Annotated in this window: 43 protein-coding genes (2 of these 43 running past the window's edge); 21 read left to right on the forward strand and 22 right to left on the reverse strand. The window is 44.2% G+C overall.

Going from position 1 to position 57,671, the window contains the following annotated elements:
• The 3 genes in view from DN752_RS05425 to DN752_RS05435 are tightly spaced (at most 59 nt apart) and all read right to left on the reverse strand, a layout consistent with a single transcriptional unit that may run on beyond the window.
• Positions 1 to 1,338 carry the start of a SusC/RagA family TonB-linked outer membrane protein gene (locus DN752_RS05425; RefSeq protein WP_112783006.1) on the reverse strand. 1,782 nt of this gene lie to the left of the window's left edge, so the window shows 1,338 of its 3,120 coding nt (coding positions 1-1,338); its start codon is at positions 1,336 to 1,338; its stop codon lies off the left edge, out of view.
• Positions 1,339 to 1,397: 59 nt separating this feature from the next.
• On the reverse strand, positions 1,398 to 3,674 hold the full coding sequence (locus tag DN752_RS05430; protein WP_112786433.1) for an FAD-dependent oxidoreductase: 2,277 nt from the start codon (positions 3,672 to 3,674) through the stop codon (positions 1,398 to 1,400).
• A 1-nt stretch (position 3,675) separates the two neighbouring features.
• On the reverse strand, positions 3,676 to 5,328 hold the full coding sequence (locus tag DN752_RS05435; RefSeq protein ID WP_112783007.1) for a sodium:solute symporter family protein: 1,653 nt from the start codon (positions 5,326 to 5,328) through the stop codon (positions 3,676 to 3,678).
• Positions 5,329 to 5,689: 361 nt separating this feature from the next.
• Here DN752_RS05435 and DN752_RS05440 point away from each other — a divergent pair, with 361 nt between their 5' ends.
• Positions 5,690 to 6,712, forward strand: a complete 1,023-nt coding sequence (locus DN752_RS05440; protein WP_112783008.1) for a LacI family DNA-binding transcriptional regulator — start codon at positions 5,690 to 5,692, stop codon at positions 6,710 to 6,712.
• 44 nt (positions 6,713 to 6,756) lie between these two features.
• On the opposite strand, the gene DN752_RS05445 is transcribed toward DN752_RS05440, so the two are convergent.
• Positions 6,757 to 7,098, reverse strand: coding sequence for a winged helix-turn-helix transcriptional regulator (locus DN752_RS05445; RefSeq protein ID WP_112783009.1), 342 nt, complete (start codon positions 7,096 to 7,098; stop codon positions 6,757 to 6,759).
• A gap of 108 nt (positions 7,099 to 7,206) precedes the next feature.
• Between DN752_RS05445 and DN752_RS05450 the strand changes: the two genes are divergently transcribed.
• Positions 7,207 to 8,199, forward strand: a complete 993-nt coding sequence (locus tag DN752_RS05450) for a YhdH/YhfP family quinone oxidoreductase (protein ID WP_112783010.1) — start codon at positions 7,207 to 7,209, stop codon at positions 8,197 to 8,199.
• Between the two features lie 61 nt (positions 8,200 to 8,260).
• Here DN752_RS05450 and DN752_RS05455 read toward each other — a convergent pair whose 3' ends face one another.
• Together DN752_RS05455 and DN752_RS05460 are read right to left on the reverse strand one after the other, a co-directional pair.
• Positions 8,261 to 9,550: a glycoside hydrolase family 117 protein gene (locus DN752_RS05455; protein WP_112783011.1), complete on the reverse strand. Its 1,290-nt coding sequence runs from the start codon at positions 9,548 to 9,550 to the stop codon at positions 8,261 to 8,263.
• Positions 9,551 to 9,576: 26 nt separating this feature from the next.
• The gene (locus tag DN752_RS05460; RefSeq protein ID WP_112783012.1) at positions 9,577 to 12,417 is read right to left on the reverse strand and encodes a glycoside hydrolase family 2 TIM barrel-domain containing protein; all 2,841 of its coding nucleotides are present in this window, start codon (positions 12,415 to 12,417) and stop codon (positions 9,577 to 9,579) included.
• 139 nt (positions 12,418 to 12,556) lie between these two features.
• Between DN752_RS05460 and DN752_RS05465 the strand changes: the two genes are divergently transcribed.
• Positions 12,557 to 13,711 carry a helix-turn-helix domain-containing protein gene (locus tag DN752_RS05465; protein ID WP_112783013.1) on the forward strand — a complete coding sequence of 385 codons (1,155 nt, stop codon included), beginning with the start codon at positions 12,557 to 12,559 and terminating at the stop codon, positions 13,709 to 13,711.
• Between the two features lie 7 nt (positions 13,712 to 13,718).
• Here DN752_RS05465 and DN752_RS05470 read toward each other — a convergent pair whose 3' ends face one another.
• The 6 genes from DN752_RS05470 to DN752_RS05495 form a co-directional block, all read right to left on the reverse strand.
• Positions 13,719 to 14,516, reverse strand: coding sequence for an NAD(P)H-binding protein (locus tag DN752_RS05470; protein ID WP_245949468.1), 798 nt, complete (start codon positions 14,514 to 14,516; stop codon positions 13,719 to 13,721).
• A gap of 96 nt (positions 14,517 to 14,612) precedes the next feature.
• Positions 14,613 to 16,001 (reverse strand): alkyl/aryl-sulfatase, encoded by a 1,389-nt coding sequence (locus DN752_RS05475; protein WP_211324160.1) that lies wholly within the window; start codon positions 15,999 to 16,001, stop codon positions 14,613 to 14,615.
• A gap of 8 nt (positions 16,002 to 16,009) precedes the next feature.
• On the reverse strand, positions 16,010 to 16,216 hold the full coding sequence (locus tag DN752_RS05480; protein WP_162633126.1) for a hypothetical protein: 207 nt from the start codon (positions 16,214 to 16,216) through the stop codon (positions 16,010 to 16,012).
• Positions 16,217 to 16,631: 415 nt separating this feature from the next.
• Positions 16,632 to 17,498, reverse strand: a complete 867-nt coding sequence (locus DN752_RS05485) for an AraC family transcriptional regulator (protein WP_112783015.1) — start codon at positions 17,496 to 17,498, stop codon at positions 16,632 to 16,634.
• Between the two features lie 370 nt (positions 17,499 to 17,868).
• Positions 17,869 to 18,828, reverse strand: a complete 960-nt coding sequence (locus DN752_RS05490) for a ThuA domain-containing protein (RefSeq protein WP_112783016.1) — start codon at positions 18,826 to 18,828, stop codon at positions 17,869 to 17,871.
• A 192-nt stretch (positions 18,829 to 19,020) separates the two neighbouring features.
• Positions 19,021 to 20,190, reverse strand: coding sequence for a mandelate racemase/muconate lactonizing enzyme family protein (locus DN752_RS05495; protein WP_112786435.1), 1,170 nt, complete (start codon positions 20,188 to 20,190; stop codon positions 19,021 to 19,023).
• Between the two features lie 236 nt (positions 20,191 to 20,426).
• Between DN752_RS05495 and DN752_RS05500 the strand changes: the two genes are divergently transcribed.
• From DN752_RS05500 to DN752_RS05545, 10 genes are all read left to right on the forward strand, one after another.
• Entirely contained in the window at positions 20,427 to 21,716 is a 1,290-nt protein-coding gene (locus DN752_RS05500) for an MFS transporter (protein ID WP_112783017.1), read from the forward strand.
• Between the two features lie 24 nt (positions 21,717 to 21,740).
• Positions 21,741 to 22,391 (forward strand): bifunctional 4-hydroxy-2-oxoglutarate aldolase/2-dehydro-3-deoxy-phosphogluconate aldolase, encoded by a 651-nt coding sequence (locus DN752_RS05505; RefSeq protein ID WP_112783018.1) that lies wholly within the window; start codon positions 21,741 to 21,743, stop codon positions 22,389 to 22,391.
• A 463-nt stretch (positions 22,392 to 22,854) separates the two neighbouring features.
• Positions 22,855 to 24,111 carry a BamA/TamA family outer membrane protein gene (locus DN752_RS05510; protein WP_245949469.1) on the forward strand — a complete coding sequence of 419 codons (1,257 nt, stop codon included), beginning with the start codon at positions 22,855 to 22,857 and terminating at the stop codon, positions 24,109 to 24,111.
• Between the two features lie 292 nt (positions 24,112 to 24,403).
• Positions 24,404 to 24,808, forward strand: a complete 405-nt coding sequence (locus tag DN752_RS05515; protein WP_112783019.1) for a DUF2541 domain-containing protein — start codon at positions 24,404 to 24,406, stop codon at positions 24,806 to 24,808.
• A gap of 578 nt (positions 24,809 to 25,386) precedes the next feature.
• Positions 25,387 to 27,831 (forward strand): TonB-dependent receptor, encoded by a 2,445-nt coding sequence (locus DN752_RS05520; RefSeq protein WP_245949470.1) that lies wholly within the window; start codon positions 25,387 to 25,389, stop codon positions 27,829 to 27,831.
• Positions 27,832 to 27,861: 30 nt separating this feature from the next.
• The gene (locus tag DN752_RS05525; protein ID WP_112783020.1) at positions 27,862 to 29,196 is read left to right on the forward strand and encodes a hypothetical protein; all 1,335 of its coding nucleotides are present in this window, start codon (positions 27,862 to 27,864) and stop codon (positions 29,194 to 29,196) included.
• A gap of 303 nt (positions 29,197 to 29,499) precedes the next feature.
• Positions 29,500 to 30,762 (forward strand): PepSY-associated TM helix domain-containing protein, encoded by a 1,263-nt coding sequence (locus DN752_RS05530; RefSeq protein ID WP_112783021.1) that lies wholly within the window; start codon positions 29,500 to 29,502, stop codon positions 30,760 to 30,762.
• Positions 30,763 to 31,491: 729 nt separating this feature from the next.
• Complete coding sequence (locus tag DN752_RS05535; RefSeq protein ID WP_112783022.1) at positions 31,492 to 31,866, forward strand: MerC domain-containing protein; 375 nt, start codon at positions 31,492 to 31,494, stop codon at positions 31,864 to 31,866.
• 377 nt (positions 31,867 to 32,243) lie between these two features.
• Positions 32,244 to 33,806, forward strand: a complete 1,563-nt coding sequence (locus DN752_RS05540) for a DUF1254 domain-containing protein (RefSeq protein WP_162633127.1) — start codon at positions 32,244 to 32,246, stop codon at positions 33,804 to 33,806.
• 49 nt (positions 33,807 to 33,855) lie between these two features.
• The gene (locus DN752_RS05545; protein ID WP_162633128.1) at positions 33,856 to 34,824 is read left to right on the forward strand and encodes a transporter; all 969 of its coding nucleotides are present in this window, start codon (positions 33,856 to 33,858) and stop codon (positions 34,822 to 34,824) included.
• A 182-nt stretch (positions 34,825 to 35,006) separates the two neighbouring features.
• Here DN752_RS05545 and gnd read toward each other — a convergent pair whose 3' ends face one another.
• From gnd to DN752_RS05580, 7 genes are all read right to left on the reverse strand, one after another.
• Entirely contained in the window at positions 35,007 to 36,461 is a 1,455-nt protein-coding gene (gene gnd / locus DN752_RS05550) for a decarboxylating NADP(+)-dependent phosphogluconate dehydrogenase (protein WP_112783025.1), read from the reverse strand.
• A 146-nt stretch (positions 36,462 to 36,607) separates the two neighbouring features.
• Positions 36,608 to 37,183 (reverse strand): hypothetical protein, encoded by a 576-nt coding sequence (locus DN752_RS05555; protein ID WP_162633129.1) that lies wholly within the window; start codon positions 37,181 to 37,183, stop codon positions 36,608 to 36,610.
• A gap of 192 nt (positions 37,184 to 37,375) precedes the next feature.
• Positions 37,376 to 37,846, reverse strand: a complete 471-nt coding sequence (locus DN752_RS05560; protein WP_112783027.1) for a hypothetical protein — start codon at positions 37,844 to 37,846, stop codon at positions 37,376 to 37,378.
• Complete coding sequence (locus DN752_RS05565) at positions 37,843 to 38,619, reverse strand: hypothetical protein (RefSeq protein ID WP_112783028.1); 777 nt, start codon at positions 38,617 to 38,619, stop codon at positions 37,843 to 37,845. The genes DN752_RS05560 and DN752_RS05565 overlap by 4 nt, the downstream gene beginning before the upstream one ends.
• Before the next feature lie 172 nt (positions 38,620 to 38,791).
• The gene (locus tag DN752_RS05570) at positions 38,792 to 40,210 is read right to left on the reverse strand and encodes a TolC family protein (RefSeq protein ID WP_112783029.1); all 1,419 of its coding nucleotides are present in this window, start codon (positions 40,208 to 40,210) and stop codon (positions 38,792 to 38,794) included.
• Between the two features lie 8 nt (positions 40,211 to 40,218).
• Positions 40,219 to 41,595: an HlyD family secretion protein gene (locus DN752_RS05575; protein ID WP_112783030.1), complete on the reverse strand. Its 1,377-nt coding sequence runs from the start codon at positions 41,593 to 41,595 to the stop codon at positions 40,219 to 40,221.
• Between the two features lie 6 nt (positions 41,596 to 41,601).
• On the reverse strand, positions 41,602 to 43,233 hold the full coding sequence (locus DN752_RS05580) for an ATP-binding cassette domain-containing protein (RefSeq protein WP_112783031.1): 1,632 nt from the start codon (positions 43,231 to 43,233) through the stop codon (positions 41,602 to 41,604).
• A 257-nt stretch (positions 43,234 to 43,490) separates the two neighbouring features.
• Here DN752_RS05580 and DN752_RS05585 point away from each other — a divergent pair, with 257 nt between their 5' ends.
• Positions 43,491 to 43,820, forward strand: a complete 330-nt coding sequence (locus DN752_RS05585) for a hypothetical protein (protein WP_112783032.1) — start codon at positions 43,491 to 43,493, stop codon at positions 43,818 to 43,820.
• Positions 43,821 to 44,006: 186 nt separating this feature from the next.
• Here the strand turns inward: DN752_RS05585 and DN752_RS05590 are convergent, their stop codons facing one another.
• The 3 genes from DN752_RS05590 to DN752_RS05600 all read right to left on the reverse strand — a co-directional run bounded on the left by DN752_RS05590 (position 44,007) and on the right by DN752_RS05600 (position 50,128).
• Positions 44,007 to 45,482 carry a RagB/SusD family nutrient uptake outer membrane protein gene (locus DN752_RS05590; RefSeq protein ID WP_112783033.1) on the reverse strand — a complete coding sequence of 492 codons (1,476 nt, stop codon included), beginning with the start codon at positions 45,480 to 45,482 and terminating at the stop codon, positions 44,007 to 44,009.
• Positions 45,483 to 45,504: 22 nt separating this feature from the next.
• A complete protein-coding gene (locus DN752_RS05595) occupies positions 45,505 to 48,504 on the reverse strand; it encodes a SusC/RagA family TonB-linked outer membrane protein (RefSeq protein ID WP_245949471.1) in 3,000 nt (999 codons plus the stop codon).
• 418 nt (positions 48,505 to 48,922) lie between these two features.
• Positions 48,923 to 50,128: a polysaccharide pyruvyl transferase family protein gene (locus DN752_RS05600; RefSeq protein ID WP_112783035.1), complete on the reverse strand. Its 1,206-nt coding sequence runs from the start codon at positions 50,126 to 50,128 to the stop codon at positions 48,923 to 48,925.
• A gap of 313 nt (positions 50,129 to 50,441) precedes the next feature.
• Between DN752_RS05600 and DN752_RS05605 the strand changes: the two genes are divergently transcribed.
• From DN752_RS05605 to DN752_RS05635, 7 genes are all read left to right on the forward strand, one after another.
• Entirely contained in the window at positions 50,442 to 51,986 is a 1,545-nt protein-coding gene (locus tag DN752_RS05605) for a lipopolysaccharide biosynthesis protein (protein ID WP_112783036.1), read from the forward strand.
• Positions 51,973 to 52,929 carry a glycosyltransferase family 2 protein gene (locus DN752_RS05610; RefSeq protein WP_112783037.1) on the forward strand — a complete coding sequence of 319 codons (957 nt, stop codon included), beginning with the start codon at positions 51,973 to 51,975 and terminating at the stop codon, positions 52,927 to 52,929. Before DN752_RS05605 ends, DN752_RS05610 begins: the two co-directional genes overlap by 14 nt.
• A gap of 47 nt (positions 52,930 to 52,976) precedes the next feature.
• A complete protein-coding gene (locus DN752_RS05615; RefSeq protein WP_112783038.1) occupies positions 52,977 to 54,038 on the forward strand; it encodes a glycosyltransferase in 1,062 nt (353 codons plus the stop codon).
• 97 nt (positions 54,039 to 54,135) lie between these two features.
• Positions 54,136 to 55,347 carry a glycosyltransferase family 4 protein gene (locus DN752_RS05620; protein WP_112783039.1) on the forward strand — a complete coding sequence of 404 codons (1,212 nt, stop codon included), beginning with the start codon at positions 54,136 to 54,138 and terminating at the stop codon, positions 55,345 to 55,347.
• Positions 55,348 to 55,351: 4 nt separating this feature from the next.
• Positions 55,352 to 56,590, forward strand: coding sequence for an O-antigen ligase family protein (locus tag DN752_RS05625; RefSeq protein ID WP_112783040.1), 1,239 nt, complete (start codon positions 55,352 to 55,354; stop codon positions 56,588 to 56,590).
• A complete protein-coding gene (locus DN752_RS05630) occupies positions 56,566 to 57,558 on the forward strand; it encodes a glycosyltransferase family 4 protein (RefSeq protein ID WP_112783041.1) in 993 nt (330 codons plus the stop codon). Before DN752_RS05625 ends, DN752_RS05630 begins: the two co-directional genes overlap by 25 nt.
• Positions 57,559 to 57,648: 90 nt before the next feature.
• On the forward strand, positions 57,649 to 57,671 hold the 5' end (the start) of the coding sequence (locus tag DN752_RS05635; RefSeq protein ID WP_245949472.1) for a right-handed parallel beta-helix repeat-containing protein. 1,693 nt of this gene lie beyond the right edge of the window; only the first 23 of its 1,716 coding nucleotides appear in the window; the start codon lies at positions 57,649 to 57,651; its stop codon lies beyond the right edge, outside the window.

A 57,671-nucleotide genomic window follows, 5' to 3' on the forward strand; every position in this document is an offset into this window, starting at 1 on the left:
TGACAATTCAAAGTTGGCATTGATATCACCAAAGTAGGTATAATCTCCCTGATCCGTATAAGGAGCAAAAATCGGTGGAGCAAAGAGGGCAGCAGTAACGGTCCCCGTATTTTCACTTTCGTAAGTAGTCCCTGTGATGGCACCATTGCTCACGACGTAATTGTAATTAAGGTTTATGCCGATCTTCACCCGATCGTGCAATTCATTTTCCAGATTGAGCCGTGCGGAAATACGCTCAAAATCGGAATTTTTTATAATCCCCTGCTGATCAAAATAATTAAAACTGAGATTATAAACTGTTTTTTCGCTCCCTCCAGCGAAAGACAGCTGATGGTTTTGGATGGGTGCATTCCTGAAAATCACATCCTGCCAATCTGTGTCGTGATAGGTAATACCATCTAAGGCCCCTGGATTGATTTCATTGTTGAGTGCGAGAAACTCCTCTGCATTCATCATATCCAGTTTTTTGGTCACCTCTTGGACACCGTAGTAAGCATTGTAATTGATCTTTGTCTTTCCCTTTTCTCCTTTTTTGGTAGTGATGAGGATCACGCCGTTCGCACCTCTGGCACCGTAAATGGAAGTGGCCGATGCATCTTTCAGCACTTCGATAGAGGCGATGTCATTGGGATTGATCGTTGACAAGGGATTTAACTGGCCGCCGGCAGAATTCTGGGCTGTGGTCGACCCGGGAGCCGATCCACCCGCCACGATAGGAAAGCCATCAATCACGTACAAGGGTTCGTTCGAAGTGCTCAAGGAATTACCTCCTCGAATCTTTACACTGGTAGCCCCTCCCGGAGCACCCGAGTTTTGGGTGATTTCCACTCCTGCTACACGCCCTTGTAGCCCCTGGTCCAAGGATGAAATAGGGGTTTTGTTCAATTCATCTGAAGAAACCGAAGCCACGGATCCAGTTAGGTCGGATTTTTTTACCGAACCATAGCCTACTACCACTACTTCCTCCAAGGACTCGGTATCGGAAGTTAGGGTCACATTAAAATTGCTTTTTCCATTAAGAGGGATCTCTTTGGACTCGAATCCCACAAATGACACGACAATGACCTGTTGGTCATCTTGGACAGTCAAGGAAAAGTTTCCATCCAAATCTGTTACCGTGCCGTTTGAGGTGTTTTTTTCCACTACAGTGGCGCCAGGAAGAGGAAGCCCTTCTTCATCCACTACTGTTCCGGTGACTTCAAAAGAAGTGGTCTTGACGGCTCCATGCCCATTAGCTTTCGATTCGAAGGGAGCGGTATTGGTTTTGCTCAGGGCATAACCGTCCTGGTAGGTTAAGCCTAAGGCTAAACCTATTAAAATTACATTAATTAATTTCATTATTTCGGGTTTTTTTAAGGTTGTTTAATCATAAAAACATCAATAGTTACAAACGTCCATTAGGTAATACATATACCAAAAACAGCTAGAGGTACCTTATCGGAAGGATGCTCAAACTGAAGTTTAAGCATACCAGTGACCACTGGTTGGTCAAAGTCGACAGTTATGACCGCTTGATGGTTTTCGGAGATCGTGGCCAGGTGATTTTCATCATCATCCATCACTATCATATTCCTGGCAACAAATGGCATGACATGTTCATGGTGTTCCATTTGTACCGTTTCCATAGGATGATCGTAATCCGGATCAAGAAATATTTTGAGGCGACTTATCGAAACGGGATGAGACCATTGGAAATCAAGGGAAGGCTGGGTATCTGATGGGCTAGCCATCCAAGCGTTAGGCTGCGCTACAGGCCGGTACAATGGGCTAAGAATGTTATTGACTTCATAGGTATATACTGGTTCTGCAAATTCAATGGCCATATTTCCTCCCTTGGGCCGACGCTTTGGGCACCAAAACTCAAACTCATCCACTCCCGATCCTTCAGGCGGTTCTTGCTTGCCAAAATTGGAAACCGCCTTATTCACCTGATTATACACTGAGACCATGCCCGATAGCAATTGGTCAGAAAGTAGAATATCCACGTCGTCGTTTTTCAAGACCGTAATAAATGCATATTGGTCTTGGAATCCTCCCAAGTCTCCCACCTCCACTGCCAGCTTTTGTTCTCCAACCTCCAATGAATAATCGGTTGACCACACCGTGATATCCGGCGTGTGGTTATATGGTTTGCTACTTTTCCTTACTTGTACCGTAAGTGCTGTCGCCTTTCTGACACGTAAGGACAGGGAAAATCCGGGTATTTTTTTTCGTACTGGAACCATTTGAGCCATCGAAAAGGAAAGGTTCTCCCATGAGAATCCAGCTGACAGGGCTCCTAAACTGTATTCACTTGACGGATGGATGACGGCATCATCGGCCAAGTTATTTAAAGTGAATTGAAGCTGTGGGATATAATGTCCCGTAGCCACCAGGTCCTGCTGGAGCTTTTTCAGCTTACTCTTCTCAAGTAGCTCACGAGGGGAGACATCGTATTTTATAACATGCGCTGCAGCCATCCCGACAGCCTGTCCTCCATGGGCACACGTCGCCATTACCCTCGTGGAACCAAAGGCCACGTGGGAGGCACTTATGATCCTTCCAGCCAGCAGCAGGTTATCAATGGACTTCGGGACATAGCACCTGTAAGGTATGGCGTAAACGCCCTTGGTATGCCACTGGGTGCAGCTGGGCTTATCACTGTACACCCCGTCAGCAGGGTGAAGGTCCATTGCCCATCCCCCAAAAGAAATCGCATCATCGTGGGCTTGCTGATGGACAAGGTCTTCCTGCTTTAGCATATACTCCCCTTCAAATCTTCTGCTCTCACGTTTGCCGGGGATCAGGCCCACCCATTCCAAGGTATAGTGATCGGCTTCTGTAAAATTCCCTGAGTTCTTTATATAATTCCATATTCCGTAAGCTACTTTCCACAGCTCATGTTTGATTTCTTCAGTATCGTGGATGGTATCTTTCCTACCACCATACTCAAACCACCACAGCTTACACCCATGGTCGCCCACTTCCACATTTTTGACTCCTGGAATCTGGGAAGTGTCCTTTATCGCATAATCGGGTGCCACATACTTGACTGGCTTTTCTGTTTTCTTGGAATAAAAAAACAAGGTATGCCCAAGCAGTTCACCATAATCTTCCACATCAGGAGCCAATCCTTCTCCTAGCTCCTCGGGGCTTTCGGCTCCTATTCGGTAAGGCACCCCGGCCATATAGGACACAATGCCATCACCCGATGCATCAATGAACTGCCGGGCAGCAAAATGATAGAGTGTAGAATTCTGGGAATTAAATGCGATGACTTTTTCGATGGTGCGGTCGTCAGCTTTGGCAATATGGAAAACTGATGTATTGAGGTAAAGACTAATATTGGGCTCCGCCATTACCTTGTCAAGCACCACCGTATCAAAAAGCACCGGATTGCCCTCTTTGTTTCGAAAGGTATTCTCCACCATGATTTCATCCACTATCCCCCCTTCTCTCGCCCATCGGTTGTTATTTCCCATGTGGGAGGTGGCTCCCAAGGCCCATAATCTCACTTCGCTGGAAGCGTTGCCTCCTAATACAGGCCGATCTTGGATCAAGGTCACTTTGCACCCCTGCCGTGCTGCGGTAATCGCCGCACAAACACCGGAAAGTCCTCCTCCCACGATTACGATATCCGAATATGCTGTGGATTCTTTAAGATTACGAAAACTCTTAAACGCTTCTTTGATCATGCTAATTTTTTGATTTCTTTTTTCCAAAATATAATCCAGCACTTGCCATAAGTACCATGATAATACCGGCAGCTACCAGCATCTCATTTCCTTTACTGGCGATTATACCAAGTCCTGTCATTATCAATCCAATCATGCCTGTGGCAATTGAGATGACTTTTATCCCGAAAGCGGTATCATCACCCGACCGCTCTACTTCTTCCACTTCCTGGTCGGAGCCAATGGTTACCGGGGCTTTCTCCCCTGATAAAACAGGCCTATTCTTGATTTCAAATAGGATCAACATACATACAGGCACTGCAACACCCAAGGTCATTTCCATACTTCTGGAAACTTCATAATCCAGCACGGAAGGCAAAATGAGTATTATCAATGCCAATCCGACGATACTCAGAATTGAGGTGATAATTACCGACCTGCTGTCCTGTCTCCTCGAATACAGACTCCAAAGTATCGGCGCAAACAACGGCGCTCCAGTCACTGCGGCTACTTTCAGCACTACATTGACGATTCCTCCCAAATAGGGAACCAGCATGGCTACGCCCATCACGCCAAGACCAAAAACTACGGTCACCCATCTGGCGACTTTAATCAATTGTTTTTCTGACGCTTGGGGATGGATAGACTTGTAAAGGTCATTAGTGGTGACAGCCGCCATCATATTGAGGGTTGTATTTACCGAGCTGGCCGTAGCAAAGACCATAGCTGCTATCATCAGGCCCAACATACCAATTGGCAAGGCCTTGGCACACATCATGAGGTAGGCTCCTTCCATCTGCTGGGTGGTCACCAGTCCGGGGTCGTACACCTTATAAATCATAGGTGGCAACATCCATATCAACGGAAAAACCAAGTAAAAGCCAGCGAATAACAGGGCTACTTTTTTTGCCTCTTTTGGAGATTTTACACTTGTATAGCGTTGTACATACGCCCAATTTCCTCCGATAAAAACAAAATTGTAAAGCATGAAAGCCACCAAGAACATGGGGCTAAATTCACTGTTGATAAGACCAAAAAAACCTTCTGGGGACTGGGCAATAAAACCATCCATCCCCCCCACTTCATCCAATGCCAATGGGATAACAATAAAAACTGCCGCTGTCAGTACCACAAACTGCAATACATCCGTGGCCAATACTGCCCAAAACCCACCCACAGCGGTATAAAGAACAATGGTAATTCCTAAAATCAGGATGATAAGGGTAATAGGCACCTGTGCCGAAACCGATACGATCTTTGCCACTGGATACAGGAAAGATCCGGCCGTAAAAAATGACACTGCAATAAACAAATAAGAATATATTTTCTGGGTTTTTACGCCAAACCTATGGGTAACATATTCAGCAGCGGTCAAGACGTTAGCCTCTTTCCATTTGCGGGCTACCGTAAAATAAATGATCAGCCCTGCGATGGCCATCATACTCTGTATAGTAACTGCCACCATTCCTTGGTCATAGGCGATAGAACCCCAGACCACAAATGTCCCGGCAGAGAAAAAACTCATAAACAAGCTAAGCCCACTAATCCACCAAGGCACATTGCCTCCTCCGGCAAAAAAATTGGCCATCGAACGTCCTGTCCTGGCAAAAGCCAATCCAGCAGATAGGACAATTAGTGTAAACACTCCGATTAAAATGTAATCTTGCTCTTGCATTGGGGTTATTTTGGTATTGCGATGATAAAAGTGAGCATAAGTCTCTTAAAAAAAAATGAAGAGGAGCCAATCCCGTTTACGAAAAGGTTTTCGTGAATGATTTTTTTAACGAAAACCTTTTCGTAAATTCCCCCTTAACCTCCATGGAAAGTTTAAACCCGGTTTATCAATGTCGTTTAGTTAAGAAGATTTTCCAATACAGATCGTCCATTGAGAGAATTATGGTTTTAATCCATGGACTTTAAAAACATGTACAAAATGGATCCGCCTTGCAGGTATTGGACGTTAAGAAATTAAAAAGCGGGCGGGCAAGAAGGCAGGCTTGTTTGACGAAATACTAGCCAAAAAGAATATTTCCCCTATGAAAGAGTATATAACCATAAAAGACTTGGCAGAAACCCTTCATCTCTCCGTAGGAACGGTCTCCAAGGCTTTCAACCCGAAGTACAAGGACATCAGTGATCGTACCCGGCAAAAAATCCTAAAAGCTGCTCGCCAAATGGGCTATGTACCTAATCCCTTTGCCCAAAAACTACTAAAGAAGCAAACCTTAAACATTGGGATAATCGTCCCGGAATTTAGCCACAGCTACTTTTCAGAGGTCATCTTCAGTGCCCAAGAAAAGCTATTGGAGAGCGACTACCAGACCTTTATCATGTCTTCCCACGAAAATTCAGAATTGGAACGAAAAAATATAGAAACTTTGGTAAACCATATGGTGGATGGCCTTATCATTTCGCTTTGCAACGGCAGCCTTAATCATGAATACATTAACGACGTCATCAAATCGGGTATTCCCATTGTCCAATTTAATCGGGTATCCAAGAAAGTAAACTCTCCAAAAGTAGAGTTTAACGATTACAAATGGGCTGTATTCGGCACTGAGCACCTTATTTCACAAGGCTGCCAAAACCTCATCCACTTAGCCCTTCCAAGGCACCTCCCTCTTGGGCAACAGCGCATATTGGGATTTAAAAAGGCCTTGGAAAAACACCGGGTTACTTATCAAGACCATCAGGTCATTGAAGCAGGAATAACTGTACAGGATGGTGAGGTGGCCATGTCCAGGTATTTGGAAAAATATGGCCCCCCGGATGGCATATTGGCTGCAGGAGACCCCTTGGCTATCGGGGCCATGAAAATCCTGAAGCGTAAAGGGATCGCTATACCAGAAAAAGTCAAAGTTATGGGCTTTACAGAATCAGCTATGGCCTTGGTTGTCGAGCCGGAGCTGTCCAGTATATCACAGCCTACGGACCAAATTGGCCATTTGATCTCCAAGTTTTTATTGGATCAAATCGCCGGTATCGATAAGTCCAATGAACATTACCTCTTTGATGGAAAACTGAACATTAGGGAATCTACTTCCTGCACTGGCCAGTAAAAATGCGGGCCTTCAATCGTTTTACGGCGACGGCATCCCAATAGTTATTTTTCAATTTCCTGGTTTCTTTCCATATGAATATACCCCCATTTCCTAATGGCCTTCACCAAAGGAAAAAGGGTATCACCATATGCTGTTAAGGAGTACTCAACTTTGGGAGGCACTTCTGGAAAAACCTTGCGTGCTATTATCCCATCCTCTTCGAGCTCATCCAGTTGCTTTGCGATCATTCGCTCACTAATGGTAGGCAAAGTCCGGTTCATTTCGCTGAACCGGTTTATCCCTTTCTTGATCAGCATGATCAAAGTGGTTTTGCATTTTCCTTTGATCACTTGCAAAAAAGCGTCCGATGGGCAATTGACTTCAATTTCTTTTAAATTATCCATAATTTTATTTCCCTAATAACCAGTAAACATGTAGTCAAGTTCAGTAACTGAACAAAATGTAAGTCATTGATTATTTGATTTATCCAATATACCTTTAAAAGAAAAACTATGAAAGAATCGTTCAACGCATTTCTGGTTTCCGAAAAAGAAGAAGGTATCCATCAGGAGATTGCCCAGTTACCGTTTTCTGCATTGCCTTCCAAAGGGGTATTGATCAAAGTCAGTTATTCATCAGTCAATTTCAAGGACGCCCTATCTGCCACTGGTAACAAGGGGGTTACTAAAAAATTCCCCCATGTGCCAGGTATTGATGCTGTTGGAGAAGTGGTAGATCCTGACGATTCCCCATACCATAAAGGAGACAAAGTCCTGGTAACAGGCTATGACCTAGGCATGAATACCTGGGGCGGCTATGGAGAATACATCAAAGTCCCCGAGTCATGGATCCTGCCCTTACCCAAGGATTTATCAGAAAAAGAATCCATGTGTTACGGGACAGCAGGATTGACAGCAGGGTTATCAGTTTCAAAAATCCTTAAAGCCGGGATTGTTCCTAGCAATGGGCCAGTAATTGTAAGCGGTGCCAGTGGGGGTGTCGGCAGCATTTCTACAGCAATTCTGAGCAAATTGGGTTATGAAGTTCACGTAATCACTTCAAAAAACAGCCCTGATTATTTCCAGGATACGCTTGGAGCATCAGAAATCACCAGTCGGGAAGAGTTTATCGCTTCACACAATAAAAAACCAATGTCCCGTCCTACCTATGCTGCTGGAATCGATTGTACAGGAGGAGAAATCCTCTCCGGAATAGTCAAGTCCGTCAAATACAATGGAGTCGTCACTTGCTGTGGTATGGTGGCTTCCCCTGAGATTCACACCAGTATCTTTCCATTTATTCTAAGAGGAATCAGTTTGATCGGAATTGATTCTGTGGAAATCCCCTTGACTTCAAAGAAAGAAATCTGGCAAAAGTTGGCCAAAGAATGGAAGCCATCACAATTGACAAAATTGGCCAAGGAAATCTCTCTGGATCAACTTTCCGATGAAATCAGTACAATCCTCAAAGGGAAGGCCAAAGGACGGGCTATCTTAACCCATTAAGGCCTCAATTATGCGTCGGGATAGGCTTCTGCGATTCTTAATGCACAAACCGGTGCAAAGGTCATTGTTTGGACTTTAGTTGGTGATGTTGATTTTCGATTCGCTGCCGTTGCTCTTTACTGAGTGACTGCTGGTAATGAAACTCAGGACTTAAGTTCATGTAATGTCCCTTCATCTCCTGGTCATCGACATCCTGACTCAAATCACAATCAAAGCGTGTCAATACCGTGTGGTTATGCTCCCAGTCTCCACCAGCATTGATAAAATGGGAAAGCCCCCAAGTAATCCCTGTCCCGTCCTTGGTATCCGTAAAAGCATCAGGGACATAAGGTCCAGCAGCCACAGGTAATAATTCCGTGATCGCCGCTATCTCGAAATTCACCCAATCTTTTGCATATTGAATGGTATTATGCTCCTGTCCATCGCGCTGCACAATGGCCGCCACACCTTCCTTAAAGGGAAACAACGTGGTTTCGTGACCAGAATTGATCACTGGATTAAGTGAATGCTTCTTGAATGGCCCCAAAGGGTCGTCTGCTATGGCCAATCCTTGCATCCGCACCTTCGAAGGATTTAGCTCAGGGCGTTTGTCAAAATCCCCTTTGTAGTACAAGTAGATTTTGCCATTATGCACCAATGGATAAGGGTCATGAATGGAGTATTGGTCCCATGATCCTTCTGGACCATTGGGAATGACCACTTTATTGGTGTGGGTCCAAGGGCCATCAGGGGAATCCGCATAGGCCACTGACACTGGACAAAAATCTCCACGAAGACCACTGGCTTCCATAAAGGCCTGAAAGTACAGGTAATATTTCCCCTTCCATTTCAGAATATCCGTAGTGGTTACGGATCGCCATCCAGGCTGGGGCTTTGGAGGACGGGGTACGGCCACCCCTTGCTCTTCCCAAGTAAAACCGTCTTCGGAAGTCGCATACCATATCTCGGACAAATCCCAATCGGCAGAAGGGATGGTGTCGTTTGCCTCTTTTGCTCGTGCCATTCCAACGGCCTTCACAGGAGTATTCCTATAGGTGTACCACACGTAGTATTTTCCGTTTTCAAAGATCACCTTGGAAGGATCCCTTCGGGTGACGGTTCCATCACCACCGTGGTAGTCAAACCCCTTTAATTCAGTGTATTTAAACTGGGAATACAATTCGCTTTGCTCTGGTCGGATATTTTCATAGGCATCATAATTCCTTTCAACCGCTGCACTTAAGGGCCTGTTTGGTTTATCTGAGGGAATTAAAAAGGGGAAATCTTTATTTCCATCGCTTACCTGTTCCTGCTGGGAAGATTGGCACGCACCTAAACATAATGCGATTCCAACTATATAAATTATTTTCATGATATTATAGCTGTTTGCTTATGCAATTAAAATTTAAATGTGAGTTTAGTAACTATTGGCTCATCATCATTACCAAAATAATTTTCTGATTTCCCGTGCGGCCCCATGGTGTCCGAATGTTGGAATTTGGTTCCTATGGCGGGGATGTTTTTGAGAAATGAAATATCCCCTTCCGGAAACTTCACGGTAACCCTACCATGCTGGTCTTCACTGGGAGCTTCTGGGGTCAACATCCTCATAAAAAGGTGAGGAGAATGGCTATAAACAGTAAAACCATTATTGTCTCTACCAACCACCTCTAACCAATACAGACTGGAATAAAAACCTTTGAACTCGGGGTAATCATACGCTGTCTCTCCGGTAACGGTATTGTTATAGTCATTTTCCCAAACCTGAAACCTAGTGCCCTTCATCCGATTTCGCCATACTCGATAAGGCCCATCGCCCAACCACTTCATGCCTTCAACGTCTTTTTCGGGAAAGGAAAAAGTAAAGCCCTTAAAGCCCTTCACCCTTTTTTCACCCTTCATTTCTACCCACAAATCGAGTAAGCCGTTTGGATACACGGTCCATTTGACTATGTCCGAACTTAACTCCACATGGGTGGTCCATTCCGGGGTTTTGTCCCGCTCCTCGAAACGAACCGTAATCTCCACCTTATCTTCTGTGGCCTCTACCATTAGGGTATCCACTTTGTCATCATGATCAAATAGTATAGGGCCATTTTTTAATGGAATTAGCTTACCTTCTTTCATCACTTCTACCAAGAGCCCGTTTTCTTTGGAAAAGCTGTAATCCATTTCATTGGTACTGACCTTTATAAGCTTCCCCGATGTAGTGGAAGTCAACTTCCCTTCTGCCCCATAGTCCAGCCGGTGTTGGTGGTATTCGGCGGGAGACTGTACAGGATAGGACCAAGTGTAAATTTCTTTTCCCTCTGGGTCAATAGCTGTTAAATGTAACGCATCGGCCTGTTGCCATCCATCAGGCCTGTCAACGGATAACTTTCCTTTTTCACCTGGAGCCATATCAGGAAATGTAATGGATTCCTCAAACAACACCTTACTTGGTTCGCTTGAACCTACCATTCCAAATCGCATCCATTTGGCCTCCAATGTACATTCTGCCAGGTTGGTAAAATGGTGCCTGTTTTCCACACGAAAAACACCATTGAACCCCTCTCGGATAGTTCGTTCTTCAATATAAATGGGTGACCATATTTCTTTTATGGTATAATAGCTGGCTTCTTTTTCCCCATAAGGTCCTACGATACCGTCGGCGGCATGATTTCCATCTGTGTCCAGTTTGCCATTTTTATCAGTCCTGACCACTGCCTCATCGGCAAAATCCCATAAAAAACCTCCAGCGGACTGCGGCATGTCCCACATCAGCTCCCAGTAATCTTCCAATCCTGCCCCATGACCTCCATCATATAATCCATGCAAAAACTCCGTGGGAAACAATATCTTTTCTTTGGCATACCCGTCATTGGCAAGGGCATGGTATTGGAAGTAATGTAGGGTATTGGTTTTATTGAAAATATTCCAAGGATGGATGACTTCCCTCTTTTGGATATCCCAAATGGCATAGTCTTCATCCAGCTCTGTATTCCACCCGGTTTCGTTGCCATTGGCCCATAACAATATGGAGGGGTGGTTCACATCCCTGACCACGGTCTCCTTTACGATCTTCTCCCCTACTTCCGTATCCAAGTGGGGACTATGCCAGGTACATACCTCATCGATCACAAATAAGCCCAATGAATCACAAACATCTAAAAAATGTACGTCAGGAGGATAATGGGACATCCTGACCGCATTCATGTTCATGTCTTTCATCATCTGCACATGCTCAATGCTTAGTTCCTTGGACGTGGTACGGCCAGATGTGGGATAAAATGAATGGCGATTTACGCCTTTAAATTTAATTCGTTGCCCATTGACGTATATCCCGTCGCCTTCCAGCACTTCTACTGTACGGAATCCGATCCGCTCCTTGATTTCATGTAGGACATTTCCATTTTGATCTTCAATAGCCAAAGCCAACCAGTATAGATTGGGTTGCTCAGGATTCCAGGTTTCTATGTCCTCGGCTTGGGCATGGACCGACCATATTCCGGAAGATTTCTTTAGCTCTATATCGCCCAGCTTCTGCACCAAGTCACCATTCATACTATACAAGTGCGCATTCACATCAGACGCATTTGGAGCATTCAGGTACAAATCGGCCCTAATCTCACCATTGGCCCCAGCATCGATGGCCACACGGTCAATGTGTTCTCTTGGAAGTGCCTCTAGGTAAACCGGACGAAAGATCCCTCCAAAAACCCAAAAATCAGCCTTGCGCTCTGCATAGTTAATGCTCTCATTGGAAGACACTTTATCCACCCTTACTTCCAAAAGGTTCTCTTGGCCATCAGGCTTCAGCAAATCCGTGATCGCGTAGTTGAACTCATAGAATGCCCCTTGATGTACCTCTCCAGCCAGCTCCCCATTGATCCTTACCTCGGCATCGGTCATGACTCCCTCAAAGACGATTTTCACCTCCTTCTCTTTCCAGTCCTTGGGCACAGAAAAGGTATGCTTGTAAAGGCCATACTCCTTGGCCCGTTCGTCCATAGGGTCTTGTCCATAGTTATATGCGCCAAAACCTTGTTGTTCCCAACACGACGGAACCCCTATCGTCGTCCACTTACCGCTATTTCTTCCTTCCGAACAAAAAAAGTCCCACTCCACCAAATCGTCTTTTCCTGTCCCCGACAGATACTGCTTTTCGGTAATTGCCCCACTACTGTCCTGCCCATATCCTTCATAGCCTATGGTCACCAGTAAACCGATCAAAATTAATTTTAAACCTATTTTATACATAACCTTTATTTGTTGACAGCCTTAATTCTTTTATGAAAATTAGTGCATACAGCGATAAAAAATTAACTTTAACGGTGCTTTAACGGTACCTATAACGGTTAATACCCGCCGCTAATCAACTGATAAATGCTTTAAACCCATGAACCTTTCAAATGAGGCTAAACTTGAGATAGCCGAAAAGATCCTTAGGAGCGAAACGTTCAAAAATGCTCCAACAAGTACCGCACTTTTGCGTTACCTTGTTCAGGCTGAACTAAAAGACCAAGTACTAAAGGAAAGTATCATTGACGTAGAATTTTTTGGAGGAGACCCCGGAAGCGAAAAAAACAACCCTCGTGTCAGGGTAAACATCTTCAATTTAAGAAAAAAACTGGCTGACTATTACAAAATCGAAGGCGCTGGTGATCAATTCATCATCTTACTGGAGAAAGGCCAATATCAACTAAAATACCAATCGGGGGCAAAGGCAAATAATGCTAAAAAAAGCTGGAAGCCATCATTGCACCAAGGTATATTGCTGCTTTTGTCCTTAACTATTTGTGGCTTGCTTTTTTTCTATTTGTCCAATACCAAACCAAAAGTATGGGAAGGCTTTATTAACAATGGCCATGCTACCAATTTATATATCGGTGATGCCTTTGGCTACAGCGGGAAGACCATTTCCGGCCTTAACGGTTGGACGAGGGATTTCGACATTAACAGCTTGGATGATTACTATAAAATGCTGGAAGACAAGCCACAGTTAAAGCAATTGACCTCTCCTACAGACTACAATTACTCCACGCGAATGGCCGAAAATGCCACGCATGATTTGGCCAGGTTCTTTACTTTATTGGATACTGATTTTGTCATAAAATACGCCACCCATGCTTCATTTGTGGATATAAAAAAAGAAAACACCATATACATTGGTAGGTTAAAAGATCAAAAAAACTTTCTCTACCTATTCAATGAAGGCAATCGGGACTTCCAGATATTAGACAACCAAGTTCATTTCTCAGGAAACGGCAACTTTTCGGACACTACCTTCATGACCAATATCGGCTATAAGGAAAATGACCTGGCACTGGTCTCCCGAATGCCCGGCCCAAATGACACTGAACAGTTCTTCTTTTTCTCCAATCACGATATTGGTGTAATGGCCACCGTTGAATATTTCACCAACCTTGACTCCTTGGAGTCCTTTACCCAAAAACACCTAATGGACAATACGTATTTTACCGCAATATTCAAGGCCAAAGGCAAAGAAAGGACTAACTTAAGCTTAGAGGAAATTTTGGTAGTTCCATTTTAGGCTTCTCCTACTGAGCTCCCTTATTTTGCTCATAAAAAGACGATATTAAGGCCAAAGGAGAGTGATGTGGTCTTCCTACTACTTTTTCAAAATCAGCCTCCACTTCGAATGCTCCCATTTTAATTCCTTCGTAAATACCCGCAATGATGTTCCCCATAAATTCCCCGAGTGCTGCCTTTCTTTCTTTTTGGTAAGCGCTAACGGTGACGGGCTTGTATTTTAGCTCAGTATTAAATACGTGGTTGATAAGTTTTACCAATTCAGTTTGTGTTATGGCTTCTCCTGCCAAATTATTGGTCTGTCCATTGTACTTATCATTTACCAACATTTGGGCATAGGCATGCCCCAACTCCTCCCTACTGGTATATCCACACTTCCCTTCACCCGCACAATTCCTGACTTCACCTTCTTTTATATATGTATCTAAATACTCCATGTCCGGCTCGATATAGATCCCATTTCTCCCAATTTCCCACGCCAAGCCTGATTGTTGAATATCCTTCTCTGTCTGCCGATTACTTTTTACAATTCCACTGAAGGAAGTCCTTGCTTCATCACCAACAATGCTAGTGTAAACGATTTTTTTTACTCCATTTTGCTTCGCTGCCTCTATTACATTGCGATGTTGTTGTATCCTTTTATCAGGGGCATCCATGCCTGACACCAATAATACCCTGTCAACTCCTTTCAACGCTTCGTCAAATTGATCCCGATGATTATAATCTCCCTTTCTTATAGCTACTTTTAGGTGCTCTGCATTTTGCGGGGTCCGAGCGATACCTATAACGTTTTCTTTACCTACCACCTGAACTAGTTGACTGATAATAGCTCCCCCAACTGCCCACTGGCTGATGTTACTGCGATTTTCATTTTTAGTTCTTTTTACACTGGGTTTAATATATTAGTCCGATTCTTTTAACCTTTCTTTTAACTGAATGGCATAACTGTTTATATAATTTCTGGCCGTAGCATTTACCATGGTCTCAGCAATTTCCATTAAAGCGGCTGCTTTCAGACGGATTATTTCCTGATCATTTTCATTTAATGCAAGGAGATAATCAAACGCTTGAACCGCCCATTGAAAGTCTCCTGAATCAAAGGCCTCCAGTGCGTTTGCCCGAAGCTTGTCTTCCCCTCCTGCCATTGTTGCTATCTTTGTTGCTTCTGCCTTTGGTGATAGCTTGTTCAACGTGACCGGATTGCCATCAAACCATCCCAGATAACCATTAAATATGGACCGGACCGCCCAGTCAACCCTACCATAATATTCTGTCAAATAAGGCAGGGACGCCAGGTCTTCGGGCAGTTTCACGTACTCTACCAATTGGTCAGGGGTCATGCCTTCGTTTATGCCTTCTATGGTTTTGTCAAATACGAATTTTATGGCATCATGATAATTGCTTAAAGTCGCTTGTACCTCCTCTTTTCCGATCACGGGACGTGTGTGCCCGGGCAATAAATATTCCGCACCTTCACTTAGCATTTTTTCTATGCTTTGGTACCAACTCTGCACATCGCGGTATTGTGAACCACGGATGGTATATAGATTAGGAAACGATTTGTAATAACTGTCGCCACAAAAGAGAATTTTCTGTTCCGGCATCCATACATACATATTATCGTAGGTCTCGCCGGTGGCAGCCACCAACTCAAATTTAACACCATCTATTTCTATTTGTTTTCGTTCCTCTGTTAAAAAATGCGTGGGTTCGAATGCCGCGGTTTCTTTTGCACGGGTAAACATGGTGCGTTGTTTATCTGGCCGGGCAGCAACACCATTGTTAATATGAATGGAGTCCGGGAGGATAATACCTGCCTGTCGTGCCCCACGGACATTGGTGTAAGTCAAACCTGCTTCTTTCCCTGCGTTCGCTTCGATATTAAACCCTGTATTGTCTCCTAATGCTGCCCTCCTTCCCCAAATCTCCGGATTGCTTCCTTCCGCTAGAAAAGCCTGAATGCCTCCAAAATGATCTCCGTGGCCATGAGTGATGATAATTCCCTTAATGGGCTTTTTCGTGATTTCTCGAAACCTTGACCGCAACGCTTCCATCCGAACTGGGGACATCCCTGCGTCTATTAATATAATCCCAGTTTCCCCTTCAATCATAGCCACATTACTTACATCGTGACCAACGGCAAACCATACCTTTTCTTCAATCCTATAAATCTCTGGAACAAACTCCTTGTTTTGTTCCAGTAGACGTCGCGTGGCTTCGGTTTCCTGCGCATGTGCAGTTACTGAAAAGCCAATTGTGACCATTAATATAGTATATACCCATCTTTGCATTTGTATCTTCACTTTTCCTTCCATTTTAAATTTAGTTCCTCCAGTTCTTTTTCAAGCCGTTCTGACTTTGCCTTGAACTTTTCCATAGCCTTTTTAAGCTGGACTATTTTCTTAAAAGCTTCTTCATCCTGAACTGCCTGATACGATATATCTCCTTCTGATTCCTTTATTTTTGACTTGCCTCCACAAAGTGGACATAAGGCTACCTTGCTCATAATTTTGACATTTTTAAGTGAATAAAATTCCAATCGAACACAATAAGTAAACTAAAATGGTAAATACCATCCAGCAGTTTAACCCGGATTATGCGTTAGGAATCGTAGTGAGAGCTGAAATTGCAAGAAAATCAGTTAGTTTGGAGGCATTAGCGTAGCACCGCTACGGTTATGCCGAAAACTAATGTGAAACAGCTGATTTTGAAGCAGTTTAAGGTCGCAACACCTGTGCGCCGTGGCGTAGATAGGCTAATGCATATTCCGGGTTTAATAATTGGAAAATACCATCAAACTGCATTGTCGCTGGTTCCTATTGTATTACAGCATCAAAGTTAGGAAGAAGGAGTAGCTGTATAAAGGTAAAAGACGGCTAAAAAATGGTTAATATGAAACCTAAAGCAATATCTTCACTTATTTACATACTGGATTTAAAGCTTTTTGGCGTCTGTCCTGTCTGTTTTTTAAAAAACTTCGTAAAATTCGTCACTTCATCAAACCCCATTCGATAAGCCACCTCTTTGAGGCTGTTATTTGCACAAAGAATCGTTCTCTTAATCTCCAATACCACATATTGATCAATAAAATGTTTGGCAGAGTATAACGTAAATCCCTTCACTATCAGGTTCAGATGCTTAGGAGAAATCGCCATGGTTTCGGCATAGTCTTTTACATTTCTGGTCCTTTGGAAATTCTTTTCCACCAAGTCTTTAAATTGGATGAATTGAGAATAGTGGACGCTATCGACCTTGTTGGTCAAAGCAGGATTATTGGAAAACCGCTCCAACTTAAGCAAATAGAGTTCAAGTATTTTTGCCAATATTTCTTTATGTGCATAATGGCTATTATACTGAAGTTCTTCAAGTAACTGACCAATAAAGGAATCATTAATTGAACTCTTCCCCACTATGGGCTCAGAAAGATGGTAATTATAGAGGTGAGAGATAAATTCGATGGATGATTGGGAAAAGTACTTTAGCACAAAATCTTCCGTAAACACCACCAAATACCCGTCATAGGTCAGGTCTCCTTGAAAAGCATGAACCTGATCTTTGGCTATTTTCACCACTGTCCCTTTTTGAATGGCATATTTTTGTAAATCAACCTGATGAAAACCTTCTCCTTCGGTAACGATCAATAAAGCAAAAAAACTTATGCGGTGTGGAGCTCTAGGATCATGGTTTGGGTCTTCTTCGATTCTTAAAAACAACTCCGACAAATTAAGCACTTCAATCTCCACCGAGTCTTTTTTACTCTTAAATGGTATTTGAGGAATATTGATCATGCTTGAATAGTCACTTTTTCATAGTTATACGCAATTATGGCACAAAAGGCTTGGGTATTTAGCTAATCTTTTAACCTGGATTATGCGTTGGGAATCGTAGTGAGAGCTGAAAGTGCAAGAAAATCAGTTAGTTTGGAGGCATTAGCGTAGCACCGCTACGGTTATGCCGAAAACTAAAGTGAAACGACTGATTTTGAAGCAGTTTCAGGTCGCAACAGATAGGCTAATGCATATTCCGGGTTTAATCCGGTTGATACACTCATCCACGCCAATCAGCAGTACCTGCGGTTCATCATTCCAATCCATGGATTAGGCAGTCCAGCTAGTTATTTTATAGATCAAAAAACGGCTTTATCCATGATTCTTCACATCAATCACTAAACGGACGACTAGAAACCTTATCGTGAGTCGGAAAGTCTACAGGTACTTGCTGGGATACCTCACCAGTGGCAGCCCACTCGGTACCACGTAAAAGCGTAGTGATAAAACCTACCCCCTCCATTGACCTTTGGTCGTGTCCCAAGGTGGTGTGAAAAACCCTGCCATCTCCGTAAGAAAGGGCCATTAGCACTGGCTCATGACGGCCTTCTCCTCCTTCACGTGTCAGGTCTTCACCCGTGGCGAGCACGATCATGTTTTTGGCAGGTCCACGCATATGGGCATAGCACTCGTCGGGCGCCCCGAGCCATTGACGGGGTAGGCCTTTAGTGATCGCATGTTCCTCTCTGAGTGTAATCTCAAAAGAGTGGCGTTTTCCATGGCGACCTGCTGCCCCGGGTGAATGATCCTCTATCCGTTCACCTTCTTCGTTAAAGTACACATATGGGCCCCATTGCTCGTTCCTGCCACCCCAGCCACCAATTCCAGTCATTTCATTATAGGCATCCCATCCGGGGAAACTATTATCCGCTGCATGCACAGACACAAAACCTCCCCCATTCTGCACGTATTCTTCAAAGGCTTTCTGGGTTTCCTCTGGCCAAGGGGCTGCTTTCCAACCAAAATTGGAGATGACCACATCATAATCTAAAAAGCGGGGAGCAAAATCGGGATCAGCTTTCGGCTCATCAAGGTGCTCACCCGAAACCACATCCACATGATCCAAATAAGCGGCTTGTGATTCCCCTTTCCACAAATATTTTGTACGGGCTACATCTACCACAAACAACCCGGTATTCTCCAGGTAGGTTTTCATCATTACAGTGGTCTTAGGCCAAGACTGATGGTTATTTTGACCATCTACGATCAACACGTTGATTTTATCTGGTACTTGAAAAGCACTTGACACATGGGCCAATATCAATAAAACAAGACAAAGAGTGTACTTCATGTTATATGGGTGTTAATTTATCCAGTTAAACTTACAAAAATGAAAAGTACTTATCCCAATCTCTCCCGTTTTATAAACAGGTGTGATATACTTTTGAACATTTGACTTATTGGCTAAAAGAGATGGCATGATTGCTTCATTTTACCGAAGTAGATACCTAAGTTGTAGATTACACAATAGTGCAAGCCCCGCTTACCAATTGGTAAAACTTCCATCCCTTCGTCTCAAATGAGGCACTTCCAAAAAACGAAACTCTTCCTCCAGCAGCAATGCTTCATTTACTTCCACCCCTAAGCCGACCATCTCGGGAACCTCATACCGGTTTTTCTTTAATAATGGTTGTTGCGTATATATTCTTGGATCATTGGTCCCCATTTGTTCAGTCTGCGTATTGATTTCTTCCAGCCAATTAAAATTGGTACACGATGCCGCCAAATGAATGGAAGCTGCTGTGCAAATCGGCCCCAAAGGGTTGTGAGGCATCAGGTCTATATAATGCGCCTCCGCCATGGCCGCCACTTTTTTTGACTCCGTCAGCCCACCGACGTTACACACATCCAACCTGATGAACTGGGTCAAATTGCTTTCGATATAAGGCAAAAATTGCCATTTACTGCTAAATTCTTCCCCAATGGCAAAAGGGACATTGATCAACTGCCTAAGTGAGTGATAGGCTTGTGGGCTTTCATCCCGAATGGGCTCTTCAATAAAATCCAGTGTCCCAGCTGGCATTTTATGGATGAATGATGCCGTCTCAGGCACTGACAACCTATGGTGGTAATCAATACCAATCACCACACTGTTCCCTACTTTTTTCCTTAGCGCTGTCACCCATTCCGATAGATGGCCAATGGATTCCCTTGGCTCAAAAGTCCGCCCATCCTCAGAACACTCATACTCTGCTGGTGCCAACCTGAGCACCTTCCAACCCGCTTTCAATAATATATCCGCTTTTTCAAACAATTCGTCACGGGATTTAAACCGCAAGGACGCAAAACACTCCACATGCTCTCTTTGCTTGCCTCCCAAAAGCTCGAAAACGGGAACTTGTAAAAGCTTCCCCTTGATATCGTATAACGCTAGGTCGATTGCTGAGATAGCTGCGGTCAATACCCTACCGCCTTCAAAATACTGGCTTCGGTACATCTCCTGCCATGCGGCCTCTATTCGCAAAGGATCTTTCCCCACAAGAAATTCCTTGTAATGGTTTATGGCTCCAATAACGGCTTGCTCTCGTGTAGAAAGGCCAGATGCTCCCCAACCATACACGCCATTGGTCAATTCGATTTTTACCAAAAGTTGGTTTCCACTACCAATTTTTACTGGATAGCAAATGATATTCTCGATTTTCACGCTTTTCATGGCTCCGTCTCTTTTTTGATAAAAGTGCATAAAATGTACTGATACCACTAATACAGATTGTCATTTCTGTCTCACTTATCGCTAAAGTAATAAAATCCAAACTAGACAAAAACTCAACACACCACACCTCATCCGGAATAAACGGGGTTTTAAACGCTTAGCTACGCATCTTTGAACATATGTGGCAAAAGGATCACTCCGGATCACCTAACTTACTCTTTCATAACAATTCAACAATGACCCATTATTCCAAAAAACGATACAGGATATTGGCTATGGTTTTCATTACCGTAGTGATCAACTACCTGGACAGAAGTAATATTTCTGTTGCTGCTTTTGCCATTGCTGAGGACCTCGACATTACGTCCGTTCAGATGGGCTATATTTTTTCTGCATTTGCGGTTACCTATTCGGCCATGCAGATCCCAGGTGGCATCATTGTCGATTATATAAAACCAAGAGTACTCTATCCCAGCATCCTTACCTTGTGGTCGCTGGCTACATTGGTGCAGGGATTTTTGAGCTCCCTTGGTGGGTTTATTGCCTGTCGGGCAGCGATCGGGTTTTTTGAATCCCCTTCTTATCCGGAAAACAATAAAATAATCACGAAATGGTTTCCAGAAAATGAAAGGGCCACCGCCATTGCCATCTACACATCAGGGCAATTTATTGGCCTGGCCTTTTTGACTCCAGCACTGGTACTCATACAGGATAAGCTCGGTTGGCGGGGCCTGTTTATCATATCAGGGATCATCGGTATAGTATGGGCCATTGTGTGGTTTTTCTTTTATAAAGACCCTCCAGAACAAGCCCCAAATGATACAGAAAAACCAGCTACTACTGAGAACAAAAGTGAAGAAAACGACATCACCCCGATAAACCCCTCATTTAAGTGGGACGACCTTAAAGAAGCTTTTATCCACAGGAAATTATGGGGAGTATATATCGGTCAGTTTTGCTTGGGCTCCCTATTTATTTTCTTCCTTACATGGTTTCCCACTTACTTGGTAAAATACCGGGGCTTGGACTTCATAGAGTCCGGTTTTCTGGCTTCTATTCCGTTTTTGGCAGCCTTTGCAGGGGTGTTAATATCAGGATTTTCGTCAGACTTCATGGTTAAAAAGGGCTTTTCCAATGAGTTTTCCAGAAAAGCTCCCATTATTTTGGGAATGGTGCTTTCTACTGGAATTATTGCTGCCAATTTCACGGATAACACCGCTTGGGTCATCACGTTCTTGGCCATAGCATTTTTTGGAAATGGCCTGGCCTCTATTTCTTGGGTATTTATATCACTACTCTCTCCCAAAAATCTGATCGGGTTAATTGGGGGCGTATTCAACTTCATTGGCGGCTCATCTGCCGCATTGACTCCGATAATTATAGGCTACTTGGTAGAAGATGGAGATTTCGAACCTGCCCTCTATTTTATAGGTTCCATGGCAACTGTGGGCTTTTTAAGTTATTTATTCCTAGTAGGAAAAGTCGAGAGGATCAAACCGAAACTATCCTCTTCAGACTTCAACTAATAATCAACCTAAACACGTTAAAAGATGGAAAAAGAGTTTTCAGAAGAGAATTTCAAACGTTCGCCCATTATAGGAATATTAAGAGGATATACCTTGGATGACACCCTTCGGATAGCAGAAGTATATCAAAAATCCGGTTTGACCACATTAGAAATCACCTTAAATACGCCCAATGCACTGGAAATCATATCCAAGACCAGGCACCATTTCGGCTCGGAGTTAAATATTGGTGCAGGCACGGTCTGCAATCTCGGTGACGTGAACAATGCCCATCAGGCCGGGGCTCAGTTTATGGTCGCCCCGATCACTGATCAGGACGTTATTGCCCAATGTACCTCTATCAACACCCCTATATTCCCAGGGGCACTGACTCCTACTGAAATCTACCAAGCATGGGCTGGTGGCGCCCGGATGGTCAAGCTTTTTCCCGGAGGAACATTCTCCCCCAACTTCATCAAGGATGTCTTGGCCCCACTTGACCAAATCGAAATAATGCCCACTGGTGGAGTGACCTATGAAAATATGAGGGAGTTTCACCAGGCAGGCGCCAAGGCATTCGGAATGGGAAACAACCTTTTTCTTCCCGACCTTATCAAAAGGAAAGAATGGCAGCTCCTTTCCGAACACTTCACCAAACACCATAATCTCGTAAAAGAACTAATGCACCAAGAGTAATCGTGGCTTTTGCTTTTAGTCATTACGGGGGAAAGGCCTTGACCACAATACGGCTATTTCACCTGCATTTATATGGTCTGTAATCATATAGAACCCATAAAAACACGGTTTATCATGCCGGTTTTCGGCAAAAACATGCCCAATCTTATAATTCTAACCAACTCTATTGTTTCTTTTGATTCAATCCATCGTAGGTACTTGTATTTTTAAACCTTCCCGACCATATTATTAGGAACAAGTTGATCTTCTTCCATTTAACCCGGATTATGCGTTAGGAATCGTAGTGAGAGCTGAAATTGCAAGAAAATCAGTTAGTTTGGAGGCATTAGCGTAGCACCGCTACGGTTATGCCGAAAACTAAAGTGAAACGGCTGATTTTGAAGCAGTTTCAGGTCGCAACAGATAGGCTAATGCATATTCCGGGTTTAATTGATCTGATGGGAATAATAAAGAAATATCACCTATGAAAAAGAAAATCTTTAGCTTCTCTAGCATAGCCCTTTCATCACTTATTATTCTGATGTTAGGAACATCGGCTGTTTTTGGGCAGAAAAAGAAAAAGGATAAAAATGCTCCACCCCAAAAAGGAAGTGTCTATCTTTCTCCCGTACCTGTTATTGGAGCCAATCCAGCATTTGGGTTTATCTATGGAGCCGGAGGATCGGCCAGCTGGTATATGGGAGACCCGTCCACTACTAAAATCTCCAACGCCCTCTTAGGGGTAGCTTTCACTACCAAAAAACAAACCATTATCACCCTAAAAAGCACCGTTTATGGTGAAGACAATGACTTCATACTGTTGGGCGACTGGCGATATTTGGACAGTTCTCAACCCACTTGGGGGCTAGGCACTGGACCTCAGTCAGCAAAACTAGCCAGTAACGATTTTGGCTTTGATGATGGAAGCATAGAAGGCAACTCAGAAGCAGACATGATGGAGTTTCGGTTCTTTCGGTTTTATGAAACGTTTCTTAAAAGGGTCAATGATAAGGGGTTTTACGCAGGTTTGGGAATCCACTTGGATATGTTCAGTAATATCAGGGATCAATTACTGGACTTAGAATCAGCTCCTCAAGTAATCACTCCATATTATGCCTACAATGAGGCCTTCGGGTTTGACCAAGAGAAAAGCACCTTGGTTGGAATTTCCCTAAACGGTGTATATGATACACGGGACAATGTCAACAATCCTTACACTGGAGGTTATGCTATGATCAACTTCAAGATCAATCCTGAATTTATCGGGAGTGACCAAAGTTCTACCCAATTGTGGATGGAGTACCGTGATTATTTTGACTTCACAGATGACCACCAAAACATCCTTGCCCTTTGGACATATGCTAATCTCACCGTTTCTGGAAACCTTCCCTATATGAATCTCCCGGCCATTGGTTGGGACCAATACTCCAAATCTGGAGAGCCTTACTCCCAAGGGAGATTTAGAGGAAGTAACCTAATGTTTGCTGGAGTAGAGTTCAGAAAGCATCTTTTAGCCACCAAAAACAACCCTGATTTCTTTGGCGCCATTTTGTATGCCAATGCTACCACTGCAAGTGGAAAAGCAAATGGCATCAACCTTTTCGAATACATAGAGCCTGGGTACGGGCTAGGGCTACGGTTCAACATCAACAAAAAAGCCCGTACCAATGTAGGCATAGACTATGGTTGGGGCAATTATGGGACCTCTGGACTATTCTTGAGGCTTAACGAAAACTTCTAAGCACCAAGAGAAAACCCAACCATCCAACTACAATCATATTAACCCAAATAAGCTAAACACCTAGACACCATATATAATAATTATGATTATCTGCAATGACACCAGTAATCACAGAAATAGTAAATAGGTGCTCACAGAAAACATGGAAATCTCAGAACAGCCTTATTTCATTCTAGGTGTTCTGTGCGTTCCGTGAGAAATAAAACCTACTGGCAAGAAAGCGCATAATCAAATTACCTTTTAAATATTACTTATTATTGGTAAATTACATTTAAACCAAACCAATTTCACCATGAAATATGTATTCCTTATTACACTGATGTTTTTTGTAGTGGTGCAGGTAAACGGCCAAGAAAAAGGCTGGGTCAAGCTGGGAGAAAAGACCGTGGCTTTTAAAACCGAAACCGATAAAGTATCCCTGATTGGCAACGACAACACTGTAGACAAAATCAAACTAAAATGCATCCAAGGCACCTTAGAGCTCAACAAGGTCACTATAGTCATGAAAGGTGGAGAAAAGAAATCATATGATGCCAAAGCACTAGGTGTCATGACCAAAGGCATGTCTTCCTTGGCCTATGCCGTACCAGATAAGGACGGCAAAATAAGTTATATCGAATTAAACTATGATACCAAGGGAAAAGTCGCCCTGACCAAGATGGCCAAAGTGGAAATTTGGGGAAAACAAGAAAAATAAAGGAGCACCACATAGCCCAGCTAGCAACCCTATGTTTTCTATGTACCTATGTTGTTCAAAACAAACTTGGCAAAGCCCATAAAACCTCAAAAGCTGATTTTTTAAAGAACCACATAGAAACATGAGGACACATAGCCCAGCTAGCAACCCTATCTTTTCTATGTACCTATGTTGTTCAAAACAAACTTGGCAAAGCCCATAAAACCTCAAAAGCTAATTTTTAAAGAACCACATAGCAACATGAGGACACATAGCCCAGCTAGCAACCCTATGTTCTCTATGTGTCTATGTTGTTCAAAACACAATCACCCCTTAACTAAATCTCAAAATCAACTAGCACTTTTTACCAAAATCATAAAAAAAAGAACAGTTTCTGTTTTAAAACGGAACGCCCATAACATTTATTAAAAATTAATCTAAATAAGTATTGCTTTAAACAGATTGGTGTCCTACTTTTGTATTCGATTAGATTAAATCTAAATAGACGTAGCGTCCCGCCTACTCATTATTCTCCAAAAGAGAAACCTATGGTGTGGTCTTCTATTTGATCTTTAATGGGCATTAAAATGGTTAGCATCGTGAAATCTTTATTTTTTTCAAGAATACAATTGCTTGTTGTTATTCCATTGCTGCTATGTAGTCTTGTTTTACTGGGACACCCCTTACAAGCTGCAACAGTAAAAGGCCGGGTCTTCGATGCACAGTCTGAGCCTCTTCCGGGGGTAGTGGTCAGGATTAAGAACAGTCCATTGACCGCTATTACTTCCTTGGACGGGAGCTATCAAATCATGAACATCCCGCAAGGAGACATCGAACTCCATCTCTCATGTTTGGGCTATGAAGCTCATTCCAAGACAATTACTGTAAGCCACGAAAGCGCTGTCTTGAACCATGATTTCTCATTAGCAGAATCCACTACCGACCTGAATGGTGTGATCGTGGAGGGCCAATCGGTAAAGACAGAGATAGAAACCAAAGGTTTTGCAGTGGAAGTGGTAGAAACCGATAAGGCCGCTCTACAATCTGTCCAGACCAATGACTTGCTCAACAGGACTGCCGGGATCCGTGTACGACAAAATGGGGGAATAGGGTCAAGGGTAGACTATAACCTTAACGGTATGTCAGGCAACTCCGTCCGCATATTCATCGATGGCCTTCCGATCTCTACTTATGGCTCCTCATTCAGCCTTAACAGCATCCCTCCTGCCCTGATCGAGCGTATTGAGATCTATAAGGGCGTCATTCCCGCTCACCTTGCGGACGACGCTTTGGGCGGAGCCATCAATGTGGTCCTGAAAAAAGGCGCTGTCAATAGCCTCATGGCATCAGTTTCATACGGCTCCTTTAACACCTTACAAAGCAATCTCAACGCCGTTTACCGGGACGAAACTTCCGGTTTTACCACCAAGATATCAGGGTTCTATAATTATTCGGACAATGACTATGAGGTCTGGGGGAAATTTGTCAGGAATATCCTTCCCAATGGCCGGTATGATTACGTACGAGCCAAAAGGTTCAATGACAGCTATAGATCAGTGGGAGGGAAATTCGACATAGGCTTCACCAATGTCAAATGGGCCGATCAGTTTTTTATCAGCTATACGGGATCTGACGATTACAATGAAATCCAGCACGGGACCTATATGTCCATTCCCTACAAGGGGCGCTTCACCACTTCCCAGTCAAATGTGTTTGGGCTAACCTACTCAAAGGAAGATCTCTTCACTAAGGGGCTTGAAGTCAACTTCAATGGATCATTCAGCAAACGGGCAGAAGTGGTCACCGATACAGTGAAGTGGAACTATAATTGGTTTGGGGAAATCAGTTTGGACTTGGACGGGGATCCTATCTTGCGACCTGAAGGTGCCCAGCAAGGGGCTCCGACCATCAACCACATCGATAGGAATGTCAGCACTTTCCGTGCAGGCGCGCAATATGAAATCACCTCCCAACATAAGTTAATTTTCGGGCAATCATTCTTTAATATAGACCGTTTTCAACAAGACGAAATGCGAAATGCCGTGGAACGGCAATTTGTCGGCACTAGAGACCTCCAAAAACACATTACCTCCCTTGGTTACGAGTTTAACCTGATGCAGTCACGGCTCAAAGGCAACGTCTTCGGCAAGTACTATGTCCAAGATATCGAACGGATGGATCCCATACTGGTCGAAGGACCAAATGGATCAGAGCGCCAAGAAGACCGGGTTTCCAGCACTAGAAATACGACAGGCATGGGAATGGCCTATTCGTTTAGGGCGTGGAAACAAATACTCTTCCTTGCTTCAGCAGAACAAGCCGTCAGAATGCCTTCCGAGGGAGAAATCTTCGGCAGTCCAGGTGAAAATATTGTCGAAAACCTGAGCATTCGGCCTGAGATCAGCAACAACCTCAATCTTGGCTTCAGACTGGGGGAATTCAAACAAAATGCCCATGAATTCTCGTTCTCGGGAACAGGGTTTATCCGGGATACCAAGGACAAGATCATCCAACAGATCAATCCCCGGATCAACGATGCGGTGCAGACAAATCCATATGAAAACCTGGGCCGGACCAAAGCCATTGGTTTTGAAGGTCAGGCATCCTATTCCTATAAAAAAGCATTACGGGCCACTGTTAATTTTTCACGGTTCAATTCGGTCTTCAACACCAAGTACGACCCCAATGGTAACCTCTACGAAAAATTCGGTCAGCAAATTCCCAACGAGCCCTATTTTACCATAAACAGCTCATTGGAATACACCCTCAAAAATCTTTTCCAACAGGGTTCATCCTTAAGACTATCGCACTATTTCAGCTTTGTGGAAAGGTTTTACACCACTTGGCTGGAAATTGAGGATTTCAGGACCCCGAGGCAATATGTCCATGATCTGGGAGCCACCTACACCTTGCCAAACAAACGGTTGGCCATCAGTGCAGACCTAAGAAATGTATTTGACAAGCAGGTATACGATAACTTCGCCGTCCAAAAACCCGGCAGAGCATTCTATCTCAAAGTCAATTATTCAATTCACAACTATTAAATAATTTTTAACCAATTAATCATAAGGAAGATGTTCAGTACAAACATTCTAAAATCCAAAACTCTTCAGCTATGTGCCCTTGCAGCAACCCTGTCATTGGCCAGTTGTAACAACGAAGAAGACCCTACTCCCCAACCCGAGCAGGACGCGGACCGATGGGTGACCGTGGCCGGTGCATTGATGGGAGATAGTCCTGGTGATGGAAATGGCGGTACCAAGATCTACGCGGTAAGCTATGAAGATGCCATCAATCCAGAAACAGAAATCGACGTGTTTGACAATGGTGAGCCTGTAAAGTCAAACCGTACAGCAAGAATCCAGGTATCAGAAGACGGAAGCACCTTGTTCAATATTGCCTATGGAGGCGAAAATGGCGGGGAATTTTCCAAATTTGATGTAGCCGGCGGCTCGAGCTATGTTCAACAGGATGTCACCGTAAACATCTCCCAATATGTTGGATCAGGTCCTAGGTGGAGTAAATTGTACAACGGGGACAAGAATGGAATTGCGGTGAATGTGGACAATATTGCAGCAAACAATGCAGCAGAAAACGTCACTGAGCCTTTCCGCTACTATAGAGGTATCGCTACAGTGCTTGATGTGAACCTTCAAGATGTACTTATAAGAGCAAGTAAGGATTATGAAATCCCGCTATCCGAAGAGGAAGAGCTGGCAGGACACTGTATATTCAGATTGGATGCACCTGTACTGAACCAAGCAGGTGACAAACTACTTATCGGTACTTGGATGCGTAAATACGATGTAGCTACTGGTGAGCGGGAAAGCGAATGGGAAAGACTGGGCACCAAAACAGTCGTGGTAGACTATCCTTCGTTGGAAAATCCTACCATCATCACCTCTACCCAAGCCAATGGTGACTGCTCCGGATACCGCAGCAATGTAAACCAAATCGCTGAAGACGGCAGCATCTATCAATCTACTTCCCGTGACACCGATGGATCGCACATCCTAAGAATCACGCCTGACAATGAGTATGACAATACCTTTGCCATTAGCTTGGATGAAGCACTAGGCCTGACCGACGTGTACGTGGATGCATGGAGATATGTAAACAACGGGATTGGCTATGCCATGATCCGCCATGGTGAAGAAGACCAAGGCTACATCGCCAGATTGGACCTTAACCAGCAAACGGCATCTTTGGTAAACGAAATCCCCAACGATCCAGATGTAAGGTTTAACCAATACCAAGGATTTATGGTAAGTGGCAATGACCTGCTGGTTCCAGTATCCCCATTGGGCAAAGACGGAAACATCTATGTGCTGCACAGCCAGACCGGTGAAGTATCTGTCGGTGCCAAACTGATCAACAAACCAGGAAACCACTTTATCGGTGCCTTTTAAATCAACAAACCGACATATTCAAAAGATGTTGGCCTAAGTTATTGACCTTGCTTTCTCTAGGCATTTTAGAGAAAGCAAGGTTTTTATGCGTACTGGAAAATCAATTCCCAACCGCATCCATTTCAGCCAATAAAGCGGTGCATATGGGGATCATCAACCCCCTATCCATATACCGAGACAGTATGTGTCCGCACAGCTTGCTGCCTTCCAGCAGTACTCAAACAATTCAAGACAACACTTCCAAAAACGTGGGAGGTTTATCCTATAAACACCCCTTCGGAGATAATACAAAATTTCAATAAAATGAAGACGAAAAAGAAAAAAACCAATTGGCAAAAGGTCAGGAAATTTTTCAACGACATTCACCTTTGGGTAGGTTTGGGCAGTGCTTTGGTCCTTATTCCAGTCTGCTTGTCGGGAACAATCTATGTTTACAACACCGAGTTGCAGGAAATGTTCAGCGCACATCTTCATCATATTGAAAAAGAAGAAGGGGGGACAAAAATGTCCATTGAAGCACTTACTGAGGCGCTATCTCCAAAAGTAAATGGAGAAATCACGGCTGTATCGGTACCGCATGACGAGGAAAGGACCTATGAATTTACCGTACGGCAAAAGGACAGTAGAAGCCGATTCGGGACGAGGTATTATATAAATCCCTATTCAGGGGAAATCGTCGGTACCTCCGAGGAAAAAAATGCCATTGCGGGATTTATGCGTGACATGTTCAGCCTGCATCGTTGGCTATTGCTTGACAAAATAGAAGAACCCCTGATTGGGGAATTATCCAATAGAAAATTGGGCAGTTATATCTCTGGAACAGCGACCATACTCTTTACCATAGGCGTGCTCACCGGCATCGTGATCTGGTTTCCCCAAAAGCTAAAAAGCTGGAAACAAGGACTCAAGCTTAAACTGAACGGCAGCTGGAAACGCACCAACCATGACCTCCACAACACCTTGGCCTTTTATTCATTTTTTATCCTACTGATCATGGGATTGACAGGTCCGCAGTGGTCTTTTCCTTGGTACCGTACCGGCTTGCAAAAAGCCCTGGGAACCTATCAGGAATCTCCACAAGGTCGGGGTGGACACGGCAAACCATCCGCACCAAAGGGTAAAAAAGAAGAGGAAGTCACCAAAGCACTTATGCTTTTGCCCTATAAGGAATACATTGAAATGGCGGACAAGACCCTGCCGTACGACGGAGATTATCAAATCACCTTTCCAAAAGATGCCGCCAGCCAAGTGCAAATTTATAAGACAAAAACGGGCTTCTTTGCTCCTGCAGCAGGTGACAGAATCCACCTAGACCCCAATACTGCCGCCGTCACGGACCTTCAGCTATTCAGCGACCAGCCCTTTAACCAGCGCGTGGCAAGATCGATTAAAGCGCTTCATATCGGCTCGGTTTACGGCGGATTTTCCAAGCTTTTGTACTTTATTTCCTGCTTGATCGCCACCAGCTTACCTATCACAGGCACCCTCATTTGGATCAACAAAATGAAGAAAAAGCCCAAAAGAAAAAAAGCGAAAGAAATGCCCGCAAAAAGCCTGGTGGCATAACAGGTTACTTTAGGCCGGAAGCTTCTGTTGGGGAGGTGTTGAACCCGGAATATGCATTAGCCTATCTACGCCACGGCGCACAGGTATTGCGGTATGAACCTACTTCAAAATCAGTCGCTTCGCTGCTGTTTGGAGATTAAGGCATCCGCCGCGGCGGATGCCTTAATCTCCAAACAGCCTGATTTCCTTGCAGTTTCAAACCTTCCCGATAGCTATCGGGACAGGCGATGACGAATCCTAGTGCATAAACCGGGTTGAACTAGGCTTTCTGCCTGCCTGAGGGGAATGGTCTTCGACACTTCCCCCTATTATGCCCTTCTATGTGCCTAATGTGGTTGTCAAAGAAGTTGCCTACTTTACGTTACTCTTTTTCGATGTCTTGGAATTGGGATTAAATATATCAATGGGAAATCTTTTGGAAAGAAAATACTGTTACCCAAAAGCTATTTTTACCCCTCCCCTTTTTCTTTAACCTCAGTTCGATTATAAAATCGTCACTGCGAGGCTTAGAGGGAGATATGAGGGGTGGAAGCCGTGGCAGTCTTCGTATTTAGGGATTGCCACACCCTTTTCCAACCCACATCCTCCTAAAAAGGGTTCGCAATGACGCTTTTAATGCTAATAATAAGTCGAGCTCAGGTCTTTGATAAAAACCATCAAATAATTATTGCAACAATATTGCATTTTATATTATTTGACTATATTTGCAACACAATTGCATAATATATCATGAAAACACTCTTAAAAGATAGCCCACTGGATTTTATCGGTATATCAGCATCTTTGATATGTGGGGTCCACTGTGTCACATTACCTATATTATTGGCGCTGACGCCACTTTCTAGCCTCCATTTTTTGGCCAATCCTTGGATAGAATATTCTGTAATTGTCGGTAGTTTTTTTATCGCCACCTGCTCCTTGGTACATGGCTATCGCAAGCATCACCGTCGGATGCTCCCATTACATTTGGCTGGAGTTGGCTTTTTGGCTATCGGTACTGGTCAATTCATCCATGGTCATGATCTAGCTTATGTTTTGGTGTTTATAGGCGCTTGCATGGTCGCTCTGTCTCATTTTATCAATTGGAAATACATTTTCGTCTAATCCCTTTTTGGAAGCTCAGGCAAGAATATGGCCTAAAGAACTCTATCAATCTTGCCAATTAATGCAAAACCTGCTGATATTTTTGGCAACCTGATACCCTTTTCATTTCCATTAACTGCCACAATCTCCCAAATTTGATAAGTGGTCAAGTAAAGAGGAGAACATGAGGCTCCATGACAAACGGAAATTCAATATTGTTCTTAAATTTTTCGGACAGTCGAATAATGCCACTTTTCTTGAGTTAACATTACGTATATCCGCAATGAAACCAGTCATCACAGAAAAGCCTTACTTCATTCTGGGTGTTCTGTGCGTTCCGTGAGCAATAAAACCTAACATTATAAGGATCAAAATAAACAACCAAGCCAGATATGAAAATGAAAAATGTAATAGGAGTATTGCTATCAGCGATGATGCTGGCCGCATGTAGTCAGCCCTCATCCAATGAGAAACAAGCGACGAACTCGGGATCCGATACAGATCATTTCGAAACATTGGCCAACCTTCCATTTGACGGTGGCTATCCTTCAGCAGAGACCTCCACAACGCTGGACGACGAACTCTACTTCCAACGGGCGACACAAGTCTATTTATGGGCCTTGCCAGCAGTAAATATGTACGCTATGAAAGAAGGTCTGGGCAAAACATTCGGAGAAGGATATAATGTAGTATCGGTCTTTGAAAAAAGACTAAAACCAAACTCCGTTATTACTACTCCTAATTCAGACGTGATTTATGCCCTTGGATTTGCGGACCTGAGCAAGACAGGTCCCTTGGTACTGGATGTACCACCGATGCTACAAGGCTTATTGGATGATTTTTGGCACCGACCATTAACAGGCCCTGAAAAACCTGACGGCACACATTTTCTAGGTGATATTGGTTTTCCTGGCCCAGACCGAGGCAAAGGTGGGAAATACCTAATCGTCCCCGAGGGGTACGAAGGCGAGGTTCCTGACGGGTATTACCTATACACGAGCAAAACCAATGGTGTGTTTATTTTCCAGCGGGGCTTCTTCCAATCCGTGGATGACCTAACCCCCGGGGTAAAAGCAGTAGAAGGCATCAAAATCTATCCCTTGGAAGGAGAAAAAAAGCCCATGGACTTCCAGCATGCATCTGATGTAGATTCCTACGCCTTGTTCTCACATGATTTTTCCTATTATGAAATGCTAAACCGGCTCATCCAAAGCGAGCCATTAGATGCCGTAGATCCTTACATGCATGGAATGTTGGCCGCGCTGGGCATCAGCAAAGGAAAGGAATTTGCCCCTACTGCAAAGCAAAAAGCCTTGCTGGACAAAGCTGCCGAAACTGCTTGGAGAATGGCCAAAAACATTGCCGCTAACTTCGACGAGGAAGAAGACGGGCTATGGTGGGAAGATCGCCAGTGGGTCGCCCATGCACATACTGAGTTGGATGATTTTATGCATACCTTGATCGATGAAGAATACAGGAACAGGGAAACAGGCTATACTGATGTAAATGCCAAAGCCCACATGTACATCAACCACTACTCCATCAGTACGGGAATGATGTCGTCCATCGTTGGTTTAGGTGCCAAATATGGTAATGCCTACAAGGACAGTGATGGTAACTACCTCATGGGAGGCAATACCTACCTGATTACTTTCCCTCCCAATATGCCTGCAAAACTTTTCTGGTCCTTGACACTGTATGATGCAGAAACAGCTTCAGGAGTCGATGCAGAAGGCCAAGAGTACCCTTCGCTAAACTCCATGAATGACCTGACCAAAAACGACGACGGCTCCGTTACGTTCTTTATAGGCCCAGAAAATCCAGACAACAAACCTAACTTTATCAAAACCGTTCCGGGCAAAGGCTGGTTCAGCCTCTTCCGCTTCTATGGCCCCGAAAAAGGATTCTTTGACAGGACCTACAAAGTGGGGGATTTTGAGTTGCTAAAGAAAGGTGAATAATACGCCTGACATGAATGAGGTTTCCCCCTAATAAAAAAACATGGAGGGAATGCTTACACTATTGCAGCCACAACGATGTGGCTGCAATAGTTGTTTTCATGAGTCTATGAACCCCACAACTGCTTTTGTGAACCAATTTCTGTGTTATATGTCCCAGACCGTGACCGATAAGCTATTCTATTATGGCATTGCTTCTGTATTTTGCTACCTCCTGTGCTCAACTGCGCTTGCCCAGCAGGATTCTACACAGATGACTGTCGAGGAAATGGCCAAAAAAAGACAGGATCCAGTAGCGGGATTAAGAAGTGTCTACCTTCAGGACGTTATGCTACCAGTGGGCGACGGCATGGCACATTCGTTCTCTATCCAGCCTGTTTTCCCTATAAAACTGGCTAAAAACCTTAAACTGATCACCTATACGATCATTCCTTTCCAAACGGTACCTGCCCTGGAAAACACTTCACACATCCCTCTCCATCCAGTCTCCTCTGTCGCCGATGGCTCTCCTCAATCCAATGCGGGTTTGGGCAATATCCTATTTAACGGCTACCTGTCCTCCATCCAAAAGAAAGGGAGCATCAGCTGGGGAATTGGCCCTGCCATCCAGCTACCCACGCGAACAAATCCAGCCTTAGGCAGTAACCGCCTAAGCATGGGCCCATCAGCCCTCTTCAACCATAATGGTGACAAATTCTCCGGTGGCTTTGTCATCCAAAACTTTTGGTCCTTGGGAGGTGAAGGGAACAACAAAGTAAACTCCCTCAATTTCCAGTATTTTACTTATTATAATTTAAGAAAAGGATGGTTTATGGAAAGCAATGCCACCGTAATCACCAACTGGCTGGCAGAAACGGGTCAAAAGACCTTACTACCGCTTGGAGGAGGAGGCGGAAAGACCTTCAAGATAGGTAACAGTCCTTTTTTCTATTGTGCGACAGGACAGCTTTTTTATAACACCATCAAGCCTGACATCGTGGGTGATTGGCAAGCAGTAGTACAATTTCAGATCATCTTCTAACCCTGGCCGCTACTGTTACACCTCCAATCAAAAGCAAAGCGGCCTGATCCGCCGTGGTGGATCAGGCCGCATTTCCTGTGCGCCGTGGCCATAGATAGGCTAATGCATATTCCGGATCAAAGGACAGCCTTTTTCTAAAATACACCTATCTCCTCAAAGCCACAAGTATCAATAAGCGTCATTTAGCTATTATAAGCTGTGGAAACCGTATCGGCACCTTCACCGGTCCAGTTGGTATGGAAGAATTCCCCTCTTGTCTTATCGGTTCGCTCATACGTATGGGCGCCAAAATAATCCCGCTGAGCTTGCAGTAGGTTTGCCGGCAAACGCTTCGTTCTGAACCCATCAAAATAAGCTAAGGCAGCACTCAATGAAGGCACTGGGATGCCATTGGTCACGGCAACAGCACATACTTTTCTCCATCCTGTCTGGGCTTTCTGCACTTTTTCTTTGAAGAAATCATCCAGTAGCAAGTGAGGAAGTCCTGGGTTCTTGTCAAAAGCTTTTTTAATATCACTGAGAAAAGCCGATCTAATGATACATCCTCCACGCCACATCAAAGCTATATCACCATAATTCAACTCCCAGTCGTGCTCCTTCGAAGCTTCCATCAGGAGGTTATACCCTTGGGCATAGGAAATGATCTTAGCGCCATAAACAGCCATCTTCAAGTCCTCCAACATCGCCTCTTTATCCCCGTCAAAAGTAATCGCAGGAGCCTCAAATACCTGAGAAGCTTGATCGCGCAGCTCCAGCTGAGCACTCAAGAAGCGGGAAAACACAGACTCTGCAATCAATGTCAACGGTACTCCCAAGTGCATGGCTTCTATGCCAGTCCATTTTCCTGTGCCTTTTTGGCCGGCAGTATCCAGGATTTTTTCCACCATAGGCTCCCCATCTTCGTCCTTATAGGCCAAAATGTCCGCCGTAATTTCTATCAGATAAGAATCCAACTCTTCGCTGTTCCATTTTTTGAAGGTCTGGTGCATTTCGTCATAGCTCATTCCCAATACGTCTTTCATAAACTGGTACGCCTCTGTGATAATTTGCATGTCACCGTATTCGATGCCATTATGGATCATTTTCACATAGTGGCCAGCTCCATTAGCACCTACCCAATCACAGCAGGGCATGCCATCGTCTACTTTTGCAGACACTGCTTGGAATATTTCCTTTACATGAGGCCAAGCTGATTTACTTCCTCCGGGCATCATAGAAGGTCCTCGTAGCGCCCCAATTTCTCCTCCTGACACACCGGTTCCGATGAACTGGAAGCCTTTGCTTTCTACATATTCGGTCCGGCGAATGGTATCAGTAAAATTGGAATTACCACCGTCGATGATAATATCACCTTCCTCCAAATGAGGGATAATCTGCTCGATAAAGCTGTCCACTGGATCACCTGCCTTTACCAGCATCATTACTTTTCGGGGCTTTTGCAGTGCTTCCACCAACTCTTTTACAGAATGGGTGCCTTTTATATTCTTTCCTGCTCCTCGTCCCTCAATAAATTTGTCCACCTTCTCCGTGGACCTGTTATACACAGCTACGGAGAATCCCTTGCTTTCCATGTTCAACACCAGGTTTTCTCCCATTACTGCAAGCCCTATCAGGCCTATATCAGCCAGTTTGCTCATAATTTTATCGTTGTCTTTGTTTAGTGATTTGTAAAGTTTGGGAAAGTTAACATAAATCCCGCTAATTTTTAAGTATTAGGGTAGTTCTCGCAAGGATTTATGGCCATGAAACCCAAGTTGCCTATTGACCCCAGAATCAATGCCGTTTAGTCAAGGGTATCCCCTCTTTTATATGTACCTAAGGATCCCTTTTTTTGATTGACTTTGGCTGGGGAAACCTGATCATCTTGGTGGAATTTTCTTAATCCTGAAAACCAATTTTCTCCAAATGCAATTTTTCCCGATTCATCATAAGATAAAGAAATTGACCTTACTAAATCATCCTGATCACCTGTCTTAATTGTTGCACCAATTCCTAATGCACCGCTTATACCAAAAACCTTTTCAGAGAAAGTAATTCCTGCTCCAAGCCCAAAACTAAATCCAACGTCTGTCGGGAAACTGACACCTAATGCTTCCTCTGCCTTTAAAAAAGGGGGGTCTCTAATAATCTCAAATCCTAATGACAATTCTGCTTCGGCTCCACTAATTACCTTAGGGTTGTCACTCGATTCTTCTAAATCTTGATCATGTAACAACAATAAAGTTTTTAACACAAAACTAGTTTCACCAACCATATCCCAAGCTGTCCCCTTTTTTATTGCCATAGCTCCTCCATAACCAAGCCCAGCATTCGCCCCAAGTTCACTATAAGTTACTGTAGTAGAATTAAAGTATTCCAACCCGTCAAGATCGATCCCGTCGATAGGCCTGTTACTCGCAAACTGATACGGCGTCAGCATCGGGTAGGACTTCGTCAGCGGATCGGTGCTCTAAAACCTCTGTGCGGTTTTTTACCCAGGACTCACTTTTCCCTACACGGCCTGCCAGTCAAAGAACGCTTCCAAAATGCCGTTATATTTAAAAATCAATTATTACTGCTTTTTGTTTCCCAGATAGTATTTGATAATATCATCAGGGCTGGGAACCACATTTTTGAGATACACACTATTAAACACTATAACGCTAGTTGGTTTAGATTTCTTACTAAGGCTTTTGAAATAGATTCCAAATCCAAATTTGGGGGATGTAAACCCTTCTTTATCTGCAATTAACCCTAGATCCTCTTTTGAAATTTTTTCTTTTATTTCCAGAAAAGTTGAATTCAGCATATTCAATTCGTCAAAAAAAACATCTCCTTTAAATATTTCAATGCTTTCAATTTCATTACCACCGATATCTGAAAATACAATATGAATATCGTAAGCAGGCAAATATAAAGTCTTATTTCTTTTGCCTAGAACACTTGTGCTTCCTTCTTTGGAATTAGGATACCTAGATAAAATTTCTTGAAAATTATCTTTTAGCTTAAAATCACCAACAGAAAAATATGGAATTATCTTCATTGCTTATTTTTTTTTGATTGTTCTTCGAGAATAGGAATAACCTCTTTCACAAAATGATCCCTTGCATCGTCCAATCCTTCATTGTAGATATCCCCAAATTGTTCTCTGATAGCATTTGCATTTAAATATCTCCCTTCACTAAGTAGATTAGCTTCCGCTTGTCTAAACATTTTTGCAACCTCTTTTCCACCTGTTGATATAAAATCCTTATGATCTTGTATAGAAATTATGTTAGCACTGCCCATGTAACTAGAAATTTTAAATCCAGATAATTCATAGGATTTAAGCGTTGGTAAATGATTCTTATTCGTAAGGAGCTCACCTAAACTACCATAAAAATTCTTCATCCTTCCATATGCACCACCTAGTTTGAATCCCTTATTTATTAGCCTTCCAAATTCATCCCCACTCGTCCCAGGAATTTCACCATCAAACCCCATAGCTCCGGCAGCAAACCCAAGAGCTTCAGGACTATATTTTCCAGTGGCCAAGATCCCGCTTGCAGCGGAACTATAAGCCCAAGGGAGCCAAACAGGCATGGTCTCCACAGCTGTAACGCCTACCAATGGAGCCAAGACTGTACCAAAAGCAATCACAGTATTAATCTTATTTTTCCTATCTATTTCCGCAGCAACAGATTTCACGTCGCCGCCTTTAATAGCAGTTGTATTTAATCTGTGATAGTCTTGCCAGCCAGCATATTGACCCTCCAAACCGTCGATGTCAATATTTGCTATAGGATTGTTACTAGCAAATTGATAAGGAGTAAGCATTGGATAGGAACCGGTCGTCGGATCTCACTCAGGAACTTCCCTATCCCCGGATTATAGATTCTGAACCCATAATCGTAATGGTTCCTGCTGCCCCATTCGCCCTTGCTGTCATTTTCCTTGCCTCCAAACCCATATCTATAGAGAAGCTATCCTCTCCAGGTAATAACAACCGCTACTCTTCTCCTTCTGGAATATCCAGGGTGTTGGAAAAATAACCATATTTCAGTTTCTCAAGCTGCCATTTGGTGATAAGGTCCACTAGTTTCAACTGGCCTTCCAGGTATTTTTCCTGCCGCTTGTTCAGTAGAAACACAGAACTCTCTCCATAGTTGAATTTTTCGGATTCAGCCCATAGCAATCGTTCATAGCCAGCGACATTTTGTTGCTGGTTGGACACTTGGTTTTCAAGAAGGTCGATCTGCGCTATGCTGTTGATCACTTTGTTCTTTAAGCCCAATGTTTTGTTGTCGAGCTCCAGTTGCTTTTGTTGCAATTTAATCTTACTGAGCTGTAAATTCCCACGTTCTCCCCTTAGCAACAGTGGAAAACTAAAAGAAAAACCCCATTTATAGTCATTTTGATTGTACCCTGGCAACCCTTCCCCATCAGGAGTCAGTAAGGGCATATACTTTACCTTCAGCTTAGGGAGCAACTTTTCTTGCTTCATTCTCCTTTCTGCTTCCAATGCCGTGAGGTTTAACCTGGCCTTTTGTAACATGGGGTGTTGCTCTACCGAGTCGACAGGAATCATCGGAACAGGGACTTCTTCATGTATCGTCTCCAATTGCTCAGGTTTCCGGCCTTCCAAAAAGGCATTGCCATTTTCATCCCAAAGAAAATTTTCAAGATTTGTCATCGTGGACACATAGCTCGACTCTGCTGTCTGGAGAAGGTTTTTTCTGTCTTGCCAAACGGTATAAGCCTCCAAGGTATCCATGGCGGTTTTTTCTCCATTCTCATAAGCCGTCCTGGTATTTTCAAAATAGTTTTCTGCCAAGACTACGCTTTCTTTTACAATGATCAGAGACTGGTGACTGTTAGCCCAATAGAAATACGCCTCTGCAGCACTAAAATACAAGTCATTGGTCTGTAAGACCTGTTCATTTTCTGCTATGGCAGCATAAGCCTTGGCCTGTCTCAATGCGGTCCTCCCCTCATCCATCAGGAGCCCTTGGAGCACATTCAGTTCTATCCCTGCATTCCAGAGCCCATCGTTACCTGCTGTATTGCTTTCGGGATTAAGGTAGTTTCCTGAATTTTTCTCATAGCCAGCCACCAGGTCAAATCCCGCTACTGTAGGTATACGCAGTCCGGAAGCCAGTTTTCGGTAATAGATCTTGTCATCGTAATGCTTTTGGCTAAAATCTGCCCCCACCACTGGGTCAAAATTCCCTCGTGCAGCACGTACCGTAGCATCGGCCTTTTGGGCATTTAATCTGGCTTTTCGGGATAGAGGATGATAATCCAGCACATGCTGCATGTACTGATCAAACTCCAGTGCATTATCTCCGGTATCCTGGGCCGTGGCTTTCGGAAGCAAACCTCCCAGCACTACAAAGAGTAAAATGGTATAGATGCCCTCTCTGATCATGTTACTTTTTATTTTACTGATTTTAGCGGAGCTTTTAGCTTGATTTTTTGGGGACTTTCTTTTTCCTCACTGTAATAGTCCGTGGGAAAGCCATTCAGCTGGCGCCATAGTTCGTACCAAAGCGGCACATCGTTCAGCAATAGAAATGCCCTGGCTCCAGTGCCGATACTGAGCCGCTCGGGCCATTGGCGGTCATCCGGATCAGGGGTCACCAATAATCGATAGTATCCATTATTGCTTATAAAACGATCCATGGCCACCACATGACCAGAAAATATACCTGTGGAAGCTTCCGGCCACCCGCTGATAACGATCGCTGGCCAACCATCAAATCGGAGTCGTACTTTTTCATGTTGGTGGACTAGCGGAAGATCCTGAGGACGGACATATACTTCCACGGCCAGGTCATATTGATCAGGAACGATCGTCATGATATCCGTTCCTTCCTTGATTATCTCTCCGATTCCTTTGGTGACTGTCTTGGTGATATAGCCTGATTGAGGAGCGGTGATGTAGTAGCGTTCTTGCCGTTCTGTATAATTGCGAAGCTGATTCTGCAATTTGGAGGCGTCTGCCACAGTCCCCAATTTGGCAGACATGGCCGTTTGGATATCTGATTGAACCTTGGCCAGCTTATCACGGTACTCTCTTTCGGTAGAGGAAATCTCCAGATCCAGGTTCAGTAACTCATTCCGTTGATTGGTCAGTTTGTTTTGTTGGACGTTCACTTTGGCCTGCGTTTCCTGTACCTTCAGCTCTTTTTCCTGCAGCTCAGTTAGGGATTTCAACCCTTTTTTATGCAGTTCTGAGGTCCTTTGCAGCTGGTTCTGGGCAATGGAAAGATTGGTCTTATTGGCGACCAAGTCCATACTGTCCATGGCTACCTTATTGGTTGCTTGTAGGATTTTATTGTCCAGTTGCCGTAGCTTAAACCCCAATGCTTCTTTTAACGCTTGGTACTGAGAGCGCAGCGCTTCCACCTTCATATCGTAAGAATCCCCGCTTTGTGTCTTGGCACTTAACTGCTCTTGGGTCCTCTCCAAAAGGTTGGGGTCAAAATACTCGCTTTTGGCATCAGAGATGTACACTAGCGTATCTCCCTTATCGACAAAATCCCCCTCCTTGACATACCACCGTTCCAGCCTTCCGCTTATGACCGATTGGATGGACTGTGGTCGTTGTTCTGGTGAGCGGGTAGTCACATATCCATCAGTCTGGATATTCTGTGTCCAGGGCGCAAACATTACCCCCAACAAAACGGCAAAAATGATCAAAAAGGTCTTTTTCGAAAACTGGAAGGATTTCGCATCTTCCAGCACCTTAAAGACCTTATAATCTTTCTTTTTAATATAATTATTGATACTATTTTCAGAGATGTTTAGCATAGCGGATTACAACTTCACGGTCATTGTACTTTTTTTCAACCATTCTTCATCGTCGCTGATGACAATCAGTGTCCAGGGATGACGGTCATCAGTGAGGAAATTGATCAACTTGCTGCGTTCCTCTAAAGGAATATTGACCAAGGGATCTTCCATTAACAGCAAACCTGGACCATGACATATAGCCCTGGCCAAATGAATCTTCTGAATGATACATCGTGGCGTCCTTCTTCCCCCGCTGTCCAGTATAGTTTCCAGCCCGTTTGGAAGCCCTTTGATGTAATCTTCGAGTTCCAAATCCCTGAGGACTGCTAAAAGTGCTTTCTCCGAAACCTCTCTACCCACCAAGATATTCTCACGGATACTGCCTTCAAAAATCTGATTGGAAGCGAATACTATTCCCAGTTTTTGATGTAGGCTCTTTCGACTCAGCACACTATATGAAATATCATTCAGCAAAATATCGCCAGACTCCAAGTCCTGTACACCTGCCATGATCTGGAGCAATGTGGATTTCCCCGTACCTGTCTTGCTATTTAGCACTGCACGGGCCCTTGCTGGGATTTTCAGGTCCAAGTCACTGAACAAGGGGGCTGTTTGGCCTTTATGCCTAAAGGTCGCCTTCTTAAACGATAGGTAACAGTCTACGTCCGAAGACACCACCTCCTGACCTTGGTTTTCCTGCAATTCAAGGTCTGTAACAAAACCAATTTTATCGAAGGCGGTCAGCACGTCGTAAATATTATCCCACACCCTAAGCAATTTCTCTACGGAATTGATAATCAAAATAATCACGATCTCTGCGGCCACAAATTGTCCTATGTTCATTTGCTGGTTAAACACCAACAGTCCCCCAACCACGAGAATACCAGCGGCAATCAGGATCTTAAACCCTACAAAAGACTTAAACTGATCCAATAGTACCTTAAAATGAGATTCTCGGGAATTGATATAATCCACCGTGATATTGTCAGACTTCTTAAGGTGGAAGGAACTGGGGTCATTGAGCTGAAATGTCCTCCTCGCCCGTCCGATTTCCTCCAGCCAATGTGCCAGGCGATACTTGTATTTACTCTCCTCGATGCTGGTCTTTAGCCCTACCTCACCAGTTATCTTGACCAGAAGGTAAAGCACGAGTATAATGACCAGCCCCATACCAATAAAGTACAAGCTGTACACGGAAAGAAGCAATAAACCAAAAAATATCTGAAAGGTGGAAAGGGAAATATCAATCAGAATTTTTGGCAATCCTTTTTGTATCGTCAGCGTATCAAAGAAACGATTGGCCAGCTCTGGCGCATGGATACTGTCCACTTCCTTTGCTTTCATTTTGGGAAACCTAAAGGCAAACTCAAAAGCTGATCTGGCAAAGATGTCTTGCTGGATATTTTCTACTATGCGCAGCTGAAGGACTTGAAGGATACCTGCCACGCCAATTCCCACCAACACAACAGTAACCAGAAAAAACCAAGATGAGGAAAGCTCACCTGTCTGAAGAAAATTAATAATGGCCTGGATGCCCAAAGGCAGGGAAAGGTTCACCAAACCAATAAACACAGCATAGGTATAGATTTGCCTGATTTCTGGCTTGTAAAGTTTCAGCAGCCGCCACAGCCTTTTTACTGGAGATAAAGTACTCATATATGTTCCAATAGAATTTGAACGAAATAGTTGGGTTCTTTTCAGAAACAATTAACACCAAAATGGCTTTCAAGGTTTCTGTTTTTTTTATTCTGATGGCGGTAGGAGTGCGAATTTATAAAATATCAGGCTAATTCAGCAAATTCGACCTTGTTTTAATAAAAAAATCAAGATTATTTAACAAACCGTAGTGCTCCAAAGGCCGAATAATGGACTCACAGTGAATACTTTGTTTCTCCGAGGCTAAGTGTTGCGTTATGGATACACATAAAATTCTTAAACCCGGTTTATACCAACTGATGCCCTTGCTTTTTCAGTATTTGCCGGGACAGGCTGCTGCTATTCCTAATGTACTAACTGGGGTAAAGTGGCAGCGGCACGATGAATTTAGTAACCTGCGGATTCATCCGCAGGACGTTAAGCACTCCTCCAGCTCCAGAAGGAGTGCCAGCGGCACGGATGATAGCTGCCCTACACGAAATCCCACATGTGCCGAAAAAGTAGATCTAATCGAAATAACAAAAGATTATTTCGATTTACAAAAACTCTTCCGCTCTTTGAAGGACTCATCAGAAAGTCCCCTTTAGGGGATTTAGGGGGTAGATTTTGACGAATTTCCTTCCAAGACAAACTCTTTACTCGGACACCATTGATTTATTTTCAACCCGGTTTATACATGTGAGGCATAGCACCGCTACGGTTAACTCAAAAACAGCAGCGAAGCAACTGATTTTGTGTGCCGTGGCGTAGATAGGCTAATGCATATTCCGGGCTCAATATCCCGGATTCTGATCACTCGAAGCGTCCATGGCTGTATTATAATTGAGCTCGTCCACAGGAATTGGCCATAGATAATGTCTTTCGGCGATACTTACCCCTTTGTTTTTGGAAACAAACTCCTCCGCTCTTCCAGTTCTTTTGAGGTCTAGCCACCTTTTTCCCTCAAACTGGAGTTCATAGGCTTTTTCCTGCAAAACAACATCCAAAAAAGCCTCTACAGTCATATCAGCAAGGTCATAGTCCACCTCACTGGTCGCTACGGGGTCTAGCCCGTAAGCTCTCCGGTGTACTTGGTTCACTGCCTCCAGCGCCCCTGAACTTATGCTCCCCGCCCGTCTTGCATCTGCCTCTGCATAAATCAACAATACTTCTGCATATCGATAGATAGGCAAATCATTTCCAGCCCCCGTATTATCCGGAGCTTGTCTTTCCACAAACTTTCCATTCACCAAGGTGGTCTCACCCAGTCCAAAATCCACCGGCAGCCAAAGCTGTTTCCGTAAATCTTCATCATCCCATTCCTCAAAAAATGGATTGGCAGCATCACCATAATGTGCATATGCACCACCAAAATTATAAAGTCCTGTACTCGGATGGTTTAAGATCCATGGCAGGCCATTGCCTTGTGAAGACTGACGGGTATACTTGAGATAAAAAACCTCTTCCGTGCTCGTGACCAAATCCGGTCCGAAAATTTTCTGCTGAATATCCTCCTCATGCTGGATAGGCACCAAGCTAAATTCGCCAGAATCCATTACCTCAGCCGCTTTGTTACTGGCGGCATCATAATCTTCCAGCTGCAAGTACACATCTGCCAAAAGCGCCTTGGCAGCCCAAGCGGTAGGCCTTCCTGGTTGCGAAGCTTGTGAAGGGAGGTTTTCTTCGGCCATCAAGAGGTCTTCTAGTATCAAGTCATATACTTCGCCAGGTGTAGCTTTCGGCACATTCTGTTCGGAGATATTCTCAGCAGTACGAAGTGGAACACCGCCCCAATTTCTCACTAAATCAAAATAGGTAAGCCCTCTTAGAAACCTAGCTTCGGCCAAGAATCGATTGCGGGTTTCTTCCTCTACTTGGTCACTTTGGGGAGCATAAAACAGGACCAAATTGGCATTTCGGATCCCTTCATAGAATTGGGCCCATCGCTCAGCGGCAGTATTGATATTGGTAGCATTCAAGCCATCAAAATCATTGTACTGTGCCCTGCTGCCACGACCATAACCCCAATCCGTATGGGCACTGAGTACTGCTACTTGCTCAGGCCGGACTTTTCTCAATGGGGTAAATATGGCATTGGTGGCTGCTTCAAGGTCTGCGGCAGTTTGATAGAAATTCTCTGCCACGACTGTCTTAGGCTCCTCCTCCAACAGGTCATTGCACCCTGTCAACATCCCCAAACCACTTGCTACCAACAACAGCGTCAAGGGCATTTTCCAATACTTTCGTCTATTTAACGTATCTCTTTTCATGGCTTTATGGTCTTTGTAGTGATTAGAATGTAGCCCTTAGGCCCAGGGTATATGATTTGGGAATGGGATAGCTATAATGGTCTATGCCAAGGCTGGTATCTCCTCCGTTGCTGTTGACTTCAGGATCCCACCAAGAGTAATCTGTGAACGTCAGCAGGTTTTGTCCACTGACATACAGTTTAAGATTTCCAATCCACTTCGATTCGGGAAAAGAAAAATCGTAGGCCAGTTGGATGTTTTTCAGACGTAAATAAGACCCGTCTTCCACGTACCTATCGGACACTTTCAGGTCGGTATTTCTACTGATTAGCGGGTATTTCGCATCGGTATTTTGAGGAGTCCAATGATCCTCGAGAACTTCCGCTGGCATGTTCAGTCCCTGTCCATAATCCATGGTACTGGAGATGGAGGATACATTAAAGATATCATTGCCCTTAGAACCTTGTAAAAACAGGTCAAGCTGGAAGTTTTTATAGGTCATGGTAGAATTGATCCCATAGAAAAAATCCGGGTTGGGGTCACCAATGGCCGTTTTGTCACTGTCGGTGATCTCTCCATCTCCATCCAAGTCCTTATACCGGATATTCCCTTCCTCGGTATATCCATCTTCCTGATATCCCCAAAACTGCCCGAGCGGCCTGCCCTCCTCCATAATGGAAAAATTGTCCGCTACAGTCACCACATTGATATAATTGGTCAGAATGGGATTTCCCTCATTTAAGCTCACCACCTTGTTACGGTTAAAGGAAATATTTCCTTTGACATCCCATCTAAAGGCTTTATTGAGCACGATTGCGTCCAAGCTCAGCTCTAACCCTTTGTTCTGGATTTCACCAACATTGGCGATGGTGGTGGTATAGCCATAGGAGCTTGGCAAACGAACAGTACTCAATAGATCCCGGGTATTTTTCACATAAAAATCCGCTCCTATCATGATCCTTCCTCCTACTATCCCCAGATCCATCCCGAGGTCAAACTGTTCTGTAGTCTCCCATTTCAGGTCACCAGGCAATAAGGACTGCGGAGCAAAGGTGCTATACAGCTCTTCGCCAAAAACCGTATATCCTGGAAACAGTCTATTCAAGGTGCTATAAGGATCAATCGCCTGACTCCCCGTCAACCCCCAACTGGTGCGTATTTTCAGTTCCGAAATAACCGTTTGATCTTGCATAAATCCCTCCTGAGACACTCTCCAGGCTACAGCAGCTGAGGGGAAGTGTCCCCACTTGTTCCCTTCACTATAGCGCGAAGAACCGTCTGCCCGCCACGTCGCAGTAAACAGGTATTTATCTGCATAATTGTAGTTTACCCGACCGATATAAGACAGCAAAACGGACTTGGCATAGCCGGAGGTAGGAATGCCTGGTGTAGTGGCGGCTCCCAAGTTATCGGTTTCAAAAAGGTCACTTAAAAACCCCGCAGCACTTCCTGCCAGGTACCTCGTTTGGAAATCCTGATAGGTAAATCCTGCCAAGATATCAAACTTGTGCTTTTCATTTATAGTATCAGTATAGGCAATGGTATTTTCATTGAGCCTGCTAATATATTGTCGCGTATTGACGCTGGCATTTCCATCGCTATTGATAAAATCAGTGGTCCGGTACACATCGGTCCGGTCATCCCTGTTCTCAATACCTCCCAGAATTTTTATGGTCAATTTGGGGATAGGCTGGTAGCTAACAGAAGCATTAGCCAATACAATGTTGGCTGTTACGTTATTAAATTCCTCATTGATATAATTGAGCGGATTGATAATATCCGGCGAGACAAAGGGATAGTCCTGTGAGAGTATCGTCAAGGTACCGTCCTGATTATACGGAGTGGACAAAGGAGAGGCCACCAGTGCTGAACCTATCATGGAATTACCCCTCGCTCCTCCATCACTATCTCTTCTGGCAGTGGTCAGCTTGGTCAGGTTGGTCGAAAAATCAATCGTAAACTTATCGCTCAGCGTATGGTGGATGGAAGACTGTAAGGCATATCGGTTATAGTCACTACCTTGGATAATTCCTTCTTGGTCAAAAACGCTTCCCCCTACAGAAAACCGAGTGGCCTCATTACCTCCTGACACCCTGATGGAGCTGGACTTGATGGGTGCTTGGTCAAACACCTGATCCTGCCAATCCGTTCCTGAACCATATCCTGCTATTTCCCCTTCTGAAAAGTACGGGTCAATTCCGTCATTTTCTGCTTGTATATTCATCAACTGAGCATATTGTCTCCCGTCCATCAATCCTAGCTTTTTTCGGAGGTTTTGGACACTATAATAAGCATCAAACTCCACCGTAGTAGGAGCCTGTACTCCTCCCTTGGTCGTAATAAGCACTACACCATTAGCTCCCCTGGACCCATAGATAGCGGTAGCAGAAGCATCCTTCAGCACCTCAATACTGGCTATATCAGCATTGTTCAAGTTAGTCGGACTGCCCGAGTATGGAAACCCATCAATCACGTAAAGAGGGCTGTTGTCTCCTTGGATGGAGTTACTGCCGCGTATACGGATATTCACTCCTCCACCGGGGGATCCATCGTTTTGGATGACTTGGACCCCCGGGGCACGTCCAGCCATTGCCTGGAGCACATTAGTCGTAGGGTATGCATTGACCTCTTCGGTACTTACCTGAGCTATGGAGCCGGTAAGGTCTGCTTTTCGGGCAGAGCCGTATCCGATCACCACCACCTCTTCCAGTTCTTCTTCCTCGCTGGCCAATGTAACATTGATCTGGCTTTGATTATCTACGCGCACTTCCTTCCCTTCAAAGCCTACAAAAGAAAACACCAGTACGGGGCTGGTGTTTTCTGAAGGAATATTGATTTGATACTTACCTTCTCCATCTGTAATGGTACCAGTTTCGGTACCTTTGATCTGAACAGTGGCGCCAGGCAAGGAAGCCCCCACGGAGTCAGTCACTTTTCCTGAAATGGTCGTCTTGGGAGCACGCACGGTATCTGCGGGAACGGCCAGGTCTTGAGGAAGGTCCGGAACGGTATCTTGAGAAATCACCGAACTCAAAAAAGTCATTGGCCTTCCCGATGATAATGACAAATGCCCGGATGCCTTTGCGTGGAATATACCTCCCACACAAAATATCCAGCACAAACTATACAACTTAATTAACGGTATCTTCATCTTTCATGGGGTTAAATCACTTGTGACACACCTTTAAAGAATCCAACCTCCGTTCCACACGCTTGAAAAAATACTATAAAATAACAAAATCTACCTTAAACAGCCTTACAGCACCCCAGTAACCTTGTGTTTACACAAACGATTCAGGCTATCCAGCGATCTACCTGATTTATTTGTGGATTTTTTTAACCATTTTGTAGATAATTTCACTGACTTTTGCCATAAAATCCCTTGACAAACTCCTTGCCCACCATGTTCAAAAAGTAACCCTTTGGCAATTTTTCTGGAAAGTAAAGGGCCAAACCACCTGTCACCTTCTCACTTGAGACCCCAAGATGACACGGGCCATTTGGTCAAAAGCTTTTTTAATCTGGCCTATCTGTTCTTCCTGTTTTTGTGAATACCGTTCCTTATCTATTGCTGTAGCAACCTTGAACTGCTCAAATAAACGGTCAAAATCAACAGCAAAGGTATTGCCTTCTACACCCCAAGTGGATAGATAAGCATTCAGTTTTTCTACTTTCAGCCCCACATAGGGCACCGCATAGCTCATGGCGGTAATGGCGCCATGAAGGCTGGTCCCGACGTAGCATCGGGCATTGGCGATCAGGTACATAATGTCCCAGATATTATCTGCATCAAAATAGGTATGGGCACTTTTAAGATGCTTTCGCACCTCTGCCAGCGCCACATGATCATCATGATCCAAGGCCTTCCCAATGGGGCAAAGGCATAATTTGGTATCCGTATGCTGGGCTATCTTATCAAGTTGCTCTGCAATATTCGCTTCAAGTCCCTGTGTGTTTTTTCTATTGATCTGAAAAAACAAATAGTCGCCCTTTTCTGCTTCCACGTAGTCGCATACGGCAGGAGTTACTTTTTTTTGTAAATAGGAACTGGGATAAAATCTGCTCATCAGTACTGCCGAATCGGGAAACAGTTCCGCAGAGACACCATTTTCGCTCAAATTACCTACCGTTAACCGATCCCGCACGGCTAGGTAATCCACTCTGGAAATTTTTTCCTGCATAAATGCGTATTTTTCAAAAATTTCCTTGTTGAGGCCTGACCCACCTAAGGAATTTAAAACAACTGACTGCACATTGCCAAAATCCTTTTTCGTAAACACAAAAGGCAAGGCAGTAGCTCCATTCAAGAAACGTTTTGCCATCGCATTGAGGTCGATCAGCTTAGACAACCGGTAACGGTACCGATGTATTTTTTGGTACGTGGGATTGAGTGCCGCAAACAGTGAATGCCAGGTCACCCCTAAAGCCTCCCCTCCGGCTACGATAATATGATTCCTGCCGCTAGGCGCATTGCACGCAGCATAAAAAGCCGACAAATCTTCTGTGGGCTTCCCCCCTACCATACTTAGATCGCTCTCTACCAAGCCAAAAAAACGGAAATTAAACTCCTGACCGTAGGTTTTCAGCTGTTTTTCGATGATCAAGGGAAAGAGCAGGTCCCCGTAGTTGTACCGGTCAAAGGCTCCGATGATTAATACATTTTCCATAATTACTGAAGCTAACAAAAAACCTACCTGTTTTTAGTAATTTCTAAAAATTGTGGTTCATTGTTCAATTAAAAGAATAAAAGTCAAGCAGAAAAAAACATCAACACAGTTTCCTAACCATCTTTTACTACCTATCAACTCTAATCACGGAAGGAAAGACACCATTTATTGAAAATTTAGCACCAAGATTGCTACGCAATAAGGTCGATATAGGGTCAATCTCTTTTTATATGAAGCGTTAATCAACATAATCAGTGAGAAACAACCAAACATACCTATCTTACTCCCAACTTAATTCTATATAATCCCATCTATGTCCGGACAATCTTCGGTAAAAAAAATCTTTTCTGGCTCCGTTTGGGGCATTGCGGCCAAGGTTATCGATGCTGTGGCGAAGTTTGTCACTATCCCCTTATTGGTGGGGTATTACGGCAAAGCCGATTATGGGCTGATTGCACTGGCTTTTTCCCTAAACGCTTACCTGAGGCTAATGGACTTGGGAATGAACATTGGCTCCGTCCGGTATTTTGCCATGTGGGAGGCCAAGTCCCAATACAAAAAAATCGCAACGGCATCCAGGTCAAGCATGGTCTTTTACGGTGTTATTGGGCTGGTCAATGCGTTGATTTTTGTGTTGATGGCAGATTATGGAAGTGAATTCTTCAATATCTCAGCTGATCAAGCGCCCACTTACAGGGTAATGATGTACATCCTTGCGGCCAGCACGGTATTCAACTGGCTCTCCAACGTGGTCCTGCAACTGCTCAGTGCCAAAGACGAACTGGGCTACGTCAACCGTATCACAGTGATCAGCAGCCTCCTCAATTTCATAATAGCACTTGCTGCCATTCACTTCGAATGGCCACTGACTGTCTATTTTCTATTTTACACCCTGTCCCTGCTCGTGGTCATTCCCTTCAATGTATACCGGCTAAAGGTATACCCTATTGCTTTAAAAGAACTATTGACCCCGCATTGGGACAAAAAGGCCTTCCGGCAGATTTTGGGGTACAGCATGGCCATTTTCGCCATGGGGCTATTCCAGTTTTCGGCCAAGGAACTACGCCCCCTACTTTTGGCAAAATTCGCCTCTAGTATCGATGTATTGACTGATTATCGGGTCATCCAGACGATTGCCAATCTGGTCATGTCCTTTGGAAGCATTTTCCTTCAGGTCTTGCTTCCTTCTGCATCCAAGGCACATGCTGAAAACGACCACCGAAAAATGGAAAAAATGGTCTTTGAAGCCACGCGATACATCTCCATTTTCCTTACTCTGGTGGTTTTTGCCCTGATCTTAAACACTGACAATCTACTTGTGCTTTATATGGGTGAAAGCTACCTAGACCTCAACATCTGGTTAGTTATTTGGCTGCTTACCGTGTTATTATCCATGCACAATACCCCCGTGGCCAGTTTGGTATTGTCCTCTGGAAAGACCAAAGCCCTAGTGTTTTCCGCAGCACTTGGATGCGTCATTTCCCTGCCCATTACGGTGGTTTTCGCGGAGAAAATGGGAGTTGGTGCTGCGGTAATCGGGTATTTGGTATATATGCTGATACAGATGGCCTTCTTTTACTTCCATTACATTCCCAAGGTGCTTCACCTGAACAGTACCAAAATATTCTTTGGGGCCTTTTGCCCTTCCCTTTTGGGCGCAGTTATTGCTCTCTTGTTGGCACATTATACCAGTAGCTTACTCAGCATGGCAAGTCCCTACTTCGAAGTTGCATTGCAAACAGTGGTGTTTTTCGTGGCTTTTGTGGCCTATCAGTGGGCATTCGTCATTAAGCGATCTGATATTGAATACCTAAAAACCAATCTCTTGAACAAACCAGCAAACCATGGAAAGGAATAATCCCCTACCGTTTTCCATCTGCATCCCTGCCTATAAGAGCCAGCACCTCAAGGAATGCATAGACAGCATCCTCAACCAAACCCTTGCTGAATTTGAACTGATCGTGCTCAATGACTGCTCTCCAGAACCTGTTGAAGAGATCGTTTCCCAGTTTGATGACAAAAGGATACAGTACCATAGAAATAAGAAGAACGTAGGAGCCTTGGACCTGGTACACAACTGGAACAAATGCTTATCCATGGCCTCGGGCGAATTCATCGTGATCATGGGGGATGACGACCTACTGGAACCAGATTATTTGGAGGAATTTTCCAGCCTCATCTCCACCTACCCAGAACTGGATGTGTACCACTGCAGAAGTAAGATCATTGATGAAAAGGGCATCCCCCATCTATTGACTCCTGCCTGTCCCGCTTATGAAGACGTCTACGACAGCATCTGGCATCGCCTGAACCAGTACCGTTCCAATTATATCTCTGACTATATGTACCGCACCAGCGCACTTCGAGCGCAGGGAGGCTTTCATTACCTGCCTTTGGCATGGGGGGCAGATGATATCACCGCCTTCATCGCTTCGGCAGAAAAAGGTATTGCACATAGCAACCGCCCTGTTTTTCAGTACAGAAGCCATGGCCTCTCCATCTCATCGACGACCACTAATGGCCTTGCCAAGCTAGAAGCAGACAGCAGGTATGCAGCATGGCTAAAGAAATTTCTACAGGAAAACCCACAAGGGGAAAAACGTCCTATTATCTATCGGCATTTGGTGGAAAACCAAGACCGCTACATGCACGAACGAAAACTGTTTACTATCACTAAAATCATGGCCTCCGAGCCATTTCCCAAAATAGGTAAATGGCTAAAGTACCGAAAAAAATTTCAGCTAAAGGCCAAGGACATTTTTCTGGCTGCTGCAAAAAGCAGGAAAATGAGAAAAATATAGATGGTGTCATATAGTAAATTGCAAATCAGCCAACACAAGTTTTATACATGCAAATCATCTTCAATCCTCCAGACAACACCGAAAACAAATACATCCAGCTCATGACCCAGCCGCTTCGCAAAGCTGGATATGACATCAATGAGCTGGACACTTTTTTTACCAGCTGGAAACATTTTCGGCATATCCGGCTGGTCCACCTCAACTGGTTTGAAAACATTGATGACACCTCCACTATCAAAGCATTCAGGAGTTTTTTCAGGAAAATTTTTGTCCTCACAGTCATCCGTCTCAGCGGCAAAAAGCTGGTATGGACCATGCATAACCGGATGACACACGAAAAAAAAACCGGCAAACTCAGCCGAATATTAACGGGCAGATTACTCAAGTGGTCTGATGCCATTGTCATTCACTGCAGTACCTCCAGAGAGCTATTAGCTGAAAAAGATCCTGCATTAGCCCGCAAAACCTGTTTAATCCCCCATCCTAATTTTGTGGACAGTTATGGTTCGGTGTCTGACAATGCCCCTTCGGACTCCCCTAAACTTCACCTCTTGTTTATGGGAGCAGTAAAACCTTACAAAAACATCGAGCTGCTCATCAATACCATTGGCCCAATGGGCAAAGAGGTTTCCCTGACGATTGCGGGTAAGCCAAAAGACAGTGAATACCACGATACACTCACCAAAATAGCGGCAAAATTCCCTAATATTGACCTTGTCCTAGAGTTTATCCCAGACGGCCTGCTGCCAGAGTTAATTGGAAAAGCAGACATCCTGATCCTACCTTATGACCTAAAGAGCAGTCTAAATTCAGGAACAGTAATGTTGGCCTTCAGTTATCAAAAAACGGTAATTTGTCCAGAAATTGGCACATTGGTTGATCTACAAGAAGCAAAAGATCATTTTTTTGGATACCGTTACCAGTCAACTACCGAACACATGGAGAAGATCAGATCGACAATACAAAAAGCAATAAACCTCAAAAAGGATCATCCGACAGCCTTGGATGAAATGGGACAGAAAATGCGGGAGTATGTACTCACCCATAATAGTCAGTCACTGGTGGGCAAACAACTGGTAAATCTCTATGAAAATCTGTCAAATCAATAATCACCTGAGGTAAAGTCACTTTTGAACCAAAAAATTGATAAATTATCGACTGTCCATACGATATACACCATCGTATGAGCAGGTTAACAAGGCCATCATGAAAATACTGTATATCAATTCACTCTATGCACCTGATATCCGTGGAGGAGCCGAAATCTCGCTCAAACTCCTCGTGGAAGGCATGCAGTCCCGAGGTATTGAAGTCAGGGTATTGAGCATGGTTCCTGACGGTGATCTTTCCGTCTCGACAGTGGATGGAGTAAGCGTCTACCGGGCAGGCCTTCACAATAGGTACTGGCCATACAGCCCAAAACACCAGCCCAACTATCAAAGGCTATTATGGCATGTAAAAGACCGCGACAACAGGGACATGGCCCGCAATGTGCATGAAGTGATAAAACGGGAAAAACCTGATATCGTCTCCTGTCACAACCTGGCAGGCTGGTCCATAGCTGTCTGGGATGTCATTCGTCAACACAATATTCCTATTGTCCAAGTGCTCCACGACCTGTATCTCCTATGCCCCAACAGCAACATGTTCAAAAATGACATCCCTTGTAAAGGCATTTGTATGGAATGTAAGGTGCTACGACTCCATCACGGAAAAAAGTCCTCTCAAGTAGATGCGGTGGTGGGCATTAGCCAAAGTATTCTGGACAAGTTCACGGCAGAAGGCTATTTCCCCAACGCCACTTCCTATGTCATTCACAACACAAGAAGCATCGCTTCTCCCGGTCTTCCCAAAACGCGTGTAGCAGGAAGTCCTTTGCGTATTGGATACCTAGGGACCTTATCCAAAATCAAGGGAGTAGAATGGCTGATCGAGACGGTCAAAAACCTAAGTTTCCCTACGCAACTCAGCATTGCCGGCAAGGGAAAGACAGCCTATGAAGAGCACTTGACCGCGCTCAGTCTAGACCACGATTATATCAATTTTATCGGGTATGTAAAGCCCAGCGAGCTATTTGAGCAGATCGACGTGTTGGTGGTCCCTTCACTCTGGGAGGAACCCCTCGGAATGGTCGCCATCGAGGCGCTAGCTCACCATGTCCCCGTGATAGCCAATAAGGCCGGTGGGCTAAAGGAAACGGTAAAGGAGGGAATCAACGGCCTATTTTGTGCAGCAGAAAGGCCAAAATCCCTAGCAGAAGCCCTTCAAAAACTGTATGAAAACACGGGTTATTACAATCAGCTTAGTGCCCAGGCCCGGAATTCCGTTGCTTCTATTTTGGACCGTGATAGGATGCTGGATGCTTATCAGGAAGTCATCACCTCCACACTAGAGAAACACCTTCTCGAAACACCTTGAGCTTATGAACACGACCTTGCAGCAACAAAAAGGCCCTTTGCCCCTTCCTGCCCTTGAATGGAAGTCCATCCAGCTCTCTGAATTGGTATTCTGTTTGGCCATAGCCTCCACCTGCCTTCCTTTTAAGGTCTATCCTGCGATGTTCTTGATATCTGTGGGTTTTTCTTATGCTGAATCCCCTCAAAAAAAACTCCTCCCTTGGGCGGTATGTTTGGGTATTTTCAGCGGCTATGCATTGATCAGCTTTCTTGCCACCTACCAAGGTCAACCTGCTTTGCTTACCGGAATCACCAAGCTGATGGTCAATAGTATATTCCTTTATTTTTCCTTTATCTGGCTTTCCCAAAGGGACAACAACAACCTATTGTTTCTATTGGATTTTACGTTACATGTGATCTTTGTACTATTTTTCCTACAATTGATGGTATATCATGAAGCCCTGCACTTTAGGCTAGTGGCCGGAAGCAGCTCTTCCGGTGAGGCCAGTATGCTGTACGATCACCACCGGTTTTTCTGGGGATTGGCCGATAAAAACATGTTGGGCGCAAGGATCGCTTTGTTGGGTTTTCTCTACATCATGGTTCCCGTTATCCGTTATCGGAGGATTGCTGTTTGGCGATTGGCCTTTGTTTTTTTATTGGCTTACCTATCCCTTTCCCGGACTCCTATAGTGGCATTACTGATTGGCTGTGGCTACCTCCTTTGGGCAGTGCTTTCAAAAAAGTACAGGATTATCATGGTCCTGATCTTAGTCGCTGCCATTCCGATTATATTGCAGAAAGTCATTCGGGTGGACCAGCTCACCGCCTCCAATGATGGCATGGGGGTAAGACTTGTCTATTGGCAAGCTTTCTTTTCCCATTTCTCCGAAATATCTATTTGGGGCAATGGTTTTATGAAGGCCCCTTCTTTCCTGAATGAATTTGCCCAGTTTTACCATGGAGAGCCCCATATCCACAACACCTTTATGTCATGTTACCTAGAACTAGGCATTATTGGTCTGGTAACCTTTGTGCTATTTTTGGTATTTTATATCAAAGCCTGCTTTTCGGTCAGCAACAGCAGGGATTTCTGGATAGCATGCTTTTTGCCACTTATTGCGATCATGTGCATCCTTTACTCAGGATATGACAATGATATTATCATGTACCTTGCGATCCTCTACTTGCTGGGGACCTGTAGGGACAAGGCCGATTTTGGCAAGGTTAACATAGGTTTATGGAACAAAAAAGAAAAGTATTGATCGATGGCCGATGGGCCGGAGACACAGGAATAGGGAGGCTCTATAAAGAGGTCATGCAGGCAGCTCCTCCAGAAGCAGCCTGTCACTGGGTAACCACCAAAGCCGGATTGGGCAGCATGTTTTCACCATATGACTTAGCGAAAGACATCAGTCGATCTGAGGCGGATATATTCTACAGCCCATCCTTTATGCCTCCATTGTATTCAAAAATCCCCTTTATCTTCACTGTCCATGACTTGATGCACCTCTTTTACTACTCGGCCATGCACAAGCTGTATTATAAACATGTCATAGCCCGGTTGGCCCTACGGGCAAAACAAATCATCACCGTATCCCAATTCAGCAAGGAACAGCTGGTCACCTTGCTTGGCATTCCAGAGCACCTGATCACCGTCATATATAACGGTGTCGATGCTCATTTTCTACAGAACGAGGAAGCCATGTCGCTAAACAGGCCGTATTTCCTGTATGTTGGCAACAGGCGGACGAATAAAAATCTACCGGCCATGCTGGAAGCTTTCGCCAAGGCAAAAATCCCTGATGATTTCATCTTTGCCCTAAGCGGTAAGGCTCATCCAGCGCTCAATGCCCTGATCCAACAGCTGGGCATAGAAAAAAAAGTGCGGTTTCTGGGCTTTATCCCTGAGGAAGACCTCCCCAAACTTTATAAAGGGGCCTACGCTACCCTTTTCGTTTCTTTAATGGAAGGATTTGGCTTGCCGGTATTGGAGTCCATGGCCTCTGGTACACCTGTCATCACCTCCTCGGTGAGCTCACTGCCGGAAATCGCTGGAGGAGCAGCTGTCTGCGTCAATCCCACAAAAATCGCGAACATCCAAGAAGGCATCGAACAATTGGTAAACAACGGCCCACTTTATGAAGCCTGCATCGAAAAAGGCATCCATCGTGCAAGGGAGTTTCCTTGGAGCAATACAGCCCAAAAAACTTGGGAATTGATATTAACATGACTTTATCATCCTGTGATTCCACATCACTAGCCTCCTTTAAGATATTGGCCTTTCTTTTGTACTTAACCAGAAGTTCGAAAATCAGAAAAAATGAAAAGACACTTCATAAAATA

The organism is Echinicola strongylocentroti (assembly GCF_003260975.1).
GTDB lineage: Bacteria > Bacteroidota > Bacteroidia > Cytophagales > Cyclobacteriaceae > Echinicola > Echinicola strongylocentroti.

What these genes read in the sequence shown, in the direction of transcription:
- DN752_RS05430 (WP_112786433.1), bottom strand. Translation starts at nt 3,674, where the DNA reads ATGATCAAAGAAGCGTTTAAGAGTTTTCGTAATCTTAAAGAATCCACA.
- DN752_RS05435 (WP_112783007.1), bottom strand. Translation starts at nt 5,328, where the DNA reads ATGCAAGAGCAAGATTACATTTTAATCGGAGTGTTTACACTAATTGTC.
- DN752_RS05440 (WP_112783008.1), top strand. Translation starts at nt 5,690, where the DNA reads ATGAAAGAGTATATAACCATAAAAGACTTGGCAGAAACCCTTCATCTC.
- DN752_RS05445 (WP_112783009.1), bottom strand. Translation starts at nt 7,098, where the DNA reads ATGGATAATTTAAAAGAAATTGAAGTCAATTGCCCATCGGACGCTTTT.
- DN752_RS05450 (WP_112783010.1), top strand. Translation starts at nt 7,207, where the DNA reads ATGAAAGAATCGTTCAACGCATTTCTGGTTTCCGAAAAAGAAGAAGGT.
- DN752_RS05455 (WP_112783011.1), bottom strand. Translation starts at nt 9,550, where the DNA reads ATGAAAATAATTTATATAGTTGGAATCGCATTATGTTTAGGTGCGTGC.
- DN752_RS05460 (WP_112783012.1), bottom strand. Translation starts at nt 12,417, where the DNA reads ATGTATAAAATAGGTTTAAAATTAATTTTGATCGGTTTACTGGTGACC.
- DN752_RS05465 (WP_112783013.1), top strand. Translation starts at nt 12,557, where the DNA reads ATGAACCTTTCAAATGAGGCTAAACTTGAGATAGCCGAAAAGATCCTT.
- DN752_RS05475 (WP_211324160.1), bottom strand. Translation starts at nt 16,001, where the DNA reads ATGCAAAGATGGGTATATACTATATTAATGGTCACAATTGGCTTTTCA.
- DN752_RS05480 (WP_162633126.1), bottom strand. Translation starts at nt 16,216, where the DNA reads ATGAGCAAGGTAGCCTTATGTCCACTTTGTGGAGGCAAGTCAAAAATA.
- DN752_RS05485 (WP_112783015.1), bottom strand. Translation starts at nt 17,498, where the DNA reads ATGATCAATATTCCTCAAATACCATTTAAGAGTAAAAAAGACTCGGTG.
- DN752_RS05490 (WP_112783016.1), bottom strand. Translation starts at nt 18,828, where the DNA reads ATGAAGTACACTCTTTGTCTTGTTTTATTGATATTGGCCCATGTGTCA.
- DN752_RS05495 (WP_112786435.1), bottom strand. Translation starts at nt 20,190, where the DNA reads ATGAAAAGCGTGAAAATCGAGAATATCATTTGCTATCCAGTAAAAATT.
- DN752_RS05500 (WP_112783017.1), top strand. Translation starts at nt 20,427, where the DNA reads ATGACCCATTATTCCAAAAAACGATACAGGATATTGGCTATGGTTTTC.
- DN752_RS05505 (WP_112783018.1), top strand. Translation starts at nt 21,741, where the DNA reads ATGGAAAAAGAGTTTTCAGAAGAGAATTTCAAACGTTCGCCCATTATA.
- DN752_RS05510 (WP_245949469.1), top strand. Translation starts at nt 22,855, where the DNA reads ATGAAAAAGAAAATCTTTAGCTTCTCTAGCATAGCCCTTTCATCACTT.
- DN752_RS05515 (WP_112783019.1), top strand. Translation starts at nt 24,404, where the DNA reads ATGAAATATGTATTCCTTATTACACTGATGTTTTTTGTAGTGGTGCAG.
- DN752_RS05525 (WP_112783020.1), top strand. Translation starts at nt 27,862, where the DNA reads ATGTTCAGTACAAACATTCTAAAATCCAAAACTCTTCAGCTATGTGCC.
- DN752_RS05530 (WP_112783021.1), top strand. Translation starts at nt 29,500, where the DNA reads ATGAAGACGAAAAAGAAAAAAACCAATTGGCAAAAGGTCAGGAAATTT.
- DN752_RS05535 (WP_112783022.1), top strand. Translation starts at nt 31,492, where the DNA reads ATGAAAACACTCTTAAAAGATAGCCCACTGGATTTTATCGGTATATCA.
- DN752_RS05540 (WP_162633127.1), top strand. Translation starts at nt 32,244, where the DNA reads ATGAAAAATGTAATAGGAGTATTGCTATCAGCGATGATGCTGGCCGCA.
- DN752_RS05545 (WP_162633128.1), top strand. Translation starts at nt 33,856, where the DNA reads ATGCTTACACTATTGCAGCCACAACGATGTGGCTGCAATAGTTGTTTT.
- gnd (WP_112783025.1), bottom strand. Translation starts at nt 36,461, where the DNA reads ATGAGCAAACTGGCTGATATAGGCCTGATAGGGCTTGCAGTAATGGGA.
- DN752_RS05560 (WP_112783027.1), bottom strand. Translation starts at nt 37,846, where the DNA reads ATGAAGATAATTCCATATTTTTCTGTTGGTGATTTTAAGCTAAAAGAT.
- DN752_RS05565 (WP_112783028.1), bottom strand. Translation starts at nt 38,619, where the DNA reads ATGCTTACTCCTTATCAATTTGCTAGTAACAATCCTATAGCAAATATT.
- DN752_RS05570 (WP_112783029.1), bottom strand. Translation starts at nt 40,210, where the DNA reads ATGATCAGAGAGGGCATCTATACCATTTTACTCTTTGTAGTGCTGGGA.
- DN752_RS05575 (WP_112783030.1), bottom strand. Translation starts at nt 41,595, where the DNA reads ATGCTAAACATCTCTGAAAATAGTATCAATAATTATATTAAAAAGAAA.
- DN752_RS05580 (WP_112783031.1), bottom strand. Translation starts at nt 43,233, where the DNA reads ATGAGTACTTTATCTCCAGTAAAAAGGCTGTGGCGGCTGCTGAAACTT.
- DN752_RS05585 (WP_112783032.1), top strand. Translation starts at nt 43,491, where the DNA reads ATGGATACACATAAAATTCTTAAACCCGGTTTATACCAACTGATGCCC.
- DN752_RS05590 (WP_112783033.1), bottom strand. Translation starts at nt 45,482, where the DNA reads ATGAAAAGAGATACGTTAAATAGACGAAAGTATTGGAAAATGCCCTTG.
- DN752_RS05595 (WP_245949471.1), bottom strand. Translation starts at nt 48,504, where the DNA reads ATGACTTTTTTGAGTTCGGTGATTTCTCAAGATACCGTTCCGGACCTT.
- DN752_RS05600 (WP_112783035.1), bottom strand. Translation starts at nt 50,128, where the DNA reads ATGGAAAATGTATTAATCATCGGAGCCTTTGACCGGTACAACTACGGG.
- DN752_RS05605 (WP_112783036.1), top strand. Translation starts at nt 50,442, where the DNA reads ATGTCCGGACAATCTTCGGTAAAAAAAATCTTTTCTGGCTCCGTTTGG.
- DN752_RS05610 (WP_112783037.1), top strand. Translation starts at nt 51,973, where the DNA reads ATGGAAAGGAATAATCCCCTACCGTTTTCCATCTGCATCCCTGCCTAT.
- DN752_RS05615 (WP_112783038.1), top strand. Translation starts at nt 52,977, where the DNA reads ATGCAAATCATCTTCAATCCTCCAGACAACACCGAAAACAAATACATC.
- DN752_RS05620 (WP_112783039.1), top strand. Translation starts at nt 54,136, where the DNA reads ATGAAAATACTGTATATCAATTCACTCTATGCACCTGATATCCGTGGA.
- DN752_RS05625 (WP_112783040.1), top strand. Translation starts at nt 55,352, where the DNA reads ATGAACACGACCTTGCAGCAACAAAAAGGCCCTTTGCCCCTTCCTGCC.
- DN752_RS05630 (WP_112783041.1), top strand. Translation starts at nt 56,566, where the DNA reads ATGGAACAAAAAAGAAAAGTATTGATCGATGGCCGATGGGCCGGAGAC.